Origin of the sequence: Pantoea osteomyelitidis (genome assembly GCF_044342975.1) — a bacterium.
GTDB classification, from domain to species: domain Bacteria; phylum Pseudomonadota; class Gammaproteobacteria; order Enterobacterales; family Enterobacteriaceae; genus Pantoea; species Pantoea osteomyelitidis.
Window position 1 is genome coordinate 1,765,634 of the sequence record NZ_JBGFSN010000004.1, and the last position, 57,029, is coordinate 1,822,662.

The 57,029-nt window shown below is 57.6% G+C and carries 54 protein-coding genes and 1 pseudogene (2 of these 55 running past the window's edge); 13 read left to right on the plus strand and 42 right to left on the minus strand.

Annotation, left to right across the window (positions count from 1 at the left end; translation table 11 throughout):
* The 12 genes and pseudogenes from nuoL to lrhA form a co-directional block, all read right to left on the minus strand.
* Nucleotides 1-1,085, minus strand: the 5' portion of a protein-coding gene (gene nuoL / locus ABU178_RS13235; RefSeq protein ID WP_397215527.1) for an NADH-quinone oxidoreductase subunit L. The gene continues 751 nt to the left of window position 1, outside the view; only the first 1,085 of its 1,836 coding nucleotides appear in the window; its start codon is at nt 1,083-1,085; its stop codon lies off the left edge, out of view.
* Complete coding sequence (nuoK, locus tag ABU178_RS13240; protein WP_397215529.1) at nt 1,082-1,384, minus strand: NADH-quinone oxidoreductase subunit NuoK; 303 nt, start codon at nt 1,382-1,384, stop codon at nt 1,082-1,084. Before nuoK ends, nuoL begins: the two co-directional genes overlap by 4 nt.
* Nucleotides 1,381-1,935: an NADH-quinone oxidoreductase subunit J gene (gene nuoJ / locus ABU178_RS13245; RefSeq protein WP_397215531.1), complete on the minus strand. Its 555-nt coding sequence runs from the start codon at nt 1,933-1,935 to the stop codon at nt 1,381-1,383. Before nuoJ ends, nuoK begins: the two co-directional genes overlap by 4 nt.
* Before the next feature lie 10 nt (nt 1,936-1,945).
* Complete coding sequence (nuoI, locus tag ABU178_RS13250) at nt 1,946-2,488, minus strand: NADH-quinone oxidoreductase subunit NuoI (RefSeq protein ID WP_397215532.1); 543 nt, start codon at nt 2,486-2,488, stop codon at nt 1,946-1,948.
* Nucleotides 2,489-2,501: 13 nt separating this feature from the next.
* Nucleotides 2,502-3,479 (minus strand): NADH-quinone oxidoreductase subunit NuoH, encoded by a 978-nt coding sequence (gene nuoH, locus ABU178_RS13255; RefSeq protein ID WP_397215535.1) that lies wholly within the window; start codon nt 3,477-3,479, stop codon nt 2,502-2,504.
* Nucleotides 3,476-6,199, minus strand: coding sequence for an NADH-quinone oxidoreductase subunit NuoG (nuoG, locus tag ABU178_RS13260; protein ID WP_397215537.1), 2,724 nt, complete (start codon nt 6,197-6,199; stop codon nt 3,476-3,478). Before nuoG ends, nuoH begins: the two co-directional genes overlap by 4 nt.
* A gap of 116 nt (nt 6,200-6,315) precedes the next feature.
* Nucleotides 6,316-7,656 (minus strand): NADH-quinone oxidoreductase subunit NuoF, encoded by a 1,341-nt coding sequence (nuoF, locus tag ABU178_RS13265; protein ID WP_397215805.1) that lies wholly within the window; start codon nt 7,654-7,656, stop codon nt 6,316-6,318.
* Between the two features lie 2 nt (nt 7,657-7,658).
* Nucleotides 7,659-8,174, minus strand: a complete 516-nt coding sequence (gene nuoE, locus ABU178_RS13270) for an NADH-quinone oxidoreductase subunit NuoE (protein ID WP_397215539.1) — start codon at nt 8,172-8,174, stop codon at nt 7,659-7,661.
* 2 nt (nt 8,175-8,176) lie between these two features.
* Nucleotides 8,177-9,990: pseudogene (nuoC, locus tag ABU178_RS13275) on the minus strand (NADH-quinone oxidoreductase subunit C/D).
* Between the two features lie 102 nt (nt 9,991-10,092).
* Nucleotides 10,093-10,770, minus strand: coding sequence for a NuoB/complex I 20 kDa subunit family protein (locus ABU178_RS13280; RefSeq protein WP_397215541.1), 678 nt, complete (start codon nt 10,768-10,770; stop codon nt 10,093-10,095).
* A gap of 15 nt (nt 10,771-10,785) precedes the next feature.
* A complete protein-coding gene (locus tag ABU178_RS13285) occupies nt 10,786-11,223 on the minus strand; it encodes an NADH-quinone oxidoreductase subunit A (RefSeq protein WP_397215543.1) in 438 nt (145 codons plus the stop codon).
* A gap of 661 nt (nt 11,224-11,884) precedes the next feature.
* Nucleotides 11,885-12,808, minus strand: coding sequence for a transcriptional regulator LrhA (lrhA, locus tag ABU178_RS13290; protein ID WP_007889314.1), 924 nt, complete (start codon nt 12,806-12,808; stop codon nt 11,885-11,887).
* 976 nt (nt 12,809-13,784) lie between these two features.
* On the opposite strand from lrhA, the gene ABU178_RS13295 reads away from it, so the two are divergent.
* Complete coding sequence (locus ABU178_RS13295; RefSeq protein WP_397215546.1) at nt 13,785-15,002, plus strand: pyridoxal phosphate-dependent aminotransferase; 1,218 nt, start codon at nt 13,785-13,787, stop codon at nt 15,000-15,002.
* A 71-nt stretch (nt 15,003-15,073) separates the two neighbouring features.
* Nucleotides 15,074-15,673, plus strand: coding sequence for a 5'-deoxynucleotidase (gene yfbR / locus ABU178_RS13300; protein ID WP_397215548.1), 600 nt, complete (start codon nt 15,074-15,076; stop codon nt 15,671-15,673).
* Nucleotides 15,674-15,696: 23 nt separating this feature from the next.
* Here yfbR and ABU178_RS13305 read toward each other — a convergent pair whose 3' ends face one another.
* From ABU178_RS13305 to yfbV, 3 genes are all read right to left on the minus strand, one after another.
* The gene (locus ABU178_RS13305) at nt 15,697-16,368 is read right to left on the minus strand and encodes a sugar phosphatase (RefSeq protein WP_397215550.1); all 672 of its coding nucleotides are present in this window, start codon (nt 16,366-16,368) and stop codon (nt 15,697-15,699) included.
* A 13-nt stretch (nt 16,369-16,381) separates the two neighbouring features.
* Nucleotides 16,382-16,876: a YfbU family protein gene (locus ABU178_RS13310; protein WP_397215552.1), complete on the minus strand. Its 495-nt coding sequence runs from the start codon at nt 16,874-16,876 to the stop codon at nt 16,382-16,384.
* 150 nt (nt 16,877-17,026) lie between these two features.
* The gene (yfbV, locus tag ABU178_RS13315) at nt 17,027-17,479 is read right to left on the minus strand and encodes a terminus macrodomain insulation protein YfbV (protein ID WP_397215554.1); all 453 of its coding nucleotides are present in this window, start codon (nt 17,477-17,479) and stop codon (nt 17,027-17,029) included.
* A gap of 335 nt (nt 17,480-17,814) precedes the next feature.
* Here yfbV and ackA point away from each other — a divergent pair, with 335 nt between their 5' ends.
* From ackA to ABU178_RS13330, 3 genes are all read left to right on the plus strand, one after another.
* Nucleotides 17,815-19,017 (plus strand): acetate kinase, encoded by a 1,203-nt coding sequence (gene ackA / locus ABU178_RS13320; RefSeq protein ID WP_397215555.1) that lies wholly within the window; start codon nt 17,815-17,817, stop codon nt 19,015-19,017.
* An 84-nt stretch (nt 19,018-19,101) separates the two neighbouring features.
* Nucleotides 19,102-21,237 carry a phosphate acetyltransferase gene (gene pta, locus ABU178_RS13325; RefSeq protein WP_397215806.1) on the plus strand — a complete coding sequence of 712 codons (2,136 nt, stop codon included), beginning with the start codon at nt 19,102-19,104 and terminating at the stop codon, nt 21,235-21,237.
* A gap of 138 nt (nt 21,238-21,375) precedes the next feature.
* A complete protein-coding gene (locus ABU178_RS13330) occupies nt 21,376-22,638 on the plus strand; it encodes a 4-aminobutyrate--2-oxoglutarate transaminase (protein WP_397215557.1) in 1,263 nt (420 codons plus the stop codon).
* A gap of 41 nt (nt 22,639-22,679) precedes the next feature.
* Here ABU178_RS13330 and yfcD read toward each other — a convergent pair whose 3' ends face one another.
* Nucleotides 22,680-23,228, minus strand: a complete 549-nt coding sequence (gene yfcD, locus ABU178_RS13335) for an NUDIX hydrolase YfcD (RefSeq protein WP_397215559.1) — start codon at nt 23,226-23,228, stop codon at nt 22,680-22,682.
* A 116-nt stretch (nt 23,229-23,344) separates the two neighbouring features.
* Nucleotides 23,345-23,986: a glutathione transferase gene (gene yfcF, locus ABU178_RS13340; RefSeq protein WP_397215561.1), complete on the minus strand. Its 642-nt coding sequence runs from the start codon at nt 23,984-23,986 to the stop codon at nt 23,345-23,347.
* Between the two features lie 185 nt (nt 23,987-24,171).
* Between yfcF and ABU178_RS13345 the strand changes: the two genes are divergently transcribed.
* Nucleotides 24,172-25,065 carry a TIGR01777 family oxidoreductase gene (locus ABU178_RS13345; RefSeq protein WP_397215563.1) on the plus strand — a complete coding sequence of 298 codons (894 nt, stop codon included), beginning with the start codon at nt 24,172-24,174 and terminating at the stop codon, nt 25,063-25,065.
* A 35-nt stretch (nt 25,066-25,100) separates the two neighbouring features.
* Here ABU178_RS13345 and hisP read toward each other — a convergent pair whose 3' ends face one another.
* The 14 genes from hisP to pdxB form a co-directional block, all read right to left on the minus strand.
* A complete protein-coding gene (gene hisP, locus ABU178_RS13350) occupies nt 25,101-25,874 on the minus strand; it encodes a histidine ABC transporter ATP-binding protein HisP (protein ID WP_397215565.1) in 774 nt (257 codons plus the stop codon).
* A gap of 8 nt (nt 25,875-25,882) precedes the next feature.
* Nucleotides 25,883-26,599 (minus strand): ABC transporter permease, encoded by a 717-nt coding sequence (locus tag ABU178_RS13355; protein WP_397215567.1) that lies wholly within the window; start codon nt 26,597-26,599, stop codon nt 25,883-25,885.
* Nucleotides 26,596-27,282, minus strand: coding sequence for a histidine ABC transporter permease HisQ (locus tag ABU178_RS13360; RefSeq protein ID WP_397215569.1), 687 nt, complete (start codon nt 27,280-27,282; stop codon nt 26,596-26,598). Before ABU178_RS13360 ends, ABU178_RS13355 begins: the two co-directional genes overlap by 4 nt.
* A gap of 198 nt (nt 27,283-27,480) precedes the next feature.
* Nucleotides 27,481-28,263 carry a lysine/arginine/ornithine ABC transporter substrate-binding protein ArgT gene (argT, locus tag ABU178_RS13365; RefSeq protein WP_397215571.1) on the minus strand — a complete coding sequence of 261 codons (783 nt, stop codon included), beginning with the start codon at nt 28,261-28,263 and terminating at the stop codon, nt 27,481-27,483.
* Nucleotides 28,264-28,537: 274 nt separating this feature from the next.
* The gene (locus ABU178_RS13370; RefSeq protein WP_397215573.1) at nt 28,538-29,107 is read right to left on the minus strand and encodes a UbiX family flavin prenyltransferase; all 570 of its coding nucleotides are present in this window, start codon (nt 29,105-29,107) and stop codon (nt 28,538-28,540) included.
* 132 nt (nt 29,108-29,239) lie between these two features.
* Nucleotides 29,240-30,757 carry an amidophosphoribosyltransferase gene (gene purF / locus ABU178_RS13375; protein WP_397215575.1) on the minus strand — a complete coding sequence of 506 codons (1,518 nt, stop codon included), beginning with the start codon at nt 30,755-30,757 and terminating at the stop codon, nt 29,240-29,242.
* 37 nt (nt 30,758-30,794) lie between these two features.
* Complete coding sequence (gene cvpA / locus ABU178_RS13380) at nt 30,795-31,280, minus strand: colicin V production protein (protein WP_397215577.1); 486 nt, start codon at nt 31,278-31,280, stop codon at nt 30,795-30,797.
* Nucleotides 31,281-31,597: 317 nt separating this feature from the next.
* Nucleotides 31,598-32,332: a cell division protein DedD gene (gene dedD / locus ABU178_RS13385; RefSeq protein ID WP_397215579.1), complete on the minus strand. Its 735-nt coding sequence runs from the start codon at nt 32,330-32,332 to the stop codon at nt 31,598-31,600.
* Complete coding sequence (gene folC, locus ABU178_RS13390) at nt 32,322-33,584, minus strand: bifunctional tetrahydrofolate synthase/dihydrofolate synthase (RefSeq protein ID WP_397215581.1); 1,263 nt, start codon at nt 33,582-33,584, stop codon at nt 32,322-32,324. The genes dedD and folC overlap by 11 nt, the downstream gene beginning before the upstream one ends.
* 68 nt (nt 33,585-33,652) lie before the next feature.
* Nucleotides 33,653-34,564 carry an acetyl-CoA carboxylase, carboxyltransferase subunit beta gene (gene accD / locus ABU178_RS13395; RefSeq protein WP_397215583.1) on the minus strand — a complete coding sequence of 304 codons (912 nt, stop codon included), beginning with the start codon at nt 34,562-34,564 and terminating at the stop codon, nt 33,653-33,655.
* Between the two features lie 149 nt (nt 34,565-34,713).
* Nucleotides 34,714-35,376 (minus strand): DedA family protein, encoded by a 663-nt coding sequence (locus tag ABU178_RS13400; protein WP_397215585.1) that lies wholly within the window; start codon nt 35,374-35,376, stop codon nt 34,714-34,716.
* 29 nt (nt 35,377-35,405) lie between these two features.
* Nucleotides 35,406-36,209: a tRNA pseudouridine(38-40) synthase TruA gene (gene truA, locus ABU178_RS13405; protein ID WP_397215587.1), complete on the minus strand. Its 804-nt coding sequence runs from the start codon at nt 36,207-36,209 to the stop codon at nt 35,406-35,408.
* Entirely contained in the window at nt 36,209-37,219 is a 1,011-nt protein-coding gene (locus tag ABU178_RS13410; protein ID WP_397215589.1) for an aspartate-semialdehyde dehydrogenase, read from the minus strand. Before ABU178_RS13410 ends, truA begins: the two co-directional genes overlap by 1 nt.
* 98 nt (nt 37,220-37,317) lie before the next feature.
* The gene (gene pdxB, locus ABU178_RS13415) at nt 37,318-38,457 is read right to left on the minus strand and encodes a 4-phosphoerythronate dehydrogenase PdxB (protein ID WP_397215591.1); all 1,140 of its coding nucleotides are present in this window, start codon (nt 38,455-38,457) and stop codon (nt 37,318-37,320) included.
* Nucleotides 38,458-38,642: 185 nt separating this feature from the next.
* On the opposite strand from pdxB, the gene ABU178_RS13420 reads away from it, so the two are divergent.
* Nucleotides 38,643-39,539 carry a DMT family transporter gene (locus ABU178_RS13420; RefSeq protein ID WP_397215593.1) on the plus strand — a complete coding sequence of 299 codons (897 nt, stop codon included), beginning with the start codon at nt 38,643-38,645 and terminating at the stop codon, nt 39,537-39,539.
* Here ABU178_RS13420 and ABU178_RS13425 read toward each other — a convergent pair.
* Nucleotides 39,523-40,911, minus strand: coding sequence for a sensor histidine kinase (locus ABU178_RS13425; protein ID WP_397215595.1), 1,389 nt, complete (start codon nt 40,909-40,911; stop codon nt 39,523-39,525). The genes ABU178_RS13420 and ABU178_RS13425 overlap by 17 nt on opposite strands.
* On the minus strand, nt 40,902-41,579 hold the full coding sequence (tctD, locus tag ABU178_RS13430) for a transcriptional regulator TctD (RefSeq protein WP_397215597.1): 678 nt from the start codon (nt 41,577-41,579) through the stop codon (nt 40,902-40,904). The genes ABU178_RS13425 and tctD overlap by 10 nt, the downstream gene beginning before the upstream one ends.
* A gap of 120 nt (nt 41,580-41,699) precedes the next feature.
* Here tctD and ABU178_RS13435 point away from each other — a divergent pair, with 120 nt between their 5' ends.
* The 4 genes from ABU178_RS13435 (at nt 41,700) to flk (ending at nt 45,807) form a co-directional block, all read left to right on the plus strand.
* A complete protein-coding gene (locus ABU178_RS13435; protein ID WP_397215599.1) occupies nt 41,700-42,680 on the plus strand; it encodes a Bug family tripartite tricarboxylate transporter substrate binding protein in 981 nt (326 codons plus the stop codon).
* Between the two features lie 12 nt (nt 42,681-42,692).
* Nucleotides 42,693-43,124, plus strand: coding sequence for a tripartite tricarboxylate transporter TctB family protein (locus ABU178_RS13440; protein WP_397215601.1), 432 nt, complete (start codon nt 42,693-42,695; stop codon nt 43,122-43,124).
* A gap of 11 nt (nt 43,125-43,135) precedes the next feature.
* Nucleotides 43,136-44,647: a tripartite tricarboxylate transporter permease gene (locus ABU178_RS13445; RefSeq protein WP_397215603.1), complete on the plus strand. Its 1,512-nt coding sequence runs from the start codon at nt 43,136-43,138 to the stop codon at nt 44,645-44,647.
* 119 nt (nt 44,648-44,766) lie between these two features.
* On the plus strand, nt 44,767-45,807 hold the full coding sequence (gene flk, locus ABU178_RS13450) for a flagella biosynthesis regulator Flk (RefSeq protein ID WP_397215605.1): 1,041 nt from the start codon (nt 44,767-44,769) through the stop codon (nt 45,805-45,807).
* Nucleotide 45,808: 1 nt separating this feature from the next.
* Here the strand turns inward: flk and ABU178_RS13455 are convergent, their stop codons facing one another.
* Nucleotides 45,809-46,252 (minus strand): rhodanese-like domain-containing protein, encoded by a 444-nt coding sequence (locus ABU178_RS13455; RefSeq protein ID WP_397215608.1) that lies wholly within the window; start codon nt 46,250-46,252, stop codon nt 45,809-45,811.
* A gap of 87 nt (nt 46,253-46,339) precedes the next feature.
* Here ABU178_RS13455 and pdxR point away from each other — a divergent pair, with 87 nt between their 5' ends.
* Nucleotides 46,340-47,782, plus strand: a complete 1,443-nt coding sequence (pdxR, locus tag ABU178_RS13460; RefSeq protein WP_397215610.1) for a MocR-like pyridoxine biosynthesis transcription factor PdxR — start codon at nt 46,340-46,342, stop codon at nt 47,780-47,782.
* Here pdxR and ABU178_RS13465 read toward each other — a convergent pair.
* Together ABU178_RS13465 and fabB are read right to left on the minus strand one after the other, a co-directional pair.
* On the minus strand, nt 47,748-48,923 hold the full coding sequence (locus ABU178_RS13465; protein ID WP_397215612.1) for an arabinose transporter: 1,176 nt from the start codon (nt 48,921-48,923) through the stop codon (nt 47,748-47,750). The two genes, pdxR and ABU178_RS13465, sit on opposite strands and share 35 nt — an antisense overlap.
* A 234-nt stretch (nt 48,924-49,157) precedes the next feature.
* Nucleotides 49,158-50,384: a beta-ketoacyl-ACP synthase I gene (gene fabB / locus ABU178_RS13470; protein WP_397215614.1), complete on the minus strand. Its 1,227-nt coding sequence runs from the start codon at nt 50,382-50,384 to the stop codon at nt 49,158-49,160.
* 154 nt (nt 50,385-50,538) lie between these two features.
* Between fabB and mnmC the strand changes: the two genes are divergently transcribed.
* The gene (gene mnmC / locus ABU178_RS13475) at nt 50,539-52,545 is read left to right on the plus strand and encodes a bifunctional tRNA (5-methylaminomethyl-2-thiouridine)(34)-methyltransferase MnmD/FAD-dependent 5-carboxymethylaminomethyl-2-thiouridine(34) oxidoreductase MnmC (RefSeq protein WP_397215616.1); all 2,007 of its coding nucleotides are present in this window, start codon (nt 50,539-50,541) and stop codon (nt 52,543-52,545) included.
* 28 nt (nt 52,546-52,573) lie between these two features.
* Here mnmC and ABU178_RS13480 read toward each other — a convergent pair whose 3' ends face one another.
* The 6 genes from ABU178_RS13480 to prmB all read right to left on the minus strand — a co-directional run.
* A complete protein-coding gene (locus tag ABU178_RS13480; protein WP_397215618.1) occupies nt 52,574-52,855 on the minus strand; it encodes a YfcL family protein in 282 nt (93 codons plus the stop codon).
* A 31-nt stretch (nt 52,856-52,886) separates the two neighbouring features.
* The gene (locus ABU178_RS13485; RefSeq protein WP_397215619.1) at nt 52,887-53,435 is read right to left on the minus strand and encodes an elongation factor P hydroxylase; all 549 of its coding nucleotides are present in this window, start codon (nt 53,433-53,435) and stop codon (nt 52,887-52,889) included.
* 64 nt (nt 53,436-53,499) lie between these two features.
* Nucleotides 53,500-54,297: a sulfite exporter TauE/SafE family protein gene (locus tag ABU178_RS13490; protein WP_397215621.1), complete on the minus strand. Its 798-nt coding sequence runs from the start codon at nt 54,295-54,297 to the stop codon at nt 53,500-53,502.
* An 8-nt stretch (nt 54,298-54,305) separates the two neighbouring features.
* Entirely contained in the window at nt 54,306-55,130 is an 825-nt protein-coding gene (gene mepA, locus ABU178_RS13495; protein ID WP_397215623.1) for a penicillin-insensitive murein endopeptidase, read from the minus strand.
* 4 nt (nt 55,131-55,134) lie between these two features.
* Nucleotides 55,135-56,220: a chorismate synthase gene (aroC, locus tag ABU178_RS13500; protein WP_397215625.1), complete on the minus strand. Its 1,086-nt coding sequence runs from the start codon at nt 56,218-56,220 to the stop codon at nt 55,135-55,137.
* Between the two features lie 38 nt (nt 56,221-56,258).
* A protein-coding gene (prmB, locus tag ABU178_RS13505) for a 50S ribosomal protein L3 N(5)-glutamine methyltransferase (RefSeq protein ID WP_397215627.1) crosses the window boundary here: on the minus strand, nt 56,259-57,029 show its 3' portion. It continues 162 nt past the right edge of the window; the window shows 771 of its 933 coding nt (coding positions 163-933); the start codon falls outside the window, past its right edge; it ends in the stop codon at nt 56,259-56,261.

Genomic DNA, 57,029 nt, shown 5'->3' on the forward strand with positions numbered 1-57,029 from the left:
ATGTTCTGCTCATGGTGACAGGCCAGAATCACGGAGCCGGAAGAAAGGAACAGCAGCGCTTTAAAGAAGGCGTGCGTCATCAGGTGGAAAATCGCCGCGTCCCACGCCTGCACGCCCAGCGCCAGGAACATATAGCCGATCTGACTCATGGTGGAGTAGGCCAGCACGCGTTTGATATCGGTTTGCACCAGAGCGGCAAAACCGGCCAGCACCAGGGTAATCGCCCCGACAATCCCGACCAGATGCAGCACGTCCGGCGTCAGCAGGAACAGACCGTGAGTACGCGCGATGAGATAAACGCCCGCGGTCACCATGGTCGCCGCATGGATCAGCGCTGAAACCGGCGTCGGGCCAGCCATCGCGTCCGCCAGCCAGGTTTGTAACGGCAGCTGAGCCGATTTACCCACCGCGCCGCCAAGCAGCATCAGCGTCGCCCACTGCAGCATGTGGTTATCAGCGGCAAAGTGCGTCGGCGCCAGCGCCATCATTTCGTGGAAGTTCAGCGTGCCCAGCTCGTTATAAAGAATGAACAGCGCGAACGCCAGGAAGACGTCGCCGACACGGGTGATGATGAAAGCTTTCATCGCCGCTTTGCCGTTATCCGGATTGGAATAGTAGAAACCAATCAGCAGATAAGAGCAGAGGCCTACCCCTTCCCAGCCCAGATACATCAACATCAGGTTATCGGCCAGCACCAGAACAACCATGCTGGCGATAAACAGGTTGGTATAGGCGAAGAAGCGCGAATAGCCCTCTTCCCCACGCATATACCAGCTGGCGAACATGTGAATCAGGAAGCCCACGCCGGTAACTACAGACAGCATGGTCAGCGACAGGCCATCCAGCGTCAGATTCACTTTGATATCAAAGTTGCCGACATGCATCCAGGTCCAGAGCGCCTGGTTAAACACTTGCTGGCCGTTGTTGAAGAAGTCGAGGCCGACCCAGACGGTAACCAGCGCCGCCAGGCCCACCGAGCCCATCCCCACCGCTGCCGAGAGGTTCTCCGACCAGCGTCCACGGGAAAACGCCAACAGCAGATAGCCGATCAGCGGAAATAATATGGTTAAGTAGAGAAGATTCATCCGCGCATCTCGCTCACTATGTCAATGTTCAGCGTCTGACGACGACGATGGAGCTGGAGCAGCAGCGCCAGACCGATACTGGCTTCTGCGGCCGCAAGGCTGATTGCCAGGATATACATTACCTGACCGTCGGCCTGTCCCCAGTAGCTGCCTGCCACCACCAGCGCCAGCGCCGCGGCGTTGATCATGATTTCCAGACCGATCAGCATAAACAGCAGGTTGCGGCGCAACACCAGCGATGTCAGCCCGAGGACAAACAGCACTGCGGCCAGAATTAACCCATGTTGTAAAGGGATCATGCCTGCTCCTCCTTATTGGCTTGCGCGGCATCAGAGACGCGATTGTTCAGCACCTCGCCACGACGCTCTTCACGTCCGATGTGGAACGCGACCACCAGCCCCGCCAGCAGCAGCATAGATGCCAGCTCCACGGCCAGAACATAGGGACCAAACAGGCTGATGCCGACCGCTTTCGCGTCGATCACCGTGCCGTCGATACCCCGATCGTTAGCGGTCATGATCGCGTAAATCATCACCAGCAGCAGCAGCAGCGAAACGATGCCCGGACCGATCCAGAGGGAAGGATGCAGCCACTGACGCTCCTGAGCCTCCGCAGATTTACCCAGGTTGAGCATCATCACCACGAAAACAAACAGCACCATAATGGCGCCTGCGTACACGATGATCTCCAGCGCCCCGGCAAAATAGGCGCCGAGCGAGAAGAACACGCCGGCGATCGAGAGCAGCGAGACGATCAGGTACAGCAGCGCATGTACCGGGTTAGTGTGGGTAATGACGCGCAAGGTCGTCAGCACCGTCACCAGACCGCAAAGATAAAACGCAAATTCCATGCCTGGCTCCTTAAGGTAACAAGCCTTTGACGTCGATAGGTTTGGCTTCGTTTTCCGCGTCGCCTTTGTCTTTCCCTTCGATCGCCAATCCTGCCATGCGGTAGAAGTTATATTCCGGGTATTTGCCCGGACCGGAAATCAGCAGGTCATCCTTCTCATATACCAGATCCTGACGCTTAAACTCACCCATCTCAAAATCCGGGGTCAGCTGAATGGCGGTCGTCGGGCAGGCTTCTTCGCACATACCGCAAAAAATGCAGCGCGAGAAGTTAATGCGGAAGAATTCCGGATACCAGCGGCCATCTTTAGTCTCCGCCTTTTGCAGCGAAATACAGCTCACCGGACAGGCTACCGCGCAGAGGTTACAGGCTACGCAGCGCTCTTCGCCGTCCGGATCGCGCGTCAGCACGATACGGCCACGCCAGCGCGGCGGCAGGTAAACCGGCTCTTCCGGGTACATTTGCGTTTCGCGTTTGGCGAAGGCGTGGCTGCCGATCATCAAGATGCTGCGAACCGTGGTCCCGAAACCAACGATAATCTCTTTCAATGTCATTTCGTTAAACCCCTTACTGCGCGTTGTACAGAATCACTGCGGCAGTTGCCAGCAGGTTCAACAGCGTCAACGGCAGACAAACTTTCCAGCCGAACGACATCACCTGGTCATAGCGTGGACGCGGAAGCGCAGCACGAATCAGGATAAACATCATCATAAAGAACGCCGTTTTAAGCGCGAACCAGATGAACGGCGGCAGCCACGGACCGTGCCAGCCACCGAAAAACAGGGTGACGATCAGCGCTGAAACGGTGGTAATCGCAACATACTCACCCACAAAGAACAGGCCGAATTTCATACCGGCATATTCGATGTGGTAACCGTCCGCCAGTTCCTGCTCCGCTTCCGGCTGGTCAAATGGATGACGGTGACACACCGCGACCCCGGCGATACAGAACGTCAGGAAGCCAAAGAACTGCGGGATGATGTTCCACAGGTGAGCCTGGCTATTGACGATGTCGTTCATATTGAACGAACCCGCCTGCGCCACCACGCCCATCAGCGACAGCCCGAGAAACACTTCATAGCTCAGGGTTTGCGCCGAGGCGCGCATCGCTCCCAATAGCGAGTACTTGTTGTTGCTCGACCAGCCAGCGAACAGCACCGCATAGACCGCCAGACCCGCCATCATCAAGAAAAACAGCAGCCCGATGTTGAGATCGGTCACCATCCAGGTGGGGGAGACCGGCACGATGGCGAACGCCAGCAGCAGGGAAACAAAGGCGATAACCGGCGCCAGGGTAAAGATAGCGCGATCGGCAAAGTGGGGAACCCAGTCTTCCTTGAAGAACATTTTGATCATGTCCGCAGCCAGCTGCAGCGAGCCGCCCCAGCCGACCCGGTTCGGCCCGTAACGGTTCTGGAACAGGCCGAGCAGACGACGCTCGGCAAAACTCATAAAGGCGCCGCAGGCCACCACCACCAGCAGGATGACGATCGCCTTCAGGATACCCAGCAGAATTTCAATAACGTCCGGTGTCAACCAGCTCATTGCGCCGCCTCCTGCAGTTTGTCAATTTGAGCGCCGGAGAGGAAAGGCGGAACGCCCGGCATACCGAGCGGCAGACCCACCTGCCCTGCCTGCAATGCGCTGGAAAAGCGTACCGGCAGACGCAGCGTTTCACCGGAGCAGGTAAACTCCACGGACGCGCCGTTGTTTACGCCCAGTCTGGCGGCATCGTTCGGGTTGATCACCAACATCGGCTGCGGCATACGCTGCTGGAAAACTGGCGAGCGCTGCGACATCTCTTCACTGCCAAACAGCTGGTAGTAAGGAGCGACGCGCCAGCCTTCGTTACTGGTAAAGGCATCGGGCACGCGAGTAAACCACTCAAGCTGGCCGTTACCGCGCTCAAACAGACGCACGCCCGGATCGCCGTTACGCAGCTTACCGCCCACTTCATCCTGGAACTTGTTCCACGCCTGCGGGGAGTTCCAGCCTGGCGCCCAGGCAAACGGAATTTGCGACCGCGGCGCGCCTGGCTGGTTGTTGCCTTCCATCGAGAAGGCGAACATGCTGTCCTGATCTTTGGGCTGACGCGGTTCGTGCACGCTGATATTCGCGCGCGCCGCGGTACGTCCGCTGGAACGGTGCGGCGAGCGCGCCAGTTTCTGACCGCGAATGCGGAAGCTGGCGTCAGGCGCAGCCTCCTTGATGCCTTTCAGCTGCGGCAGCGCAGTAATCACCGCATCGATGACATGATCAAGCTGCGTCCAGTCCACCTCACGGCTTTCTACCATGCTGTGCACCGAATGCAGCCAACGCCAGCTTTCCAGCATTACAATGCTGTGGTCGTAATAGGAAGGATCGTAAACCTGGAAGAAGCGCTGGGCGCGTCCTTCATGGTTGATCGAAGTGCCATCGCTTTCGGCAAAGCTGGCGGTAGAGAGGATCAGCCCCGCTTTCTCCAGCGTCGCGGTACGTTGATGATCGACAACAATCACGTTGGCGGTGTTTGCCAGCGCCGCATCGATCTGCGTTCTTGGCGCATGGCGATAAAGATCGTTCTCTAACACCACCAGCGCATCGGCCTCGCCGCGGCGCAACTGCTCCAGGGCGTCATCAAGGGTATTGCCGCCCATCAGGCCCAAACCCACGCTGTTGGCATGGGACGCGAGCAGCGTGATGCCTACGTCGGTGCCGCGTGCTTTCAGCGCTCTGGCGACGTTGGCAGCCGCTTCGATCATCGCGCTGCTGCCTGAATGGGTGCCGGAAATAATCAGCGGCTTTTTCGCCCCTGCCAGCGCCTGCACCACCACGTCCAGCTTGCTTTCCAGGCTGCGCTCAAGGCCCGTAACCGCTGGCGCGCTTTCATCCAGCGCATGGGCAATGGCAAAGCCGAGACGCGCCTGATCTTCAACCGGCGCCCGATAGCTCCAGGCAGCGATATCATCGAGCCGGGTTTCATCGACGTTGGTGACGAATAGCGGATGTTTAGCGTGCTGGCCAATGTTGAGGATCGCGGCGATCTGCCAGTCGGCCACTTTTTGCGCCGCTGCCATTTCACGCGCTTTGCCTTTGACCGCCTGACGCACCGAGAGCGCGACGCGCGCGCCGACCTGCGTCAGATCTTCGCCCAGCACCAACACCGCATCGTAGCTTTCAATCTCACGCAGCGACGGGGTATAAATGCCGCCTTCACGCAGCACTTTCAGCATCAGCTCAAGCCGCGCCTGCTCACCCGCCGGCATGCCGGTGGAGAAATTTCCCGCGCCTACCAGTTCACGCAGGGCGAAGTTGCTTTCAATACTGGCGCGCGGCGAACCGATACCGATCACCTTTTTCGCCTGGCGCAACACGTCCGCCGCCACATTAACCGCCTGCTCGGCGTTAATCGTGATCCAATCGTTGCCGCGTCGCTGCATCGGATGACGTGGGCGATCGGCGCGGTTGACGTAGCCGTAGCCAAAGCGGCCGCGGTCACAGAGGAAATAGTGGTTAACCGTACCGTTGTAGCGGTTCTCAATGCGGCGCAGTTCGCCATAACGTTCACCCGGACTGGTGTTGCAGCCGACGCTGCACTGCTGGCAGATGCTCGGCGCGAACTGCATGTCCCATTTACGGTTGTAACGTTCGGAGTGGGTTTTATCGGTAAATACGCCGGTCGGGCAAATCTCGACCAGGTTGCCGGAAAATTCGCTCTCCAGCGTGCCCTCTTCCTGACGACCAAAATAGATGTTGTCATGGGCGCCATAAACGCCGAGATCTTTGCCGTCGGCATAATCTTTGTAGTAACGCACGCAGCGATAGCAGGCGATGCAGCGGTTCATCTCGTGAGAGATAAAGGGACCGAGATCCTGATTGCGATGGGTGCGCTTGGTAAAGCGGTAGCGGCGGAAGCTGTGGCCGGTCATCACCGTCATATCCTGCAGATGACAGTTGCCGCCCTCTTCACAGACTGGACAGTCGTGTGGATGGTTGGTCATCAGCCACTCCACCACGCTCTCACGAAACTCTTTCGCTTCGCCGTCATCAATGGAGATAAAGGTGCCGTCAGAGGCCGGCGTCATGCAGGACATGACGAGACGGCCGCGGGTATCTTCGGCATTCTGGAATTGCTTTACCGCGCACTGGCGGCAGGCTCCCACGCTTCCCAGCGCCGGATGCCAGCAAAAATAGGGAATATCAAGCCCGAGAGAGAGACACGCCTGCAACAGGTTGTCCGCTCCATCCACCTGATATTCTTTACCGTCTACATGGATTGTAGCCATAGTGAACATGCTTCCGTAAGGCTCGTATCGCTACGAGCGTTAATCATAATTCCTGGTATTGCCACGCCGTGGCGCCCGTAAAGCGGGGGAACGGCTCTGTTCCCTCTGCGCGACGATTACCAGCGCGCCTTCAGCAGGTTCGGCTGGATACCGCCGATCGCGTGCGTATTGCCAAACACCTGCGGCGCAATGCCAGCCTCAAACTCTTCACGGAAATATTTGATCGCGCTTTGCAGCGGCTCGACCGCGCCGGGTGCGTGAGCACAAAAGGTTTTGCCCGGACCGAGCTGGCGACAGAGCTGCTGCAGCGTTTCGATATCGCCCGGCTGACCTTTGCCCTCTTCCAGCGCGCGCAAGATTTTTACGCTCCACGGCAGGCCGTCGCGACACGGCGTACACCAGCCGCAGGATTCACGGGCAAAAAACTCTTCCAGGTTGCGCACCAGCGATACCATGTTGATCTCGTGATCGACCGCCATCGCCAGCGCCGTGCCAAGACGGCTGCCCGCTTTACCGATGCTGGCAAACTCCATCGGCAGGTCGAGATGCTGCTCGGTCAGGAAATCGGTGCCCGCGCCGCCCGGCTGCCAGGCTTTGAAGCGCAGACCGTCGCGCATGCCGCCAGCATAATCCTCAAGGATTTCACGCGCGGTAATACCAAAAGGCAGCTCCCAGACGCCGGGGTTTTTCACGCGGCCGGAGAAGCCCATCATTTTGGTGCCGGCATCGTCGCTTTTCGACAGCCCTTTGTACCACTCCACGCCGTTCGCCAGAATGGACGGCACGTTCGACAGCGTTTCCACGTTATTAACACAAGTGGGTTTACCCCATGCGCCAGCCGAAGCGGGGAACGGCGGCTTGGAACGTGGGTTGGCGCGACGGCCTTCCAGCGAGTTGATCAGCGCCGTTTCTTCGCCGCAGATGTAGCGGCCTGCGCCGGTATGCACAATCAGCTCGAAGTCGAAGCCGGTGCCAAGAATGTTTTTGCCAATAAAGCCCGCTTCGGTGGCTTCCGCAATGGCGCGACGCAGATTCACCGCCGCCTCGATATATTCGCCGCGCAGGAAGATATAGCCGCGATACGCCTTCAGCGCGAAGGCGCTGATCAGCATCCCTTCCACCAGCTGGTGCGGCATCTGTTCCATCAGCAAACGGTCTTTATAGGTGCCCGGCTCCATCTCATCGGCGTTACACAGCAGGTAACGGATGTTCATGGATTCATCTTTCGGCATCAGGCTCCACTTCAGACCGGTGGAGAAGCCTGCGCCGCCGCGTCCTTTCAGACCGGAATCTTTCACCAGCGCCACGATCTCATCGGGAGCCAGTGACTTCAGCGCTTTTTCCGCGCCCGCGTAACCCTGTTTGCTGCGGTACTCGTCAATCCAGACCGGCTGCTGGTCATCGCGCATACGCCAGGTCAGCGGATGGGTTTCGGCAGTACGAATGATCTGTTTGATTGTCATTGATACTGCTCCAGTAAAGTGGCGATGCCGTCCGGTGTCAGATGCACATGGGTATCGTCATCCACCATCATGGTTGGGCCTTTGTCACAGTTGCCAAGGCAGCAGGTCGGCAGCAGCGTGAAGCGTCCGTCGGTGGTGGTCTGACCCGGCCGGATGTTCAGATTCTTTTCCAGCGCCGCCTGAATGCCCTGATAACCGGTGATATGACAGACCACGCTGTCGCAGTAGCGAATCACATGGCGGCCTACCGGCTGACGGAAAATCTGGCTATAGAAAGTGGCTACGCCTTCCACATCGCTGGCGGGAATATCCAGCACCTCAGCAATGGCGTGAATCGCGCCATCCGGCACCCAGCCGCGCTGCTTCTGCACGATCTTCAACGCCTCGATAGAGGCGGCGCGTGCATCTTCGTAATGATGTTTTTCGTGCTCGATAGCGTGGCGCTCTTCCTCGCTCAGCACGAAGACCTCGTTAGGGTCAATCGTTTGAATGGCAATTTTTTGATCGTGCATAATTAGCGGTCCACGTCTGACATAACAAAATCGATACTACCGAGGTAAACGATCAGGTCGGATACCAGGCTGCCACGTATCACCGAGGGAATCTGCTGAAGATGCGGAAAACTCGGCGTACGGATGCGGGTGCGGTAGCTCATGGTGCTGCCGTCGCTGGTCAGGTAGTAGCTGTTGATTCCTTTGGTCGCCTCGATCATCTGGAAAGATTCGTTAGCCGGCATTACCGGGCCCCACGAGACCTGCAGGAAGTGGGTAATCAGGGTTTCGATGTGCTGCAGCGTACGCTCTTTCGGCGGCGGCGTGGTCAGCGGATGATCCGCTTTGAACGGGCCTTCCGGCATATTGTTCAGGCACTGCTCCAGAATGCGCAGCGACTGCCACATCTCTTCCATTTTCAGCATCACGCGGCTGTAAGCATCACTGATGCCGTCGCCCACCGGGATTTCAAACTCGAAATTTTCATAGCCGGAGTAAGGACGCCATTTACGCACGTCGAAGTCGATGCCAGTGGCGCGCAAACCGGCGCCAGTGGTGCCCCAGGCGAGCGCCTCTTCCAGGTTATAGGCGGCGATCCCTTTGGAGCGTCCCACCAGTACGCTGTTGCGCAGCGCCGCTTTGTCATACTCTTTCAGGCGCTTCGGCATCCAGTCGAGGAATTCACGCAGCAGACGCTCCCAGCCTCGCGGCAGGTCGTGCGCCACGCCGCCGATGCGGAACCAGGCCGGGTGCATGCGGAAGCCGGTGATCGCTTCCACCAGATCGTAAATCTTCTGGCGATCGGTAAAGGCAAAGAATACCGGCGTCATGGCGCCGACGTCCTGAATAAAGGTGGAGATATAGAGCAGATGGCTGTTAATGCGGAACAGCTCGGAAAGCATTACGCGAATCACATTTACGCGATCCGGCACGACGATCCCCGCCAGCTTCTCCACCGCCAGAACGTAAGGCATTTCATTAACGCAGCCGCCAAGGTATTCCACGCGATCGGTGTAGGGAATGTAGCTGTGCCATGACTGGCGTTCGCCCATCTTCTCTGCGCCGCGATGGTGGTAACCAATATCAGGCACGCAGTCGACGATCTCTTCGCCATCCAGCTGCAAAATAATACGGAAAGCGCCGTGCGCCGAGGGGTGGTTCGGCCCCAGGTTGAGGAACATAAAGTCCTCGTTCTCGGTGCCGCGCTTCATGCCCCACTCTTCCGGCTTAAAGGTCAGCGCTTCCATCTCCAGATCTTCCTTTTGCTTCGTCAGCGTAAAGGGATCGAATTCAGTGGCGCGCGCCGGGTAATCTTTGCGCAGCGGATGTCCTTCCCAGGTGGGCGGCATCATGATGCGCGTCAAGTGAGGATGGCCGTCAAAGGTGATGCCGAACATCTCCCAGGTTTCACGCTCATACCAGTTGGCGTTCGGCCAGATTTTGGTGAAGGTGGGCAGATGCAGATCGTTTTCAGAGAGCGCCACCTTCAGCATGATGTCGCGGTTACGCTCAATCGACAGCAGATGATAGAAAACGGAAAAATCCGCAGCGGGCAGACCGGCGCGGTTGGTGCGCAAACGCTCGTCCATGCCATGCAGGTCGTAAAGCATCACATAGGGTTTGGGCAACTTGCGCAGAAAGGCGCCCACTTCCAGCAGTTGTTCACGCTTAACCCATACCACCGGAATCCCGGTGCGGGTAGCCTGAACGGTAAAGGCATCCGGCTCAAAACGGTTACGCAGTTCGCCAATCACCGGATCGTCCAGGTGGTCCCGGGTTTGCCATGCTGGCTGAGCGAGATCGTGCGTGGTTAAATCTGTCATACGTTATTCACCATTCCGGCCTGAAATCAGGCGCTCACGAGAAGGCGTCAGGATGGAGCCGCGCATTAAATTGTGATGTTGTGCTGCGGGCACAAACCCATCCATAAACGGTTAGCTTAAATTTCGTCCGGCGTGCGCAGGTTAGTGACCGCGATGCGCTCTCCGCGCTTCCTGTCACGCTCTGACTGCATGTTGGCGCGATAAACGCCCTGATCGCCGACAACCCAGGAAAGCGGACGACGCTCTTTGCCGATGGATTCCTGCAACAGCAGCAGCGCCTGCATATAAGCTTCGGGACGCGGCGGGCAGCCCGGAATGTAAACGTCTACCGGCAGGAACTTATCCACGCCCTGCACCACGGAATAGATGTCATACATGCCGCCGGAATTGGCGCAGGCGCCCATTGAGATCACCCACTTCGGCTCCAGCATCTGGTCATACAAACGCTGAATAACCGGCGCCATTTTGGTAAAGGGCGTTCCGGCGATCACCATGAAGTCAGCCTGGCGGGGGGAAGCACGCATCACCTCGGCACCAAAACGGGCCACATCGTGCACCGCAGTAAAGGAGGTGGTCATCTCCACATAGCAACAAGAAAGGCCGAAGTTATACGGCCAGAGAGAGTTTTTGCGTCCCCAGTTCACCATGTCGTGCAGAGCGTTTTCGAGCTTGCCCATATAGACGCTGCGATGAACATGCTGCTCAAGAGGATCGCTGACGAGTTCCTGCTTCTGCAGGGGATAACGGTCGTTCTCACCACCGTTCGGGTCTATGCGGGTGAGCGTATAGTCCATCTTAATGCCTCGCTATTACTGCTTATGAGGGTTGGTGTGACTAACCGTGTCGGTTTTAACCACTACACGACGACGTGCAGGAGCCCAGTCCAGCGCGCCGATGCGTACCAGATAAACCAGACCAGCCAGCAGCACCAAAATGAAAATCAAGGCTTCCACAAAGCCGACCCAGCCGCTTTCGCGGATTGAGGTCGACCATGCGTATAAAAAGAGGGCTTCGACGTCGAAGATAACGAAGAACATCGCAACCAGATAGAATTTCGCCGACAGGCGCATATGCGTGCTGCCGACCGGAGCGATACCTGATTCAAAAGGAGTATTTTTATGCCTTGCGCGCGCCCTGCCGCCTAAAAACCATCCACCGGCCAACATAAAAGCGCAAAGACCAAACGCGATAACAATAAAAACAACGAATGCCCAGTGGTGAGCGATTACTTCAGTGGCTGTTGACATACTCTTTGCTTACTCATCAAAAGTGGCGATGGCATCCTGCATTATTGCTGGCAGCAAACGCACCACAACGATTCAAGGGAAGGATAAAAAACCTTATAAACAGTGCTGTCATTAGCATTTAAGCAGCAATTTTATGGGGTTTTTTACTCCTTTCTATAACCTTTTGTCAACTTTGACAAAAGTATCCAAACATTATTTTACACGCGCAGCATTTTATTAACACATGGTGCGCAGATTATCAGCTAAATCGCTTCAGTCTGAATCGGAAAAATAAAGTGTAGCGGGTATTCATCTGCATGGATCGCGCATTTAACAAACATATTTTGACAGGTATTACCCTAATTTCCTTCCCCTTGGCAGGGGTATTTTCTTGATCCAGAACACACTTTTGCCCTTTTTGCCAAAAAAAACAGCAGTAGCAGGCAGGAGCAAGAGGTGCAAACCGCCAAAGACGGAAAATAAAATGTTGCGCGGGCGTAAAATGAAACGCGTTTCATTTTTCTTATACGCAGGATAGTGAAAGAGGATGAAAAAAGGAAAATATCGTCGGTAAAGTGCAATAAAAAAGCCTTTAACCCGTTTTATCAGGCTAAAGGCTTATTTTTGATAGTTTACAGGCCTGCATCCCATTCCGTCTGAGAATGAGATACACTTCAGCGGACTACTCTTCGTCGTCCAGCAGCAGAGTGCCGTCGGGATTGGCGCTCAGATTGTAAGGATCGTTGGTTGACTGCATGGCATTGAAAATCGCCAGCGCCAGCTCGTTATCGCTGTCCGGGTTACGACACAGCAGGTATTGCGTGTCAGGCAGTACCGGCAATCCTTCCGCTGCGCCCATAACGCGCAGTTCAGGACTCATCATCTCCACCGGCCGCGCCGTCACGCCAAGCCCCGCTTTTACCGCCGCGCGTACAGCCGCCAGCGTTGAAGCAACATAAGAGATGCGCCAGGGAATGCCAGCTTCGTTCAGATGGTCGATGGCCATATCGCGGTACGGGCTGGGTTCATCCAGCAGCACCAACGGAATGGCTTCGCCACGCTGAAAAATGTAGTCCGCTGCGCAATACCACAGCGTCGGCGATGTACGCAGCACCTGATGGGTAAAATTACCCGGACTGGAGGTCGTCACCACCAAATCCACCTCTCCCTGGTTCAACATTTCCATCATGAAGGGATTACGCTTAACGCGCACATCGATCGCCAGTTTGGGATAAACCGAGGTCACGCGGTTCAGCAGGAAAGGCAGGATGGTGTCAGACGTATCATCGGAAGCGCCGATCGTCAGTACGCCCTGAATATTGCTGTACATCAGTGAGGTACAGGCTTCATCATTAAAGCGCAAAATTTTTCTGGCATAGCCGAGAAGCTGAATCCCGTGCTCGGTCAACAATTTATTACGTCCATGTCTGGCAAACAGCTCTTTACCTACTAATTGCTCCAGACGCTGCATCTGTTGACTTACTGCCGACTGGGTTCTGCAGACCGCTGCAGCCGCAGCTGCAAAGGTATTCAAATCCGCAACGGCAACAAAGGTTCTCAGCAGATCGAGGTCGAGATTCAATATCGGACGATTTGCATTAGTCATGTTTTTTCTTCACTTATAAGTTTTTTTACAAACTACTACCCTGGTGTTATTACGCGGCTTATCAAAGTAATAAGCGGTAATGATGCCCGTTGCTCGCCTTGAGTAAAGCGAGCACGGAAAACTCTTTGTCAGACAGAGGCCGCAGGCACATTATCTGCGTCAGGCAACGTATGCGGCAACATAAACGGAAACAACTTCCGGACAAAAGGCGAAGGACGCGCTGGCGCGGAAAGCTGTGTTGTCGTCTCAGGTTCCGTCTGAAATAGCAAGCCGGAACAAAGTGGGTGAAAGACCCAGACTACCATGATGCGTAGCGTTAAACTGCATCAAATAATAAATTATACTTAATCATTTTTAGGTTCAAAATGGAAATGGTTTTCTTGCAACCATCGTAATTTTTGACCAAACAGATCTATCAACGCATCCTGCCACATTGTCGTCTATTTTTTAAGCCCTCCAGGTTCCTAAACTCGACAAGAATCCCTGAAGCTACTGTTAAAATGCCATTTATCACGGTTTAACTGGCCCTTTCCTGGGTTAATTACAAGACCATTCTCAACCGCTGTTACGCTAATGAGAATAAAGTGCAATTAGACCATCCTGCAGACCATTGCACAGCGCAGATTATTTTTCATACATCTATCAAATAACATTTAACTATTTCAGGTATCATCAGGTTTATGACATCAGGAGTTACAAATTAAAAATTTCTCATTCCCGATCCCCTTCTCTGGATAACTGGCTTTACAGTTCATAACAACCGTATACAGCATGAAATGTCGCTAAAATTTTATTTAATGGATTATTTATCCAATATAACCAGCTCGCTTTCGCAGTTATCCCAACTGGAGTGACAAAGAGTGACGAATACGCCAAAACTGATCCCCGCCCTTCATTTGTCAGTTTGAGGAGAGTACATTGTGCAGGTTTGATTTCTGCGGCAGGTAAAGGAATCCTGCCCGTTAAGGCGGTGGCGATGAATTTCCAAATTGATAAATCCGGTAAGCTTGACAACGTTTGTTATGACATTCGTGGTCCGGTATTGAAAGAGGCGAAGCGCCTCGAAGAAGAAGGCAATAAAGTTTTAAAGCTGAATATCGGCAATCCTGCGCCTTTTGGTTTTGAGGCGCCGGATGAGATTCTGGTCGATGTAATCCGCAACCTGCCCAGCGCGCAAGGCTACTGTGACTCCAAAGGGCTGTATAGCGCGCGTAAAGCAATTATGCAGCACTACCAGGCGCGTGATATGCGTGACGTCACGGTCGAAGACATCTATATCGGCAACGGCGTTTCCGAGCTGATCGTGCAGGCGATGCAGGCGTTGCTCAACAGCGGCGATGAGATGCTGGTGCCGGCGCCCGACTATCCGCTCTGGACAGCCGCCGTATCGCTTTCCAGCGGCAAAGCGGTGCATTATCTTTGCGATGAAGAAGCGGACTGGTTTCCCGATCTCGACGATATTCGCAGCAAGATCACCCCGCGCACCCGCGGTATTGTGATCATCAACCCGAACAATCCCACCGGGGCGGTCTATAGCAAAGAACTGCTGCTGGAAATCGTGGAAATTGCCCGTCAGCATAACCTGATCATCTTTGCCGATGAGATCTACGACAAGATCCTGTATGACGAGGCGCAGCATCATTCGATCGCCGCGCTGGCGCCGGATCTGCTGACGGTCACCTTTAACGGCCTGTCGAAAACCTATCGCGTAGCGGGTTTTCGTCAGGGCTGGATGGTGCTGAACGGGCCGAAGAAACATGCTAAAGGCTACATCGAAGGGCTGGAAATGCTCGCCTCGATGCGCCTGTGCGCCAACGTCCCTGCACAGCATGCGATTCAGACCGCGCTGGGCGGCTATCAAAGCATCAGCGAGTTTATCGCGCCGGGCGGGCGGCTTTATCAGCAGCGTCAGCGCGCGTGGGAGCTGATTAACGACATTCCGGGCGTGAGCTGCGTGAAGCCGCAAGGCGCGCTCTATATGTTCCCGCGTATCGATGCGAAAAAATTTAACATCCTTGATGACCAGAAAATGGTGCTGGATTTCCTGCTGCAGGAGAAAGTGCTGCTGGTTCAGGGCAGCGCCTTTAACTGGCCATGGCCGGATCATGTGCGTATCGTCACGCTGCCGCGCGTCGATGACCTTGAGATGGCGGTGAATAAGTTCGGTCGCTTCCTGCAAGGCTACCGTCAGTAATCGCGCACGCGTATACTGATCGCATTTCGGGGAAGGCTCTGCTTTCCCCGTCGTGCGAACAGGATACCTTCATGACCCAAAGCCACTTTTTCGCCCATTTGTCCCGTCTGAAACTGATCAACCGCTGGCCGCTGATGCGTAACGTGCGTACCGAGAATGTATCGGAGCACAGTTTACAGGTCGCGATGGTGGCCCACGCGCTGGCGATCATCAAAAACAAAAAGTTCAACGGCAGCCTGAATGCCGATCGTATCGCCATGCTAGCGCTTTATCACGATGCCAGTGAAGTGCTGACCGGCGATCTGCCTACTCCGGTAAAGTATTACAACGCGCAGATCGCTCACGAATATAAAAAGATCGAAAAGATCGCTCAACAGAAGCTGATCGCGATGCTGCCGCCAGAGTTGCAGGATGAATATCGCCCGTTGCTGGATGAACACCAGCATGGCGATCAGGAACAGGCTCTGGTCAAGCAGGCGGACGCGCTGTGCGCCTACCTGAAATGCCTGGAAGAGCTTTCTGCCGGAAACAATGAATTTGTCCTGGCGAAGGCACGGCTGGAAAAGACCCTGACGCAGCGCCGTTCCCCGGAGATGGATTATTTTATTGAGGTATTTATTCCCAGCTTCAGCCTGTCGCTGGATGAGATATCTCAGGATACGCCGTTATAAGCGGCGGTCTGCGACAGCCGCCGTCAGACCAGCCTTTGTGTGCGCTGGCGAAAGGTAAAGCTGCCGTCCTGCTGCTTATCGACAAGTAAATCTTCCAGCGTCGCCAGCTGCAACCTGACCTCGTTCAGGCGCGGCGCATCTGCCGGGGCGTTGACGGCGATAACCGGGCAGCCCGCATTCAGCCCGGAGAGGATCCCCGCCGCCGCGTCCTCTACCACTACGCAGCTTGCCGCTGCGAGATCCAGCTTCTTTGCGCCAAGCAGATAAGCATCCGGCTCAGGCTTACCGCGCGTGACCTGCTCGGCGGTGATAAACACCTCTGGCTGCGGCAGCCCGGCCGCTTTATGGCGCGCATGGGCGACCGGTATCGAGCCGGAGGTGACGATCGCCCAGGGAATCTGCAGATCATTCAGCCTGACAAGCAGCGCCTTTGCGCCCGGCAAGGCACGTATCCCGTCGGTATCTTCCGCCTCAGCCTGTTCCAGCCGGGTAAACTCGGCCTGAATCGCCGCTTCGGATTGCCCGGCCATAAAGTGTCGCAGTGAAGTGATCGCCTGTTTACCGTGGATAAAGCTCAAAATTTCTTCGGCGGCGATACCGTGGCGTTTTCCCCAGTTACTCCATGCTCGCTCAACCACGGGTAAGGAATCGACCAGAGTGCCGTCCAGATCAAACAAAAAACCTCTACACTTCACGCGTTACCCCTTCTCAGGCATTGATAATCTGCGCGATTTCATTCGCGCTCAAATGGTATTGACGCGGACAAGTTTGCCACAGTGCGAGCATCCGTTGATACTTTTCCCACATCGGCGTTTGCGCGTTAAAACCGTGGGTGCCAGAATCGAACTGGGTATAACGCCCTTCGGTATGCACCATAAAGCGCACATATCCCAGATAAGGCGCTTCGGTCGCCGCATCAAAACCGTGAAAGGTCAGGCGACGCGCATCCAGCCCGGCGGAATCGTTGAGATTGGACCAGGAGACATGCAGCGCATGGTACATCTCCATGATGCGGATGAGAGTGCGACAGGTCTCTTCAGAAAGCTCGCCGAACTCGTGGTCCAGCTCGCGCAGCTGCAGGCCATAGCCGCGTTCAATAATCATCTGGCAACGGCGGTAGCGCTCGGCATTCTCCGGCTCCAGCATCGCCATAATTTTGTACTGATTAGACAGCAGTAAACGTTGTGCAGAAGTCATTTCCATTTTTCGCTCCCGGATCGACAAGACCGCTCAGGTTTTGAACAGAGGGAAATAATCGCACAATGGGCAGAATGCGTGTGTGCCCGCACCACTTTTCTTTGATTTCACCCGGGGTAACAGGCGAATTTTCTGCCCGATTTACCCCGGATAAGCTCAGAGATCGTCGAGAAAGGTTCTGTCCAGCTGCTTAAACGCCCGCTTCAACAGGTCGGCGAGAGATTGATAGGTGGGTTTGCCTTCCAACGGCGCCACGGCCTGCCCCGCTTCCTCCAGCTTTGCCCGCACTTCATGAAACCAGTTCAGCAAAGTGGGCGGCAGCGGCGTGACTGAACGTTTACCCAGCCACCATAGCCCCTGCATCGGCAGGCTACAGGCGAACAGCGCGGTCGCCACGGCAGGTCCAAGCTGACCGCCAAGGGCGATCTGCCAGGTCAGGGTAAACACCGCCAGCGGCGGCATAAAGCGGATGGAAAACCGCGTCGCGGTGCTGACACGATTTTCCGGGAAGATAGGCGCGAGACGCTTATCGTTCGGCCAGGTCTTCATATAGTGCTGTCCACGCTGGAACAGTTTGAACCAGCCTACGTTGTCGGAATTATTCGCCATGGCGGGCCTCAACTAAAACAGTAAAAATTAAAATAAAATGACAACCACACAACTTTACGTGACTTCCTTCAAAAATTTTTGTCTTTAAAGGTGACAGTCGGTATTCTGACGCTATTTAAACAGCCAGTTGATTACTACTGCCCTCGACTTAAAGACGGCCGGGCCATGTTTCGCTAAGCAAATTTCAAAGATTTGCGTAAAATTACCGAAATTTTTTGTGCTCAGACAGCTTTTTGCCTGGCGCATGATGTTTATCATTAATCTACCAGCTTTCATGGGCTACGCTGAAAGTCTGATTGCATTATTTTTAGCCACTTTAAAAAATAGGTACTTCCATGTCGAGTAAGTTAGTACTGGTTCTGAACTGCGGCAGTTCTTCTCTTAAATTCGCTATCCTTAACCCCTCTAGCGGTGATGAATATCTGTCCGGTTTAGCAGAGTGTTTTCATCTGCCGGAAGCGCGCATCAAATGGAAACTGGACGGCAATAAACAGGAAGCGCCTTTAGGTGCCGGTGCCGCACACAGTGAAGCGCTCCATTTCATTGTTAAAACAATTCTGGCACAAAAACCAGAGCTCTCGGCACAAATCGCTGCAATTGGTCATCGCATTGTGCATGGCGGCGAACAGCTTACTCAGTCCGTGGTGATTACCGAAGCGGTGATCCAGGGCATTAAAGACGCCTCTTCTTTTGCTCCTTTGCATAACCCGGCGCACCTGATCGGCATTGATGAAGCGATGAAAAACTTCCCTCATCTTTCTGATAAGAATGTGGCCGTTTTCGACACCGCCTTCCACCAGACAATGCCGGAAGAGTCTTATCTCTATGCGCTGCCGTACAAGCTCTATAAAGAGCATGGCGTACGTCGTTACGGCGCGCACGGCACCAGCCATTACTATGTCTCACGCGAAGCGGCGAAAATGCTGGGCAAACCCATTGAAGAACTGAACGTGATTACCTGCCATTTGGGTAACGGCGGTTCGGTCAGCGCAATCCGCAACGGCATCTGTGTAGACACCTCTATGGGCCTGACGCCGCTGGAAGGCCTGGTCATGGGGACGCGCAGCGGCGACCTCGATCCGGCCATTATCTTTTTCCTGCACGACACCCTGGGTATGAGCGTCGACGCCATCAACAAAATGTTGACCAAAGAGTCCGGTCTGCTGGGCCTGACCGAAGTCACCAGCGACTGTCGCTACGCGGAAGATAACTACGCCAGCAAAGAAGATGCGCGCCGTGCGATGAATGTGTTTTGTCATCGTTTGGCGAAATATATCGGTTCCTACAGCGCCCTGATGGAAGGCCGCCTGGATGCGGTGGTCTTTACCGGCGGCATCGGTGAGAACGCGGCGCTGGCGCGTGAGCTGACGCTGAAGAAACTGGCGCTGCTCGGCCTGGAGGTCGATCATGACCGCAACCTGGCGGCGCGCTTCGGCAAAGCGGGCTACATCAATAAAGAGGGAACCCGCCCGCTGCTGGTGATCCCCACCAACGAAGAGTTGGTGATTGCTCAGGACGCTGCGCGTCTGACTGCATAATGCTTTTCTCCGTCAGCTTCGGCTGGCGGAGTTGTTTTTGACACCCTGCAACACCTGAGAGGTTCTACCGTGTCACGTACTATTATGCTCATTCCGACCGGCACCAGCGTCGGCCTGACCAGCGTCAGCCTCGGCGTAATTCGTGCAATGGAGCGCAAAGGCGTGCGCCTGAGCGTGTTCAAACCGATCGCGCAACCGCGCTCCGGCGGCGAAAAACCGGATCAAACCACCACCATCATTCGCAAAAACTCCTCCATCCCCGCCGCTGAACCGCTGCAAATGACGCGCGTTGAGTCGCTGCTGAGTTCGAACCAGCAGGATGTACTGATGGAAGAGATCATCGCCCGCTACCACGAAAATACCAAAGATGCTGAAGTGGTACTGGTGGAAGGTCTGGTGCCAACGCGCAAACATCAGTTTGCCAGCGCCCTGAACTATGAAATTGCCAAAACGCTGAACGCCGAGATTGTGTTTGTGATGTCGCTGGGCAATGACTCCCCGGCGCAGCTGAAAGAGCGTATTGAGCTGAGCCAAAGCAGCTTCGGCGGCAGAAAAAACAAAAACATTACCGGCGTGATCATCAACAAGCTGAACGCCCCAGTCGATGAGCAGGGTCGTACGCGTCCCGATCTCTCCGAAATTTTTGATGATTCTACCAAAGCCAGCGTGGCGAATATCGATCCTAAACAGCTGTTCGCCAACAGCCCGCTGCCGGTGCTGGGCTGCGTGCCCTGGAGCTTCGATCTGATCGCCACGCGCGCCATCGATATGTGCCGCCATCTGAGCGCCCGCGTGATTAACGAAGGCGAAATCCAGACGCGCCGCGTGAAGTCGGTAACTTTCTGCGCGCGCAGCATTCCGCATATGCTGGAGCATTTCCGTCCCGGCTCGCTGTTGGTAACCTCCGCTGACCGTCCGGACGTGCTGGTGGCCGCCTGCCTGGCTGCGATGAACGGCATTGAGATCGGTGCCATTCTGCTGACCGGCGGCTATGAAATCGACGATCGCATCGCCAAACTTTGCGAGCGCGCTTTCCAGACCGGCCTGCCGGTGTTTATGGTGAAAACCAACACCTGGCAAACCTCTCTCAGCCTGCAAAGCTTCAATCTGGAAGTGCCGGTTGATGATACCCAGCGTATTGAGAAAGTTCAGGAATACGTTGCCAACTATATTAATGCCGACTGGATTGAATCCCTGACGGCGGCCTCTGAGCGCAGCCGTCGCCTCTCACCGCCAGCCTTCCGTTATCAGCTGACCGAACTGGCGCGTAATGCAGGCAAACGCATCGTACTGCCGGAAGGCGACGAGCCGCGTACCGTCAAAGCGGCGGCCATCTGCGCCGAACGCGGCATCGCGACCTGTATCCTGCTGGGTAATCCGGATGAGATTAAGCGCGTCGCGGCGGCGCAGGGCGTCGAGCTGGGCAGAGGCATCGAAATCGTCGATCCGGAAGTGGTGCGTGAAAATTACGTTCCCCGCCTGGTCGAGCTGCGCAAAAGCAAGGGCATGACCGAAGTGGTGGCCCAGGAGCAGCTGGAAGATAACGTGGTGCTGGGCACCATGATGCTGGAGCGCGGCGAAGTGGATGGCCTGGTATCCGGCGCGGTGCATACCACCGCGAATACCATTCGTCCGCCGCTGCAGCTGATCAAAACCGCGCCAAACAGCTCGCTGGTGTCGTCAGTGTTCTTTATGCTGCTGCCGGAACAGGTGCTGGTGTATGGCGACTGCGCTATTAACCCGGATCCTACCTCTGAGCAGCTGGCGGAGATCGCCATCCAGTCCGCCGATTCAGCGCAAGCGTTCGGCATCGACCCGCGCGTGGCGATGATCTCCTACTCTACCGGCAATTCCGGCGCCGGCAGCGACGTGGAAAAAGTGCGTGAAGCGACGCGCATTGCGCAGGAAAAACGTCCCGATCTGGTGATTGACGGTCCTCTGCAATATGACGCCGCGATTATGGAAGACGTGGCGAAATCAAAAGCGCCCAACTCGCAGGTGGCAGGCCGCGCCACGGTGTTTATCTTCCCCGATCTCAACACCGGCAACACCACCTATAAAGCGGTGCAGCGTTCCGCCGACCTGATTTCTATCGGACCGATGTTGCAGGGTATGCGCAAGCCGGTAAACGATCTGTCACGCGGCGCGCTGGTCGACGATATCGTCTATACCATCGCGCTGACGGCCATCCAGTCTCAGCAGGCGGAAGATAACGCCTGATCCCTTCAGGCCGGACCACGCGTCCGGCCTTTTCGCTTCCGCTGCCGTTTGCGCTTTTCCTCTTTCTTTGCCAATACTCATCCTGTGCCCTGCGCTTTTATACTCTGTTAACAAGCAATCATCAGGACGAGGTCGATCATGAGCAGTGAGACAGAACAACGCCGACTCGCCGCCACCCCGCGTGGCGTGAGCGTTATGTGTGATTTCCTGGTCGCCGGGGCGGAAAACGCTACCTTATGGGATGAACAGGGGCGCGAGTATACGGATTTTGCCGCGGGCATCGCGGTGCTGAATACCGGCCATCGTCATCCTGACGTTATTGCCGCGGTACGCGAGCAGCTGGATAAGTTTACCCATACCGCGTTTCAGGTCTTGCCTTATGAGAGCTATCTGACGCTGGCGGAAAAACTAAACCAGCGCGCGCCCATTCAGGGCGCAGTGAAAACCACCTTTTTTACCACTGGGGCAGAAGCGGTAGAAAACGCGGTGAAGATTGCGCGCGCCGCCACCGGTCGTCCGGGCGTGATCGCCTTCAGCGGCGCGTTTCACGGCCGCACCCAGATGACGCTGGCGCTGACCGGCAAGGTCGCGCCTTACAAGCAGGGATTCGGCCCTTTTCCCGGCTCCGTCTATCATGCGCGCTATCCCAATGCGCTGCATGGCGTGAGCGTGGCGGATGCGCTGGAAAGCATTGAAGAGCTGTTTCGCGTCGATATCAGCCCACAGCAGGTAGCGGCTATCATCTACGAGCCTGTCCAGGGAGAAGGCGGCTTTTACGTTGCGCCCGATGAGTTTGTCCGCGCGCTGCGTCAGCTGTGTGATAAGCATGGCATTCTGCTGATCGCGGATGAGATTCAGTGCGGTTTTGCCCGCAGCGGCAAACTCTTCGCCAGCGAATATGTGCCGGATGTGCGACCTGATTTGATGACGCTGGCAAAAGGGCTTGGCGGCGGACTGCCGCTGTCGGCGGTATGCGGTCGCGCAGAGGTCATGGATGCGCCCGCGCCCGGCGCGCTGGGCGGCACCTATGCCGGCAATCCGCTGGCGATTGCCGCCGCGCTGGCGGTATTGCAGGTGATCGACAACGAACAGCTTTGCCAACGATCCGACAGGCTGGGGACGCAGCTCACCGAGACGTTACGCGCCTGCGCCCATCCGCGGCTGGCCGAAATTCGCGGGCGCGGATCGATGATTGCGGCGGAGTTTTGCGATCCTGACACGGGCCAGCCGGACGCGCAGCTGGCACGTGAGATTCAACAGCAGGCTCGGCAGGAGGGTTTACTGCTGCTGACCTGCGGGGTATATGGCAACGTAATCCGTTTTCTCTATCCGCTCACCATTCCCGATGCGCAGTTCAGCCGTGCGCTCGCACTGCTGGAAACGATTCTCAGAAGGGTTTAAACAGAGAGGGTCAGGGCAAGGCTTGCCCTGACCAACAGGCGTTATTCGGTAGCGGGTTCGGCGCTCATGCGGTTGGCTTCGCTGTTACGGCTCAGCCACAGGGAAAGGGCCTTCAGCGAGTCATCGGTAAATTCATCGCAGCGCGCCGTAATCTCTTCCGGCGTCATCCAGAACACTTCATCGACCTCTTCTTCCTGCATCGCAAAAGGACCGTGATAGACGCAGCTGAATAAGCCGCCCCAGACGCGACAGTGTTCATCTTCGAAATAGAATTTGCCGTGCTCGGCAAAAGGCACATCGGCGATACCCAGCTCCTCTTCCGCTTCCCGGCGCGCCGACTCCAGCATCTCTTCACCGCTCTGTACAACGCCGCCCGCTGTGGCATCCAGCTTGCCGGGCATAAAGTCTTTGATTTCAGTACGGCGTTGCACCAGGATTTTCCCCATGCCGTCATGCACCACAATATAAGTGGCGCGGTGACGCAGGCATTGAGCGCGCATCTGCGCCCGGCTCGCCTGCGCAATGACCTCATTTTCTTCGCTGACGATATCGACCCATTCGATGTCACCACCCGCCGTTTGATCAACCATCCGAAACCCTTTTCTGTTCTGGCGCGTTATCGCGCACCGTTGTATGCCACGTCATCATTATTTTGTGACGTAAGGTAATAACTTCTGCTGTCAGGGGCAAGCGATGCCGTTTCGCCTCAGCGTTTTTTACCCGATTCCGCCAGCCAGAGCTGAACAGAGGCGCGCTGCCACTGAAATTGGGCATAGTTCAGCAGATTCGCCGGTAAAAAATCACCATGTAGCGCCAGGCGGTTAAGCATTAACGCCAGATCGGTATCGACAATAGACCATTCATTGAAAAGATTTTGCTGCCCTTCCGGTAACAGGCGCAGCGTGGCATGAATAAGTTTAGCGGCAGATTGCTCCGCTGCCGCTGAGAGAGGCGGAAAGGTTTCTCCGGCGAACAGCACTTCCGTTGGCCGCTCCTGGCGAATCGGCAGCAGATCGCTGCGTAGCCAGGCCTGTAGCTCGCGCGCCCGGGCGCGTTTCTCGCGATCGCGCGGATAGAGCCGCTCATACTCCGGCGCGGGAAACCGCTCTTCCAGATACTCTTCAATCGCGCTGGACTCATTGAGAAAGAAATCGTCAATCTGCAGCAAAGGAACCCGCCAGGTCAGCGAAAGCTCGCGATATTGCGCCTCATGCTGCTCTTCGCGCAACAGATCGATACGCTTCAGGGTAAAAGGAATGCCTTTTTCCGTCAGCGCAACATACACCGACATCACATAGGGACTAAAGAACGAAGAATCGGACCACAGGGTTATGCTCGGGTAGTTCATCTGCCACCTCACTGGCTCTCCGGGTTGCATCATCTTTACCGATTTTTTTTTCACAAGGCAATGCCCGTCTGACGGGAGTTTTAACTTGCTCCTGATTCGCCAGCCGCCCGTGGATACCACGCTACAACCTGACTTCTCTTCTATGCTGAAACTGAGTGGATAAAACAACCATAAGGAGACTCACGATGCATATTTTACTCACCGGCGGAACCGGCCTGATTGGCCGCCATCTTATCCCGCGCCTGCTGCTGCTGGGCCATCAGATCAGCGTAGTGACCCGTGACGTCGCCAGCGCGCGGGATAAGCTGGACGCGCGCGTATCGCTCTGGTCCGGTCTGGCGCAGCAGCACGATCTCAACGGGATTGACGCGGTGATCAACCTGGCGGGCGAGCCTATCGCCGACAAACGCTGGACGGCGCAGCACAAGCAGCAGCTGTGCGAAAGCCGCTGGCAGATCACGGAACGCATCGCCTCGCTGATCAATGCCAGCAGCGCCCCGCCTGCGGTACTGATTTCCGGCTCCGCCACCGGCTTTTATGGCGATACCGGCGATCTGGTGATGACCGAGGAGGATCCCGGTCATGAGGAGTTTACGCACACACTCTGCGCGCGCTGGGAGCAACTGGCGCTCAGCGCCCAGAGCGCGCGCACCCGCGTCTGCCTGCTGCGCACCGGCGTGGTGCTGGCGAAAGAGGGCGGCGCGCTGAGTAAAATGAAGCTGCCCTTTAAGATGGGCATCGGCGGTCCGATCGGCAGCGGCAAGCAGTACATGCCATGGATTCATATCGACGATATGGTGAACGCGATTCTCTGGCTGCTGGATAATGAAAATCTGCACGGGCCGTTTAACATGGTGTCGCCCTACGCGGTGCGTAATGAGCAGTTTGCCGCAATGCTCGGCCACGCCATGCATCGACCCGCCTTTATGCGCACCCCGGCCAGCGCCATCAAAATGATGATGGGCGAATCAGCGGTGCTGGTACTGGGCGGTCAGCATGTGTTGCCGAAACGACTGGAGGCGTCAGGCTTTGGCTTTCGCTGGTATCAGCTGGATGAGGCGTTGGCGGATGTGGTCTGAAGTGTGGCCGCGCGAGGCGGCCACAGCGAGGCAGGTTACTTCAACGAGCCAGACAAAAACTGCTGCAGGCGCGGGCTTTTCGGATTACCGAACACCTCTTGCGGCGCACCCTGCTCTTCAATTTTGCCCTGATGCAAAAAGATAACGTGGCTGGAAACATGGCGGGCAAACTCCATCTCATGGGTCACTACCACCATGGTTTTCCCCTCTTCCGCCAGCTTCTGCATGATGCGCAGCACCTCGCCCACCAGTTCAGGATCGAGCGCTGAGGTCGGTTCGTCAAACAGCAGCACTTCTGGCTCCATCGCCAGGGCGCGGGCGATGGAAACGCGCTGCTGCTGCCCGCCGGAAAGGTGTACCGGATATTTCACCCGCGCGCGCTCATCAATACCCACTTTTTCCAGATATTTAATGGCACGTTCGCGCGCTTCATGTTTGCTCAGGCCCAGCACCTGAATTGGCGCTTCCATCACGTTCTCCAGCACCGTCATATGGCTCCAGAGATTGAAGTGCTGAAACACCATGGTCAGTCTGGTACGCAGCGAGCGCAACTGCTCTTTATCGGCAACTTTCAGCTGGCCGTCCGTGTCGCGCACCAGGTGGATATTTTCGTTATTGACGTTAATCGAGCCTTCGCTCGGTTTTTCCAGGAAGTTGATGCAGCGTAAAAAGGTGCTTTTTCCTGAACCGGACGAGCCAATAATACTGATGACGTCGCCGGCGTCAGCATGCAGCGATACGCCTTTCAGAACCTCATGTTCACCATAACGCTTATGCAGTTCGGTAACGCTTAACTTATTTTCAGCCATATTCATACTCAATGGGACGATGAGGGTTTCAGGTGCGCCAGCCAGCGGCGCTCCGCCAGGCGGAACAGGCTAATCAACACGTAAGAGATAATCAGATAAAGCACGGCGGCGATACCGAAGGCGGTGAACGGCTGATAAGTCGCCGAGTTAATATCACGCGCCACCTTTAACAGATCCGGCACCGTGGCGGTAAAGGCCAGCGCCGTGGAGTGCAGCATCAAAATCACTTCGTTGCTGTAAACCGGCAAGGCGGTGCGCAGCGCGGAAGGCAGGATAATGCAGCGGTAGAGCTTAAAGGTGGAGAAACCATAGGCGCGTGCCGCCTCAATTTCCCCGTGCGGCACGGAACGAATCGCTCCGGCGAAAATTTCGGTGGTATAGGCGCAGGTGTTCAGGGTAAACGCCAGCAGCGTACAATTCAGGCCGCTGCGGAAAAAGGCGTTCAGCAGTTCCGACCCTTTCACCACTTCCAGCGTATACATGCCGGAGTAGAACACCAGCAGCTGGACGTAAAGCGGCGTGCCACGAAAGATGTAGGTAAACAGCCAGACCGGGGTGCTAACGAATTTATTGGGCGAGACGCGCGCAATGGCCAGCAAAACCGCAAGGCAACCGCCCAGCACCACAGAAATAATCAGCAGCCAAAGGGTAATGGCGAGACCGGTAAAGCGGTAGCCGTCGGTCCAGAGCAGCGCTTTCCAATATTCCTGAATAATATCAATCATAGCTCTGCCCTTTTCACTCCAACCGAGTAGCGGCGTTCAAGCCACCACAACACGCCGTTCGACAGCGTGGTAAACACCAGATAGATCACACCCGCCACAATGGCGAAGTAAAATGGCTGCCAGGTACTTTTCCCGGCCAGCTGCGTGGCTTTCACCACATCTTCCAGACCGAGCAGGGAGACCAGCGCCGTGGCTTTCAGGATCACCTGCCAGTTGTTGCCGATGCCTGGCAGCGCATAACGCATCATGGCCGGGAAAAGGATGCGGCGGAATACCTGCGAACCGGTAAAGCCGAAGGCGGTTGCCGCTTCGATCTGCCCCTTTGGCACCGCGAGGAACGCACCGCGAAAGGTTTCGGTGAAGTAGGCGCCATAGATAAAGCCGAGCGTAATGATACCGGCCACCATCGGATCGATATCGAACTGGTTAAGGCCCAGAGCGTCGGTAAGCTGGTTCAGGGCGATCTGCAAACCGTAAAAAATCAGCAGCATCAGGACCAGATCGGGCACACCGCGAATCAGCGTGGTGTAGCCTTCAAACAACATCGCCAGCGGGCGATTGCGCGACAGTTTTGCGCCCGCGCCAATCAAGCCGAGGATAACCGCCAGCAGCACGGAGCTGAGGGCCAGCTCCAGCGTGACCAGCGTGCCTCTCAAAATGACGTCAGAATAGCCATACAGCATGGAATTGATCCTGTCGTGGGGAATAAATGAAACGCTGCCCTGTCATCCCGGGCAGCCCTGACTAAATCATTCGAGTCGCAGGAAGGCGGCAAGCTCAGGCATCGCCGGGCGCTTACTCTGGTAAGCGACCGGGGGTGAATAAGCGCAGCCAACACCCTGCGGCTCGAAAGATGACGATCAGGGGACGACAGGTTTTACTCAGTCACCGTATACATTGAAATCAAAATACTTCTTCGCAATTTTGTCGTAGGTGCCATCTTTGCGCATCGCTTCGAACGCTTTGTCGATCGCCGCTTTCAGATCGCTGTCCTCTTTACGCAGGCCCATACCGGTGCCCACGCCAAAGATTTTGTCATCTTTGACAGCCGGACCGGCAAAGGCATAGTTTTTGCCAACCGGCTGTTTCAGGAAGCCTTCGCTCGCCTGCACTTCATCCTGGAAAGCGGCATCGATACGGCCAGCGTCAAGATCCTGATAAACCAGATCCTGGTTGGCGTAAGGCGTCACGTTAATGCCCTTCGGACGCCAGTATTGATTGGCGTAGGTTTCCTGCGTGGTGCCCTGCAACAGACCGATGTTTTTGCCTTTCAGCGACTCCAGGGTCGGCTCGATTTTTGAACCCTTCGGCGCAACCAGACGGGCATTAGCGGCGTAGAGCTTGTCAGAGAAAGCGATCTCCTGCTGGCGCTTTTCGGTAATCGAGAGCGAAGAGATGATGGCGTCGATTTTTTTCGCTTTCAGCGATGGGATCAGCGCATCGAAATCGCTTTGCACGTAGGTGCACTTGGTCTGAATGCGTTTGCAGATCTCGTTCGCTAAATCGATATCAAAACCGACTAATTCTCCTTGCGCGTCCTTGGATTCAAACGGCGGGTAAGTGGGATCGGTCCCGATGCGCAGCGTTTGCGGCACCGCAGCGAAAACACTCGCGGCGCTGGTCATTGCCAGCATCAGAGAAAGAGCCAGAACTCGCTTTTTCATAGGTTACCCTCAAGTAAAGTGCTTATTGTTATGTAGTACGTGATGTGATTGCGCTGAATAATTTGCATGTTTCATGCCAGTTCTGCAAGTTAACGGTGCAATTAATTAGCTTACTAAGCGATGCGTAAATATCGCTGCGCGTCGCTTGTTTGTGATGGAAATATAACAGGAGTGTCACTCTGAAAAAGCGGTGATGTTAACTTTTGGTGCATAAGATGCACGAAGAGTGATCCGGTGCGCCATAGCGCACCGAAATGGTGCAATGGGGTTGGGGTTATGCACCCTGCCAGCGCGTAAAAAGATCTTGTGGCAGGTCGATGTCAAACTGATCCAACACGCGATTGACGGTCTGATCCACCAGCTCGCCGATATTTTGCGGACGATGATAAAACGCCGGTACCGGCGGCATAATCACCGCGCCCAGCTCTGCCGCCGTGGTCATCATACGCAGATGCCCCAGATGCAGCGGTGTTTCGCGCACGCACAGCACCAGCTTACGCTGCTCTTTCAGCACCACATCGGCGGCGCGGGTCAGCAGACTGTCACTGTAACTGTGAACGATGCCGGAAAGGGTTTTCATCGAACAGGGCAGGATCGCCATGCCGGCGGTTTTGAACGAGCCGGATGAGATGCTGGCGGCGATATCACGCACATCATGCACCACATCGGCCAGCGTCTGCACATCACGCAGGCTGTAGTCGCTCTCCAGCGCCAGCGTTTGCCGCGCAGCCTGACTCATCACCAGATGGGTTTCCACCTCCGCTACGTTCTGCAAAACTTGTAGCATGCGTACGCCATAAATCACGCCGCTGGCGCCGGAGATGCCAATGATGAGTCGTTTCATAGATAAACCTTGCAGGAAATAAAGCAGCAATCATAACGCGGGATGGCGGGAAATGTTGCCGGGGAGAGGAATTTTGCAAAAAAAGAGGGCGGGTTTAGCGCCCGCCCTCTGTTTTGTCTGACACGTCAGCTGTTAGCCTTCGTTGTGCAGCTCAAGATTTTCCACTTCGTTCTGACGCGCAATCGCTTTGGCATCGTCATTACGCAGCGACTCAAGATACTCAAGGTAGCGCTGGTCCACGTCTTTGGTGACGTAAACGCCGTTAAACACCGAACATTCAAACTGGGCAATATCCGGATTCTCTTCGCGTACCGCCTCGATCAGATCGTCCAGGTCCTGGAAAATCAGTGCGTCAGCTTTGATCAGCTGGCAAATTTCGTCCACTTCGCGACCGTGCGCAATCAGCTCCGTCGCGCTTGGCATGTCGATGCCGTAAACGTTCGGGAAACGAATTTCCGGCGCAGCCGAGGCGAGATAAACACGTTTTGCCCCGGCCTCGCGCGCCATCTCAATGATCTGCTCAGAGGTGGTGCCACGCACAATAGAGTCATCCACCAGCAGCACGTTCTTGTCGCGGAACTCGGCGCGGTTGGCGTTCAGCTTACGGCGAACCGCGCTGCGGCGCAGCTGCTGGCCCGGCATGATAAAGGTGCGGCCCACATATCGGTTCTTCACAAAGCCCTGACGATACGGCTTGTCGAGAATACGCGCAATCTCCAGCGCCACATCGGTAGAGGTTTCCGGAATCGGGATAACCACGTCGATATCGAGATCTTCCCACTCACGCGCAATCTTCTCGCCCAGCTTGGTACCCATACGAACACGGGCGCTGTAGACGGAGATCTTGTCGAGGAAAGAGTCCGGGCGGGCAAAATAGACATACTCGAACAAGCACGGGTTGCTTTTCGGGTTCTCGGCGCACTGGCGCGTGAACAGCTGGCCTTTTTCGGTAATGTAAACGCCTTCGCCCGGCGCCACGTCACGGATAAACTCGAAGCCCAGGGTATCGAGCGCCACGCTCTCGGAAGCCACCATGTACTCAACGCGGCCATCTTTCAGCGTACGTTTACCCATTACCAGCGGGCGGATGCCGTTCGGATCGCGGAAGGCAACCATGCCGTGACCGATGATCATCGAGACCACAGCGTAAGCGCCGCGCACCTGCTGATGCACCGCCGCCACGGCGGCAAAAATGTTATCGGCTTCCAGCGGGTAGTGCTGAAAGCGGTCCAGCTCCTGCGCAAAAATGTTGAGCAGGATTTCGGAGTCTGAGGTGGTGTTAACATGACGGCGGCCGCTTTCAAACAGCTGCTTGCGCAGCTGATGCGCGTTGGTCAGGTTACCGTTGTGCGCCAGCGTAATCCCGTACGGGGAGTTGACGTAAAACGGCTGCGCTTCGGAGGCGCTTGAGCTGCCTGCGGTGGGATAGCGCACGTGACCGATGCCCATATTGCCCTGCAAACGCTGCATGTGGCGTGCTTCGAAGACGTCGCTGACCAGGCCGTTCGCCTTGCGCAGACGAAAGCAGTTAATCGCATCGATGGTACAAATGCCTGCGGCATCCTGCCCACGGTGCTGAAGCACCGTTAACGCGTCATAGATCGACTGGTTGACCGGCATAAAACCGGTGATACCAACAATACCGCACATGTTGTCATTTCCTCATTAAGCCGCACTCCCGATGGTGTCACCGGGGTAAAAAACTCGACGTGCTTTTCAGGTAATCAAAAAACCACCTGATGATATAACTGAACTGGGGGACGAGCTGAGACTGTTGCCAGTCCGGGCTTTTTGAAAAGCCGGTGAACGTATCAAGGAAGAAGAGAATGGCAGCAACGATTAGCACACCACGCAACGCCCCGAAACAGACCCCTAACACCCTGTCAGTTCCCGACAGGCCGGTCTTTTCAACCAGCGAGCCGATCACATAGTTCACGATAGCTCCCACAATCAGGGTAGCAATGAACAGTACCGCGATGGCAATTCCGTTGCGAACCAGTTCGTCGTCAAAACCTGTAAACCAGACTGCAAGGTAAGCGTAGTAGTGACTGGCGACAAAAAACGCGCATCCCCAGGTAACGAGAGATAAGGCTTCCCGGACAAACCCACGAACCAGGCTGACCAGAGCCGAAAAACCAACTACCGCAATAATGACGTAATCAATCCAGATCATGAACTCTTCCAGCGCCAGTGCAATTGCACCCCTGCATCCAGTTCGGGGCGCATTCTAACAGAAAAAGAAAACGTTTGCGTAGCGTTTTCCCGATCTGCATCCATAAAAAGGGCGCTGAAAAAAAGCTTCCTCGCCCGGATAATCCAGCTAATTATAATCACCTGAAAATGCTGTGTTTTTTTATGGCGCATCGATGGAAAAACGCTGGAAAAATCCCCGCTGGCGCTGCCTGTTATTGCTATTGGTCGCGCCAATCAATCAGGGGAATTTCGTAACAGCGATTTACCGCGCTGCGCTAAAAATCCCGGCGGTTACGCTTAGCGCACGGCGTAAGGTTTTACCACGCCGCTCAGCCCGGTAACACCCTTCAGCTCGCCTACGGCAGCCTGCATTTTGCTTTTCGAAGCGTCCGGCCCGACGTAAATGCGGGTAATCTGCCCCTGCACCGGCGTTGACGGCACGGTAAAGGCGCGATAGCCGGAGAGACGCAGCTGCGCGACGATTTCGTTGACCTTAGCGGCATTTTTCAATGCGCCAAGCTGTACCACAAACGCCTGTCCGGTCGGCGCTTTCTCCTCTGCGGGCTTCGGCTGCTCAACCGGCTTCGGCTGTTCCACCGGCTTGGGTTGTTCAACCGGACGGGGCTGCGGTTTGGGCTGCTCCACCGGCTTCGGTTTCGGCGGCTCCGCCGGTTTTGGCTGCGGCTTCGGCTGTACCGGCGCGCTTTGATGCACCGGCGGCGGCGTGACCACCGACGGCTGGCTGTTGCTTGCCGGCTTCGAGGCGCCATTATTCGCGCCGGAAGCGGGCTTGTCGCTCTCGCCTTCAACCGCCGCACCCGCCCCTTCCGGCGGCTGAGCGGGCAGCGACTGCGTTACCGGCGGCACCATCTCGCTGTCCTGCTGATCGTCCGGTTTCGGCACCAGCGGGATCGCAGCAAACTCTTCTTTATAATGTTTCTTTTGGCCATCCAGCAGACCTGGCAGCACTATCACGCCGACCGCCACCAGAATCACGGTGCCGACTAAACGGTTTTGAAACTTACTCGCCACTGCCTTTCTCCGCTGCAAGGGATTCCATTACCTGGCCGACGGTGTGGAAAGATCCGCAGACCAGAATAACATCCTGCGGACTTGCCTCCCGGCGTGCCGCCTGCCAGGCCGCCTCAACGCTGTCATACGTCTGGCTTTGTGGCAGATGTTCGGCCAGTTGCTGCGCCGTGGCACCACGCGGGCCTTCCAGCGGCGCGCAGTACCAGCTATCAACCTGCGGCGTCAACGCGGCCAGGGTACCGGCAATATCTTTATCATGCAGCATACCCACCACAGCGCGCACCTTCCCCTGTCGGGGCTGTTCCGCCAGCCGCGCCGCAAGGAAAGCGGCGGCATGCGGGTTATGCGCCACATCCAGAATCACACGCGGCGCCTCGCTGACAATCTCAAAACGACCCGGCAGGATCGCCTGGGGTAAATGCTGGCGTATCGTCGCTTCATCAACCCGCAGTCCGGACGCGCGCAGCGCCGCCAGCGCGGTAGCCGCGTTGGGCAAAGGCACCTGCGGCAGCGGCAGATTCAGCAACTCACCCTGCTCGTCACGGAAATCCCAGACCTCGTTGCGGCGTGCAAACGACCACTGGCGATCGCGCTGCAACAGGCATGCGCCCATTTCCGCCGCCACGCTGGCGATACTGGCGGGCATATCAGGCTCGCCGACCACGGCAGGCTTCGCCGCGCGGAAGATGCCCGCTTTTTCCCGACCAATGCTTTCACGATCGGGACCCAGCCAGTCGGTATGATCCAGCGCAATGCTGGTCACCACCGCCACGTCGGCATCGACAATATTGGTAGCGTCCAGACGTCCGCCCAGACCGACCTCCAGAATCACAACGTCGAGCTGCTGCTGCTTAAACAGTTGCAGTGCGGACAAGGTACCAAACTCAAACCAGGTAAGCGACGTCTCTCCCCGCCCCGCCTCGATCACGGCGAAGCTGGCGGTATGCGCCGCTTCACTCAGCTCCTGGCCCTGCACCCTGACCCGCTCGGTGTAGCGAACCAGATGTGGCGAGCTGTAAACGCCCACGCGAAAGCCTGCGGCAATCAGCAGGGTTTCCAGGGTACGACAGGTGGTTCCCTTACCGTTAGTGCCGCCAACGGTAAAGACGAAAGGCGCCGGGCTGAGCAGATCGAGATCTTCAGCCACCAGGCGGATACGATCCAGTCCCAGCTTAATGACCTGGGCGTTCATAAGATAGTCAAGCCACGTGGCCAAAGGCGACGTGGCTTGAGGAAGGTGAAGATTATCCATGTGTCCCGTTACGAATTTACGGTGCATTGGTGAAAGGCGCACGTAAGTCGGCGCCTTTCCATCTCCTGTCAGGCCTCGTTGCTCTCCGGTTCAGCCGGGGTTCCGGGCTGGTCACCGTCATGCAGCGGTGCCGGCAGGTTCATCATTCTTGCCAGCAGACTCGCCAGTTTATAGCGCATTTCCGGGCGGCGAATGATCATATCAATCGCGCCTTTCTCAATCAGGAACTCACTGCGCTGGAAACCCGGCGGCAGCTTCTCACGCACCGTCTGCTCGATGACGCGCGGGCCGGCAAAGCCGATCAGCGCCTTCGGCTCCGCCACGTTCAGGTCGCCCAGCATCGCAAAGCTTGCCGAGACGCCGCCCATGGTCGGATCGGTGAGGACGGAGATATAAGGCAGACCGCGCTCCTGCATTTTCGCCAGCGCTGCGCTGGTTTTCGCCATCTGCATCAGCGACATCAGCGCTTCCTGCATACGGGCGCCGCCGCTGGCGGAGAAGCAAATCAGCGGGCAGTTATCTTCCAGTGCCTGCTCAACGGCGCGCACGAAACGTGCGCCAACCACCGAGCCCATGGATCCGCCCATAAAGGCGAACTCAAAGGCGGCAGCCACCACCGGCATACCGTGCAGCTGGCCTTTCATCACCACCAGCGCATCTTTCTCTTCGGTATCTTTCTGGGCGGCAGCCAGACGATCTTTATACTTTTTCGAGTCGCGGAACTTGAGAATATCTTTCGGCTCCAGCTCGCTTCCCAGCTCCACCATACTGCCCTGATCCAGCATGCTGTGCAGGCGTTCACGGGCATGCATACGCATGTGATGGTCACACTTCGGACAAACTTCTAAGTTACGCTCCAGCTCGGCGCGGTAGAGTACCTGACCGCAGCTGTCGCACTTGGTCCAGACGCCTTCAGGAATACTTGCTCTGCGCGTCGGTGTGATATTGCTTTTATTGAGAATGCGTTCAATCCAGCTCATTGATGACCTTTCTGTTTAAATCTGACCTGGTCCAGTCTTCTTGTTGCTGCTGAAATCATCTTCAGCAGACCATAAATGTCGCTCATTAAACCACAACCCGTACCCGCTGTGGATAAAAATCTGGTCGAACCCCTGAGCGTAACCCGTTATTAAGGCTGTTTTTGCTGGCGGCCCTGACGGCGATGGCGCCAGATTTCAATGATCCCCGGCAGGATCGAGACCACGATAATCGCCACGATCAGCAGCTTCAGGTTCTCCTGCACCACCGGCAGGTCGCCAAACAGGTAACCCGCATAGGAGAACAGCAGCACCCACGCCAGCGCGCCGCTGATGTTGAACAGCGCAAAGTGGCGATAAGACATGTGCCCCATCCCGGCCACAAAGGGCGCAAAGGTGCGCACAATAGGAACGAAGCGCGCAAGGATAATGGTTTTTCCGCCGTGACGCTCGTAAAAAGCGTGGGTTTTATCGAGATAGCTGCGCCGGAAAATGCGCGAGTTGGGGTTGCTGAAAAGTTTCTCGCCGAACAGACGACCGATGGTGTAGTTCAGGGCATCGCCCAGCACCGCAGCCACTACCAGCAGCGCCGCGAGCAGATGCACATTCAGATCGTTGCCCGGCAGCGCGGCCAGCGCGCCGGCGACAAACAGCAGCGAATCCCCCGGCAGAAACGGCGTTACCACCAGACCGGTTTCGCAAAACAGGATCAGGAACAGAATGGCGTAAATCCAGATGCCGTACTGCGCCACCAGCTCGGCTAAATGCACATCAATATGCAGAATAAAATCGACGATAAAATGGATGAACTCCATAACGCTCCCTTACATCCTCTGATTAACGGTTAATCCGCGAGGAACAGTGGTCCCATCGGCGGCTGAGGTAAATCAAAATGGGATGGATAATCCACCGCCACTAAATAAAGCCCTTCCGCTTTCGCCGTTGCCGCCGCCAGCGTACGATCTTTCGCCGCCAGCAGTTCCGCCATCCAGCCCTCGTGCTGGTTGCCGCAGCCGATCTCCATCAGACTGCCCACGATGTTGCGTACCATGTGATGCACAAAGGCGTTGGCCTTGATATCCACAATCACATAAGGCCCCTGCCGCGTGACGTTGAGATGAATCACGTTGCGCCAGGGGGTGCGCGACTGGCACTGCACGGCGCGAAACGAGGTAAAGTCATTTTCGCCCAGCAGGCACTGACCGGCACGGTGCATCTTTTCCGCATCGAGCGGATGGTAAAAGTGCGTCACGCCGCGGCCGAGAATCGCCGGTCGCAGGCGCTGATTGTAGATCACATAACGGTAACGACGCGCGGTGGCGCTGAAGCGCGCGTGAAACTCGTCCGGCACCGCTTTAACCCAGCGAACGGCAATGTCGTCCGGCAAGTTGGCGTTGATGCCCAGCGTCCAGGCGCCATCGGCGCGCTGAGCAAAGGTTTCAAAATGCACCACCTGGCCGGTGCCGTGCACGCCCGCATCGGTACGGCCAGCGCAAAACACGCTGACCGGATGATTCGCTACCTTCGACAGCGCGCGCTCCAGCTTCTCCTGCACGCTGCGCACTTCCTGCTGCCGCTGCCAGCCATAATAGCGGCTGCCGTCATACTCTACGCCCAACGCCAGCTTCAGAGTGTTGCTGTCGGACATCAGTACAGATACTCCTGCACCAGCTTCTCGGCGGTTTTAACCGCCATCAGCGCGCCGGAAAAACGGATGTTATCCGCCACCGACCAGAACTGCAGCAGTTCCGGAATGCCGTAATCGTTGCGCACGCAGCCGATGCTCAGTTGGCCATTGCCGGTAGCGTCGTTCACCTGGGTAGGATAATCGTTCTCCTCGCTCAGGTTGATATCCTCCCCCCGTGACAGCTCATCGCGCGCCTCGTCCGCCGACAGCGGACGCAGGTTCTCCAGATGAACAATCTGCGCGTTGCCGTAGAAAACCGGCGCCTGCACGCTGCTCACCGCAATCGGCAAACCCTCGTCCTGCAACACCTTGCGTACCTGATCCACCAGGCGATGCTCGCTCTGCACGCTGCCGCTGCTGTCCACCTGCTGCGGCAGCAGGTTGAACGCCAGTTGACGGCCAAAGTGATACTCATCCGCCGGCACGCCGTTCAGCAAACGCGCGCTTTCGCCCGCCAGCCCATCCACCGCGCTTTTGCCGTGGCTGGAGACAGAGATCAGGTTAGTGACCTGCAAACGTCCCAGGCCTGCCGCATCCACCAGCGGTTTGATGGCGGTCAGCAGCTGGCTTACCAGGCTGTCGGCCACGCTGATGATGTTGCGATTACGATAATCCGCCAGCACCTGCGGATTGACATCCGGCACCACCAGTGGCACATCGGGATCCAGCGCAAAACGATCGCTGCTGTCAATCACCAGGCAGCCCGCGCTGGCCGCCTCTTCGGCGTAACGCTCCGCTGCCTCTGCGCCCGCGACAAAAAAGGCCAGCTGCGCCTGCGACCAGTCGAACGCTGCCGCATCCTGCACATAAAGCGTTTTTCCCTCGAAGCGCAGGTTTTCGCCGGCGCTGTTTTCGCTCGCCAGCAGATATAACTCACCAACCGGGAACTGGCGTTCCGCCAGCAGTTCCAGTACAGCGTTCCCTACTGCGCCTGTCGCGCCCAGTAGCGCAATATTCCAGCCGTCAGACATGTTGGTTTACTCCAGACAATGACATAAAAACAGAAGGCGGTGATATTCACCGCCCGGGGATTCAGATTTTTACCCAACATGCGGGGTAAGTTTCATTATTACTCAACGGCCGGTTGATAAACCGCCCGGAAGCCGAGCTGCGTCAGCATGTCGGCAGCAGCGGCATCGTCGCACAGCACCCGCAATGATGACCACTCGCGCCGCTCCTGGTACGTTTTGCGCAGGCGGTCAAACTCACCCGGCGTCGCGGCAACCTTGCGCAGATCCGCATCGTCGCGGCGCACATCATACACCAGATGGACCAGACGTTTCAGCGTTGGCTGATCGAGCGCGCCGTGCAGGCTAATCTCGCCGAATTCCGGCGCGGGCAGCAGCGTCTCCAATGCCACCTGCTGCGGCTGGCCGATAAAGGCGCTCCAGGCTTCAAATACCTGGGTGGTGCCGCGCGCCTTGCCTTCCAGGGTATAACCGGCGATATGGGCGGTGGCGATATCGACCTTCTCAAGCAGATCGAGAGAAAGCTCCGGCTCCGGCTCCCAGACATCCAGCACCACGCTCAGATCGGGACGCATCTTCATCACCTCCAGCAGCGCCGCGTTATCCACTACCGGACCCCGGCAGGCGTTGATCAGAATGGTGTCGGGCTTCAGCGCCATCAGCAGCGCGCTGTCGGCCAGATGCCAGCTTTTGTACGGCCCTTCCTTAAACAGCGGCGTATGGAAGGTCAGGATATCCGCCTGCGCCACCAGGGCATCAAGCGAGAGAAAATCGCCCTCGTCGCCGCGATCGGCGCGCGGCGGATCGCACAGCAGGGTTTTCACGCCCCAGGCTTCAAGACGCTCCTGCAGGCGACGTCCCACGTTGCCGACGCCAACGATACCCACGGTACGATCGGTGAGCCGGAAGCTGTCGCGCTCCGCCAGTAGCAACAACGCGGAGAACACATACTCCACCACCGCAATGGCGTTGCAGCCCGGCGCGGCGGAAAAGGCGATTCCGGCTTCGGCAAGCCAGGCTTCGTCAATGTGATCGGTACCGGCGGTCGCGGTGCCAACAAACTTCACCCCGGTGCTCTGGAGCAGCGCTTCATTGACCTTAGTGACCGAGCGCACCATTAGCCCTTCAGCGTCAGCGAGTTCCGCTTCCGGCAGCGGCCGGCCCGGCACCGCTTTCACTTCACCGGTACGGCTGAATAACTCAAGGGCATAAGGCATGTTTTCATCGACGAGAATTTTCACAGCGCGGTTCCTGTCTCTTGCTGATTAAAGAGGGTTATTCTGGCACAAAGGGGAAATGAAAACACAGTTCGCCTTTTTCCAATTGTGCGCGAGGTTATTCAGGTGAAATCATCGCTATTTTTCGCTGTGTGCCGCAAAAAGAGAGGCGTACACTGCGCGCATTCGGCTGTTTTAAGGGTTTATAAATGACTTTTCTGTTTCCTCTGTTTGCCGTTCTGATCTGGTCGGTTAACGCCATTGTCAGCAAAGTGTCGGCTAATGCTATTGATCCTGCCGCCATCTCCTTTTATCGCTGGCTGCTGGCGCTGCTCGCTCTGACGCCGTTCGTGCTGCCGGGCGTCTGGCGCAACCGCCAGCAGATCAAAGCGCAATGGTGGCGCCTGCTGATCCTCGGATTGTTGGGGATGGTGCTTTATCAGAGCCTGGCCTATTACGCCGCGCACAGCGTCACCGCGCTGTTTATGGGCATTCTTAACGCCTTGATCCCGCTGCTCACGGTGCTGCTCAGTCTGGTGATTCTACGTCTGGCGCCCACGCTGGGAATTTTAGTTGGCGGCGTGGTTTCCTTTGCCGGTCTGGTCTGGCTGGTAAGTCAGGGCAACCTGCAACAGCTGCTGAGCCACGGGCTTGGCCGAGGCGAGCTGATGATGCTTGCCGCCTCCACCTCCTATGCATTATATGGCGTGCTGACCAAACGCTGGTCGCTGCCGTTACCGAACTGGCAGAGCCTGTACGTGCAGATTCTATTTGGCGTGCTGCTGCTGACGCCCGGCTTTTTGCTGGCGCCATCGGTGCAGTTAAATAGGGAAAACATCCCGCTGGTGCTGTTTGCCGGTATTCCGGCATCGATTATTGCGCCCTTTCTCTGGATTCAGGGCGTGCAGCGCCTCGGCGCCAGCACCGCCAGCATTTTTATGAACCTGGTGCCGGTCTTTACCGCCATCATTGCCGTGCTGTTTCTGCATGAGCAGCTGCACAGCTATCACTGGATCGGCGGTGGCCTGACGCTGGCGGGGGTGATCGTCGCGCAGCGCCTGAAAATACCGCTTAGCACAGGCAAAAAGGTTACCCCGGCGGCCTGAAGCGCACCCTTACCCGCAGCCCGCCCAGCGTCGCGCTGCGTCCCAACGTCATCTGCGCGCCGTGCCAGGCGCAGATATCATTAACCAGCGCCAGCCCTATGCCCGCGCCGGGGTGCTGGCTGCTGTTTTCCAGTCGCTGAAACGGCTGTAGCGCCTGCTGCTGTTCCGCTTCGGCAATCCCCGGCCCGCTGTCTTCGATCTCCACTTCGTTATTTCGCACGCGGGCCGTTACCGTGCCCTGTGCGGGTGAGTATTTGATAGCATTATCCAGCAGGTTTGCGCACAGTTCCGCCAGCAGCAGCGGATCGCCCAGCACCAGGCATTGCTCATCTCCTTCGTAACCGAGATCGATCTCTTTATTACGCGCCGCCGGGTAGCAGATAAAGCAGGCGTCGCGCACCACCGCCGCCAGGTCAACCCGCTCTACCGGTTTGTCCTCGCCGTGGCGCGCCTTGATGCGCGCCAGCTGCAACAGCCGGTCGGTGAGTAAAATCGTATCATCAAGCGTATGGCGCATTCCCTGCAAGCTCTCCTGCCACTGCTCTGGCTGATTGCTGCTCAGTGCCAGACCGACCTGGGTTTTCAGGATAGTGAGCGGCGTGCGCAGCTGATGGGCCGCATCGGCGCTGAAGCGTTCCTGACGCGCCAGCAGGCCGCGCAGGCGTTCAAGATAGCGATTAAACGCCACGATCAGCGGCTGCAGTTCGGACCAGGGAAGCAACGACGGCAGCGGCGTCAGCTCGCCGGAGTCGCGTCGCAGCATAATGCGCGACAGCCGCCGCAGCGGGCGTAGCACCCGACGCAGCATCAGGCCAGCCAGCAGCAGCGTCATCAACACCAGCAGGCTTTGACTCAGCAGCGCGGTGCGCAATATCCCATCAGCAAAGGCCTGACGCGAGTTAACCGTCTCCGCCACCAGCACCAGCGCCATGCCTTCAAATCCCGCCTCGCTGACCGGCTGCCAGAGCGCCGCGACGCGAATACGCTGCTGTTTGTAACGGGCGTTATAAAAGTAAACCAGCGCAGGATACGCATCCGACATCGCGCTGGTGGGCGGAATGGGCGGCAAATCGCTGTAGCCGGAAAGAGTCTTGCCTTCCGGTGAAATCACCTGATAAAAGAGCCGGTCATTCATGTTGCGTTCAAAGCTGTCGAGTACCACCCACGGCACATCCACCTCCAGATGGCCGTGCCGCACTTCCAGCCGCTCCGCCACGGTGCGCGCCGAGGCGAGCAGCGCGCGATCGTAGGCCTGATTCGCGGCATGAAGCGCACTCTGATAATGGGTATAGACGGAAAGCCCCCACAGCAACAGCAGCGGCAGACCCAGCCAGACCAGCAGTTCACCGCGCAGCGAATGGATCAGGCGCACGGACGACACTCCAGGCTGTAGCCCAGCCCGCGCAACGTCACAATCGAGACATTGCTGCCGGTGAGTTTTTTCCGTACGCGATGAATGTAGAGTTCAATGCTTTCCGGGCTGGCTTCATCCGCCAGGGTAAAAGTTTGCTCATAAAGCTGCTGGCGCGAGACCGGACGGCCTCGCCGCTGCATCAGGGTGGTCAACACGCTGGCTTCGCGCGGCGTCAGCGCCAGTGGTTTTTCCGCCAGCAGAAAATAGCCTTCGTTGTCGAGCAGCAGATCGCCAAATACCTGCACCTGCGCCATCTGCCCTTCCCCCTGGCTGCGGCGCAGCAGCGCACGGATGCGCGCTTCCAGCTCCTCCAGCTCAAAAGGCTTGGTGAGATAGTCGTCCGCTCCCTGATTCAGACCACGCACGCGGTCGCTGAGTGCGCTGCGCGCGGTCAGCAACAGCACCGGCACCGCTTGCCCGCGTTTGCGCAGGCGGGCCAGCACCTCCAGGCCATCCAGCCGCGGCAACGAGACATCCAGTACTACCAGCGCATACTGCTCGCTCTGCAACACATGATCCGCCGCCATGCCGTCTGCTACCCAGTCCACAGCAAATCCCTTTTGCGTCAGCGCTTTTTGTAACCAGCGCGCCAGTTCAGCCGTATCTTCAACCAGTAAGAGACGCATATCACATCCTGTCATTTTTTCCGGGCAGTGAAAGGTAAATGAAAGGTTACTGTTTTAACAATTCAACAACCCCGAAATTTCGGGAGCAATCACACTCTGGAAGAAAGAATGGAGCGACAGATGAAAAAAATGATCCGCACCGCGTTAGCCAGCACCCTGCTTTGCCTGGCGACGCAGGCCACTTTTGCGGCAGACGCCCCCTCTCGTACCGAATGTATCGCCCCGGCCAAACCAGGTGGCGGTTTCGACCTGACCTGTAAGCTGCTGCAGGTTTCCCTGCAGGAGACGCAGCAGATCACCACACCGATGCGTGTGACCTATATGCCTGGCGGCGTGGGCGCGGTGGCCTATAACGCCATTATTGCCCAGCGCCCGGCGGAAGCGGGCACCGTGGTTGCTTTCTCCGGCGGCTCGCTGCTGAATCTGTCGCAGGGCAAATTTGGCCGCTATTCGGTGGACGATGTGAAGTGGCTGGCAGCGGTGGGCACCGATTACGGCATGATTGCGGTGCGCGCCGACGCGCCCTGGAAGGACCTGAAGGAGCTAATGGCGGCGATGAAAGCGGATCCCACCAAAGTGGTGGTAGGCGCAGGCGCCTCTATCGGCAGCCAGGACTGGATGAAAACTGCGCTGCTGGCGCGTGAAGCAGGTATCGATCCGCGCAAAATGCGTTACGTCGCTTTTGAAGGCGGCGGCGAGCCGGTTACCGCGCTGCTGGGCAATCACATTCAGGTGGTTTCCGGCGATATGAGCGAAATGGTGCCGCACCTGCAGGCAGGCAAGCTGCGCGTGCTGGCGGTGATGTCCGACAAGCGTCTGCCGGGTCAGCTGGCGCAGGTGCCGACGGCAAAAGAACAGGGATACGACGTGGAGTGGCCAGTGATCCGCGGCTTTTACCTCGGCCCGAAAGTGAGCGACGCCGATTATCAATGGTGGGAAGCGGCTTTCAAAAAAATGGTCGAGACCGACGAGTTTAAAAAGCAGCGCGATCTGCGCGGCCTGTTTGAGTTCAACATGTTCGGCAACGAGCTGGATGCCTATGTGAAAAAACAGGTAACCGACTATCGCGAGCAGGCAAAATCGTTTGGCCTGGCAAAATAAGCGGAGGTCGTGATGAGCGATCGTATTTTTGCAACTCTTTGGCTGCTGCTCTGTCTGGGCGGCCTGATCGTTGCCTGGGATCTTCATAGCGATTACAGCTATGAACCGGTAGGGCCACGCCCCTTTCCGATGCTGATCCTCGGGCTGATGGCGTTCTGCGCCCTGCTGATGCTGTTCCGCAAGCCGGATCCGGTGACGTGGCCCACCAACGGCATGTTGAAACGTCTGCTGGCGCTGAGCCTGATGCTGGCGATTTATGGCTGGCTGTTCGAATCCGTCGGCTTCCCGCTGATGACAACGCTGCTGACCTTCGGCATGGGCCTGCTGTTCGGCGCGCGCTGGTGGGCTGCGGCAGTGTCTGGTCTGGTTATGGGCATCGCGTTGTTCTGGGCTTTTGATCGCTTGCTCGACGTCACGCTGCCGCTCGGCGGCTGGCTGAGTTAAAGGAGTACCTTATGGAAACCTGGTCTTTTCTGATGCAGGGCTTTGCCGTCGCCATGACGCCAGGCAACCTGATGATTGCGCTGATCGGCTGCTTTATCGGCACCATTGTCGGGCTGCTGCCCGGCCTTGGTCCGATTAACGGCGTAGCGATATTGATGCCGCTGGCGTTCGCGCTGCATCTGCCCGCCGAGTCGGCTCTGATCCTGCTGGCAACGGTCTATATCGGCTGTGAGTATGGCGGCCGTATCTCCTCTATTTTGCTCAACGTTCCGGGCGACGCCGGCGCCATCATGACGGCGCTGGATGGCTATCCGATGGCGCAGCAGGGTAAGGCAGGCGTGGCGCTCTCTATCTCGGCGGTCAGCTCTTTTGTCGGCTCCACAATTGCGATTCTGGGTATTATCCTGTTCGCGCCGATGCTGGCGAACTGGTCATTGGCCTTCGGTCCGGCGGAATATTTCGCCCTGATGGTGTTTGCCATCGCCTGTCTCGGCAGCATGATGAGCCATAATCCGCTGAAATCGTTTCTGGCTGCGCTGATTGGCCTGGGGATGGCAACGGTGGGCGTGGATGCCAATACCGGCGTTTATCGCTTCACCTTTGGCAGCGTGCACCTTTCTGACGGCATTCAGTTTGTGGTAGTGGTGATTGGTCTGTTCTCGGTGAGCGAGATTCTGCTGATGCTGGAATCCACCCACAGCGGCCAGAAGGCGGTACGCGCCAGCGGCCGCATGATGTTCAACATGAAAGAGGCGGCGATGGCCACTGGCGCTACCCTGCGCTCTTCGTTCCTCGGCTTTTTTGTCGGCGTCCTGCCTGGCGCAGGTGCTACCATCGCCAGCGCCATCGCCTGGATGACCGAGAAGAAGATCAGCGGCGACAGCGGCCAGTTCGGCAAGGGGGATATTCGTGGCGTGGCGGCGCCGGAAGCCGCCAATAACGCTTCCGCCTGCGGCTCCTTTATTCCGATGCTGACGCTGGGGATACCGGGTTCTGGCACTACAGCGGTAATGGTAGGTGCACTGACGCTGTATAACATCACCCCTGGTCCGGCGATGTTTACCGAGCAGCCCGATATCGTCTGGGGCTTGATCGCGGCGCTGCTTATTGGCAACGTGATGCTGCTGATCATGAACATCCCGATGATTAATATCTTTGCCCGCATGCTGAGCATTCCGTTCTGGTTCCTGGTGCCGGCTATCGCCACCATCTCCGCGGTAGGGGTTTATGCGGTGCACAGCACCACCTTTGATCTGCTGCTGATGGTCGGACTGGGCATTTTTGGCTACATCCTGCGCAAGATGGATTTCCCGATGTCGCCGCTGATCCTCGGCTTTGTGCTGGGTGAAATGCTGGAGCAAAACCTGCGCCGCGCCCTCTCTATCAGTAACGGCAGCCTGCCGATTCTGTGGGAAAGCCTGATCTGTAAAGTGCTGCTGGTGCTGGCCGTGGTGATCCTGGTGGTGCCGCCGCTGTGGAAACGCTGGCGACGCAAGCGTCTGGCGTTGGCTCAGGCAAAATAACTGCCGCGCTTTATTGCGATTCAATGCCGCCCCCGTGGGATTTCCCGGGGGCTTTTGTTATCATGGCGCATTCCCCTTCCGGCGCACCCGGAGCTGACCCGTTTTCCAAGGATTCCGCCATGCAACCTCTTAGCGGCCCCGGTGTGCCGGTGGGCGATCGCTCATCTGTTACCGCACAATCTGGCGCTACGCGCCCCGGTTCCGCCCCCGGCGAGCAGCCGCTTTCACCGACGCAGCGCACCACGCTGGAACGGTTAATCGTGCGCATCATGTCGCTCAGCACCCTGAAAGGCGCTGAGCTGTGGGCTGGCGTGCGTCATGAAGTTGGGGTTAAAAACGATGCTGAACTTCAGTCGCGTCACTTTCCCCTGGCGGAGCAGTATCTCACTACCCGTCTGACTCAGGTGCAGAATGGTCATGCCACGCGTCAACTGCTCCAGCAGCTGACTGAGAAGCTGCCGCAGGGCAATAATCGTCAGGCGGTGAGTGATTTTATCCGTCAGCAGTTCGGCCAGACGGTGCTGAGCGCATTGTCGCAGGATCAGCTGCGCCAGGTGCTTACCATGCTGCAGAACGGGCAGATGGCGATTCCGCAGCCGCAGCAGACGCGTATTACCGATCGCACCCTGTTACCGGCGGAACATCAGACGCTGAACCAGCAGATCGCCCGCCTGGCGGCGGCGACCGGTGAACCTTCGGTGAAAATCTGGGCATCGGCGCTGAAACTGGTGAATCTGAAAAGCGGCGATCCGGTTCCGTCACGCCACTTTCCGTTGCTGACGCAATATTTGCAGGTGCGTCAGACGCTGAGCCAGCATAGCGCTCCGACGTTGCAGTTGGTGGAGGCCTCGCTGAAGCAGCCGCTGGATCATGCGGAACAGCGCTTGCTGGAAGATTACAGTCAGCAGCGCTTTCAGGCGATGCCGCAGACGGTGCTGACTGCCGCCCAGACGCAGGATCTGCTTAATCTGCTGTTTGCCCGCCGCGCCGAGAAGAACCAGGAATTGCCGCTGGCAGCCAGCGACATTCAGCCGCAGCCAATCTGGCATCCCTTCGGCGCTTCGCTGCCGCCGGTGCTACAGCCGCTGGCGCAGCGCCCTTTCTTCAGCGCGTTTGTCGCGCTGCTGGTTATCGCGTTTTTGCTGTGGATTTTTCTCTGAATTAGCAGCCGCACTCTGCGGCTGGCGTCGTGCCGGGCCACTCTCCCGGCGCATCGCCCCAGGCCAGCGGATGGCCGTCGCGCTTCCAGAAATCCAGTCCGCCAATCAACTCCTTCACCTGAAAGCCCAGCTCCGCCAGCTTTAGCGCCGCTTTGGTGGAACCGTTACAGCCAATGCCGTCGCAATAGGTGACATAGACTTTGCTGCGATCCAGATGCGCGGTGCTTGCCGCATTTATGGTGCGGTGGGGAAAGCCGATCGCGCCGCAGATATGGCCGCTGCGGTAAGCCTCTTTAGCGCGCGCATCGATCGCCACGATTGCCGTGCTGCCCTGCGCTAAATCTTCCGCCAGATCCCAGGCATCGGTATAGAAGGCGAGCTTGTGGCGCAAATAGTCGAGGCTTTGTTGCGCGCTGGCGGCGGGAAAGGCGAGTACGAATGACATAGCGAATCTCCTGTTGTGTAGTGGGTCCAGTGTACGGCAAAGTGGACTGCTGGATGATACCCATTTCTGCCCGGTGATAAGACCCATATGACTTCCCCGCTGCTGCAACTTTTTCAACATCAGACGCAAGGCACGTTGCGCGATCGTCTCTGCGCAACCTTGCGGCAGGCCATCGCTGCCGGCCATTTACGCTATGAGCAAAAGCTGCCTTCCACGCGCCAGCTGGCCGGGGATCTGAGCCTCTCCCGCGTGACGGTGGAGGCAGCTTATGGTCAGCTGGAAAGCGAAGGTTATCTGCTGCGCGAAACCGGACGCGGCACTTTTGTAGCGATTACGCTTCCCGCCGCGCCGCAGGTTAAACGCTCTGTCCGCCCTCCTGCCTTTTCTGCCCGCGGCCAGCAGGTGCTGATAACCGGCGGCTGTCAGGATCCACCTTTTCCGCACGCTTTTGCCGCTGGTTCGCCGGAGTTACGCGCTTTTCCGCATCTGCTCTGGCGGCGCTTAACCGCCAGTGCGCAGCGGTCACTGGGCGCTGCGGTGATGCGCTATGGCGATCCGCTGGGCTATATGCCGCTGCGTGAAGCGGTAGCTGACTATGTTGCGCTGTCGCGCGGTGTGCGCTGTCGGCCCGGCCAGGTGGTGATTCTGACCAGTTCCCAACAGGCGCTGCAGTTACTGGCAATGATGTTTCTCGATCCTGGCGATGAGGTCTGGCTGGAAGAGCCGTGCTATCCCGGCGCGCGCAACGCTTTTCTTACTGCCGGCGCACGCTGTCGCGGCATAGCGCTGGATGGCGAAGGCGCTGTGCCCACCGCCGGGGGCGCGAAGCTGATTTATCTCACGCCTTCGCATCACTATCCCACCGGCGTAACCATGAGTTTGGCGCGCCGCCTGCACTGGCTTAACCAGGCGCGCCAGCATAATAGCTGGCTGATTGAAGATGACTATGACAGCGAATTTCATTATGAAGATCGACCTGTGCCTGCTATGCAGGGACTCGATCGCTATGAGCGCGTCATCTATCTCGGCACCTTTTCTAAATCGCTGTTTCCCTCTTTGCGCCTTGCCTGGATGATATTGCCGTCGGAGCTGGTAGCGCCGTTCGGCCAGGCGCGTAGCCTGATGGATGGACACAGCGCGCTGCTGCCGCAGGCGGTGACAGCGGCTTTTTTACAGCAGGGCCATTTTGCCAGCCATCTGCGCCTGATGCGTCAGCTCTATCACAGCCGACGTGACCTGCTGCTGCAACAGCTGGAAACAAAGCTCACTGACTGGCTTCGGCCGCAGCCTGCGCCGGGCGGTCTGCAGCTTACTGTCACGCTGAATCATGGCGATGAAGCACGGCTCACGGCGCAGGCTGCACAGCTCGGCCTGACCTTGCCACGCCTGTCGCCGCTTTATACTGGTGCCACGGCGACGCCGGGCTGGATTCTGGGTTTCTCCGCCCTGGAGCGCGCAGAGATTGTCGCGGGCTGCGACAAACTGGCGCAGCTGTTCAGCCGCTACGGGAAAAACGCAGGGTCACCATAACGCCGAGCAGCGCGCAGAACACCCCGGCGGCATAAACCGCGCCATAACCCGCAGCAGTGGCGAGCAGCCCCGTCAGCGGGCCGCTGGCGCCATAGGCGATGTCCTGAAAGGCGGAAAAGCCGCCCAGCGCCGTACCGCGTATCTGCGGCGCAACGCGCTTGATTACCTCCACGCCCAGCGCCGGGAAAATCAGCGAGCAGCCGGCACCGGTCAGCGCCGCGCCCAACAGCGCTATCCATCCCTGGGTTGCCAGCGTCAGCAGCAGCAGGCCAGCGGCCTCAACCAGCAACGAAACCAGCGCAACCCGGATGCCGCCGTGACGATCGGGCAAACCGCCGAATAAGAGACGTACCAGCACAAACGCCAGGCCAAAGGCGGTGAGCGCCAGACCTGCGTTATTCCAGTGCTGCGCGGCGAAATAGAGCGAGGTGAAGGTGCCGATTACCGCAAATCCCACGCCCTGTAACGCCAGCGCCAGGCCCGGCTGAAAAATGCTGCGCACCACGCTGCGCAGCGATGGACGCTCGCCGCCCAGCACCGGCACTGCCTTTATCCAGCAGTTGCACAACAGCGCCAGCAGCGGCAATACAATCGCGACGCCCCCTACGCCGGCAAAGCCCCAGCGGTGATAAATCAGCAGCCCAAGGGGCGCGCCAGCGGCCAGCGAGCCGTAAATCGCCATCCCGTTCCAGGACATCACCAGGCCGGAACGTTTCTGCCCCACCAGCCCCATGCCCCAGGTGAGATTGCCGGTCAACAGCAGGCTTTCACCAAAGCCCAGCAGCAGACGCCCCAGCGCCAGCAGGCCAAAGGTCGCCAGCGGCGGCAACGGCAATAGCGCGGCGGCCAGGTAAGCTATCCCTACCAGCACGATAGCGAACATTCCCTGTTGCGTGGTGAGCTTTGCGCCATGCTGATCGGCTCTGCGCCCGGCAAAGCCGCGCGTCAGCAGCGTGGCGAAAAACTGTATGCCGACCGCCACGCCGACCATCACATTATTCATTCCCAGCGACTGATGGACATAGAGCGGTATAACCGGCAGCGCCAGCCCGGCGGTGAGATAAGTCAGAAACACAGCAAAAGCGGCACAGGCCAGCGAAAAGGTTGGGGAAGCGGATGGCTTAACGGATGCAGACGGCATGAATAACGTAACTCCCTGTTCAGAGACCTGCCGGAATGGCAAAATCCTTGCACACATGAAGATATTCTCTGATTAAAGAGAAAAGGCGTGCATTGGTTAACGTAAACGCATACGAAACGAGAGACTGCGGGTCAGGAGTGTGGCAAGGGATTGAGAGGATGTCAAAAACTCAGAGCCAGCATCGCTGGCTCTGGATGAGGTTCCTGCATCGGCGCCTCAGATTTGCCTGACGGATCAGGCGGAATATTTACGCATGGTCAGGGTGGCGTTGGTACCGCCGAAACCGAAGCTGTTGGACATCACGGTGGTCAGCTTTTGCTCGGTAGGTTTGGTCACAATGTTCAGGCCTTCCGCCGCCGCATCCAGCTGATCGATGTTGATGCTTGGTGCGATAAAGCCGTGCTCCAGCATCAGCAGGGTGTAGATCGCTTCCTGCACGCCTGCCGCACCCAGTGAATGGCCGGTCATCGCTTTGGTTGCCGACATCGCCGGTGATTTATTGCCAAACACTTCGCGAATCGCACCCAGCTCTTTCACATCGCCAACCGGCGTGGAGGTGCCGTGCGTGTTCAGATAGTCGATCGGGGTATCCACGCCCTGCATCGCCATACGCATACAGCGGATTGCGCCTTCGCCTGACGGGGCAACCATATCCGCACCGTCTGAGGTCGCGCCGTAGCCGACAACCTCGGCATAAATGTGCGCGCCACGCGCCAACGCATGTTCCAGCTCTTCCACCACCACCATGCCGCCGCCGCCGGCGATAACGAAGCCGTCGCGCTCGGCGTCATAGGTACGTGACGCTTTTTCCGGCGTCTCATTGTATTTGGTCGAGAGTGCGCCCATCGCATCGAATTCACAGGACATTTCCCAGCACAGCTCTTCGCCGCCGCCAGCAAACACCACATCCTGTTTACCCAGCTGGATCTGCTCGACCGCGTTACCGATACAGTGTGCGGAAGTGGCGCAGGCAGAGCTGATGGAGTAGTTCACGCCGTGAATTTTAAACGGCGTCGCCAGACAGGCTGAAACGCCGGAAGCCATCGCTTTGGTGACCATATAAGGTCCCACGCCGCGCAGGCCTTTGGCTCGCATGCCGTCAACGCTGGCCGCCTGGTAGAACGGCGAACCGCCGCCCGAACCGGCCACCAGGCCAACGCGCGGATTATTCTGGTACTGTTCAGTGGTCAGGCCGGAATCTTTCACCGCTTCCAGCATAGAGATATAAGCATAAGCTGATGCATCGCTCATGAAACGCAGGACTTTGCGATCGATGAGGCTGGCGATCTCGTCCTTAGAGAGCTTGACGTTGCCCCAGACGTGACTACGCATGCCGGAATCTTTCAGCTCCTGTGCAAAAGTAATACCGGAACGCCCTTCACGCAGGGATGCCAGAACCTCTTGCTGGTTATTACCAATGCTGGAAACGATACCCAGGCCAGTAATCACTGCACGTTTCATTCACTCTTCCTCTTCCACTTCTTTTGATTGAGGAGCACTCTAGCTTACACTTGTACGCCGAACAAGTCCGATCAGCCATTTCCTTTTGTAAATTTGCGTCATGTCACGGCGATGGTTAAAATCGCGCTACCGCCTGATGAGTGAGCCTTTCCCTGTGAAGTTGACCCCGGTTGAACATGCAAAGCTGAGCTGGAATGAACAGGGTACACCTGTTTCCCGAGCTTTTGATGACGTCTATTTCTCCAACGATAATGGCCTGGAAGAGACGCGCTATGTGTTCCTTGGCGGCAACGATCTTCCGGCGCGTTTCGCCCGCCACGATCGCGACTTATTTATCGCAGCGGAAACCGGCTTCGGCACCGGCCTGAATTTTCTCGCCCTGTGGCAGGCATTCGATCGCTTTCGCACGCAGCAGCCGCAGGCAGTGCTTAAGCGTCTGCACTTTATCAGCTGCGAAAAATTTCCTCTGACGCAGGCCGATCTCAGCGCCGCGCATGCCCACTGGCCGGAGCTGGCGGAATACGCCAGTCAGCTTCAGCAGCAGTGGCCCGCCGCCCTGCCCGGCTGTCAGCGCCTGCTGTTCGATCAGGGCCGTATTACGCTGGACCTCTGGTTTGGCGATATTAACCAGCTTATCGGGAGTTTTGATGACAGCCTGCAACGTCAGGTTGATGCCTGGTTTCTCGACGGCTTTGCACCGGCCAAAAATCCCGATATGTGGACGCCGGAGCTGTTCAGCGCCATGGCGCAAATGGCGCGACCTGGCGGCAGCCTTGCTACCTTTACCGCGGCGGGCTTTGTGCGGCGCGGCTTGCAGCAGGCGGGTTTTCACGTCAGCAAACGCAAAGGTTTCGGCCACAAGCGGGAGATGCTCTGCGGCAGCCTGAACGATGCGCCGTCACTGCCTGCCACGACGCCCTGGTACGCCCGGCCAGCGGCGGGCAGTAACGAGATTGCATTAATCGGTGGCGGTGTCGCCAGCGCAACCCTGGCGCTGGCGCTGCTGCGGCGTGGCTGGCGCGTAACGCTCTATTGCGCCGATGCGGCTCCGGCCCTTGGCGCTTCCGGCAACCGTCAGGGGGCGCTCTATCCGTTGCTCAATCAGCACGATCCGGCGCTGGCGCAGTTTTTCCCCGCCGCCTTCAGCTTTGCCCGCCGTCTGTACGATAATTTGCCGCTGCACTTTGAGCACCAGTGGAGCGGCGTGTTGCAGCTCGGCTGGGATGCCAAAAGCGCTGAGAAGATCGATCAGATGCTGAGCATGGGATTGCCTGAGGCGATTGCTCACGGCGTGGATTGCGTTCAGGCCGAAGCGCTGGCAGGGGTTGCCCTCGGCAGCGGCGGCATTTTTTATCCCGAAGGCGGCTGGCTGTCGCCGGCGGAGCTTACCGCGTCAATGCTGACGCTGGCGGAAGAAAAAGGATTACGCATCCACTGGCTGCATGCGTTAACCGATCTGCAGCAAACCGATGCGGGCTGGGAACTGCATTTTTCTGCACGGCAGCCGGTGCGTCATCAGCAGGTGGTGCTGGCGACAGGCCATCGTTCAGGCGACTTTAGCCAGAGCGCCAGACTGCCGATCTATGCGGTGGCGGGTCAGGTAAGCCATGTGCCCTCCTGCGGCGGCCTGGCGGCGCTGAAAACGGTGCTCTGCTACGATGGCTATCTTACGCCGGTCAGCCCGCAGTTCAGCTCACACTGTATCGGTGCCAGCTACCATCGCGGCGATACGGATACCCATTATCGTGCTGAGGATCAGCAGGAGAATCGCGATCGCCTGCTGCGCTGCCTGCCGGACGTGGAATGGCCGCACGATGTCGATGTCAGCGCGGGCGAGGCGCGCATGGGCGTTCGCTGCGCCACGCGCGATCATCTGGCTATGGCGGGCAGCGTGCCGGATTATGACGCCACGCTGGCGCAGTATGCGGATCTTTCCCGACAGCGAACCCAGGCGGAGACGATTGCCGCCGCGCCGGTCTGGCCGGGACTTTATCTGCTGGGCGCGCTCGGTTCGCGCGGACTGTGCAGCGCGCCGCTGGCGGCAGAAGTATTAGCGGCGCAGTTGGCGGGCGAGCCTCAGCCGCTGGATGCCGCCACGCTGGCTGCGCTGAATCCGAATCGTTACTGGGTGAGAAAACTGCTGAAGGGGAAAGCGGTATAAGCAGCAAGGGCGGCGAACCGCCCTGCCATCAGGCGGACTGACGCGCCTGTAAAAACAGATTGTCCCACATGCCGATTACCAGCGCCTGATCGCGCGGCGAAAGCTCACCGGCAGCGATGGCATTTTGCAGGCTGTTGGTTACCTGGATCTGTAGCGCTTCCGGCGTATGCTCGCCGGAATGCTCAATCTCCGCGACGGCTAACGTGAGGTGACCACGCAGATAACCGCTGGCAAACAGCTCATCATCGCTGGCGTGGTCAACCATATCGTCAATCAGGGCCAGAATACGCGCTTCAAATTCTGCGATCATCTCAATTCCTCTTTCGTCATCATCACGCCGTTCAACACAGATCTTCCGGCCAGGGAAAATGTGTCGCCGTCAACGGCGGCGTGCCATAAAATTTACCCAGTTCCTCAATAAAACGCGCTGGCCGTGCGGGGATCCCGTTCGCCAGATAGGACATAACCTGAGCGTGAACCTTGCGCTGAAAGCCGATGCGATCCGGTTCACAATCCCCGTCGAGATTGTCACAACTTACGTTGAAGGGAAAGCCCGCCCCAACACAAAACATCCATTCCAGCGCCTGAGGCTTGACTTCTACCGCTTCGAACTGGCTCTGCGTCAGGGCATCACGGCCATCCGGACAGTACCAGTAGCCGAAATCCACCTGCTTGCGCCGCTCCGCGCCCGCAATGCACCAGTGCGAAATTTCGTGCAACGCGCTGGCGTAAAAGCCGTGAGCAAACACCACCCGGTTCCAGGGCGATTCCTCATCAGCCGGAAGATAAATGGGTTCATCATCGCCTTTAATCAGGCGGGTCTGAAAATCATCGCTGAAGCAGCGATCGAACAGCGTAATCAGCTGTTGGTAATGATGCGTAGTGGTCATGGTATCTTCATGCAAAAAAACTGGTGCCATTGTGACATCAGGCACCCGGAGTGACGAGTTAGGGTTACAGGCTGGCGAACCAGGCCAGAATTTCGCTGCCGTGGCTGTCCCACAGCAGTTTGGCGCTCATTACCGCCGAGACGATCACCACCATGGGTCGAATTAACTTCTGACCCCGGCTCAGCACCAGTCTTGCCCCCAGTCGCGCGCCGCAAAAGGCGCCGACCATCATGATTAAGCCGGTTGCCCAGACCACTTTGCCGCCGAACATAAAGAACAGCAGGCTGCTGAAGTTGGAGGTGAAGTTCAGTATCTTGGCGTGCGCCGTGGATTTCGCCAGGTTGTAGCCGCACAGGGTGACGAACGCGAGCGCATAGAAAGAGCCGGCGCCGGGGCCAAAAAAGCCGTCGTAAAAGCCGACGCAGCCGCCGCCCAGCAGGGCGAACGGCAAACCGTGCAGGCGTCGCGCGCGATCCTCCTCGCCGAGGCGCGGCATCAGCAAAAACCACAGGCCGATGGCGATCAGCAGCAGCGGCAGCACCTGACGCAGCATATCCGCCTGCAAATGTTGAATCAGCAGCGTGCCGAGAATCGCGCCGATAAAGGTCATGGCGATGTTCAGCCTCTGCTCGCTCAGCTTTACCGCGCCACGGCGAATAAAATAAAGGCTGGCGGAAAAAGAGCCGCCGACCGACTGTAGCTTATTAGTGGCCAGCGCCTGCGCGGGCGACAGACCGGCGGCCAGCAGCGACGGCACGGTAAGCAACCCGCCGCCGCCAGCGATAGAGTCGATAAAGGCGGCCAGCATCGCCACAAAAAACAACAGTCCGACAACCAGCGGACTGACAACGAACCAATCCATGTGATCCCTTAGAGTAAATGTTTATCCAGCAGCGCCTGACAGGATGGCGGCAGCGGAGGCGGCTCGCGTTTAACCGGCGCACCGGCGCCCGGTTTTTTCGGCGCAAACCAGCTTTCCAACTCGGCGCCGCAGCCGTCGCCCGGCGGTGGCGGCGCTTGATCCTGACATTCCAGGCTCTCCGGCGGGCAGCGCAGACGCACATGCATATGGGCGCGATGGGCAAACCACGGACGCACCTTGCGCAGCCAGTCGCGATCGGCCCCGGCATCCACGCAAAGCTGCTTTTTAATCGCCGGATTAACAAAGATGCGCGAGACCTGATCATCTTTCGCCGCCAGCTTGATCAGGCTGACGATCTGCGGCTGCCAGTGGCGTGCCAGCACGCTTTTGCCGTCAGCGGCCACCAGGTCGAGCGGCTGCGGCTTCAGCAGTTGCTGCGTCGACCAGCGGCTTTTCGGCAGTTGCAGCCAGATATCGACATCGAGACCGGTTTGATGGCTGGCGTGACCGCTGTTAAAGCGCCCGCCCGCCGCCATACCCATATCGCCGATCAGTACCTGGCCCAGCTGTAAATTATTGGCCTGGGTGCTGAGACGCTGGATAAACAGGATCAGGTCGGGATGGCCGAAATAGCGGCGCTGATCCGTTCGCATCACCTGGTAGTCCGGCGAACTGAGCGGCAGCGGCTCTGCGCCCACGATACAGCCATTGGCAAAGCCGCCAATCGACTGAGGCGTGCCGCTAATCGGATGACGAATGCTCTGCCAGGGCGTGGCTGCCAGGGCAGCGGCGCTGAACAACAGCGCCGCGACGGTGAGTAAAGCGCGCTTCATAACATCACCAGCGTGGCACGGTGGAAACCACATCGGCGCACTGGGCGCGATGACGCAGCAGATGATCCATCAGCACGATCGCCATCATCGCCTCGGCGATCGGCACCGCGCGGATCCCTACGCAGGGATCATGACGGCCTTTGGTGATCATCTCCACTTCTTCGCCCTGACGCGTAATGGTTTTACCCGGCACCGTGATGCTGGAGGTCGGTTTCATCGCCAGATTGGCGCTGATAACCTGACCGCTGCTGATGCCGCCGAGAATGCCGCCGGCATGGTTGCTCTGGAAACCGCTGGCGCGGATCTCATCACGATGCTCGCTGCCGCGCTGATTCACCACCGCAAAGCCGTCACCGATTTCCACGCCTTTCACCGCATTGATGCTCATCAGCGCATGGGCCAGATCGGCGTCAAGGCGATCGAACACCGGCTCGCCGAGGCCCGGCGGCACATTTTCCGCCATCACCGTGACTTTGGCGCCAATGGAGTCGCCCTCTTTCTTCAGGTTACGCATCAGCTCATCCAGCGCCTCCAGCCGGGATGCATCCGGGCAGAAAAACGGGTTCTGCTCAACGATGCTCCAGTCCTTGAGTTCGCAGGCAACGTCGCCGATCTGGGCCAGATAACCGCGAACCTGGATGTTATGCTTTATCTGCAAATATTTTTTGGCAATCGCCCCCGCCGCGACGCGCATCGCGGTTTCACGCGCGGAAGAGCGCCCGCCGCCGCGATAATCGCGCAGGCCATATTTTTGCTCATAGGTGTAATCAGCATGGCCGGGGCGGAACAGATCTTTGATGGCGCCGTAATCCTGCGAGCGCTGATCGGTGTTTTCAATCAACAGGCCGATGGTGGTCCCGGTGGTAACGCCTTCGAAAACGCCGGAAAGGATTTTTACCTGGTCCGGTTCGCGGCGCTGCGTGGTATAGCGCGAGGTGCCGGGGCGACGACGATCAAGGTCGTGCTGAATATCAGCTTCGGTCAGTGGAATGCCCGGCGGCACGCCATCAACAATGCATCCCAGCGCAATACCGTGGGACTCGCCAAAGGTGGTTACTCGAAAAAGTTGCCCGATACTGTTTCCGGCCATGGTGGTTCCTTGTTGCGGGGCGATCAGTCGCCCGTCAATCAATCTTTGTAGAAAGAGAAATGATGCTGCGCATCAACGATCTGCTGGCGCGTCAGCATAAAGACGCCGTCACCGCCGTTGTCAAACTCCAGCCAGGTAAAGGGCACGTCGGGATACTGCTCCATCATGTGCACCATGCTGTTGCCCACTTCGCAAATCAGCACGCCCTGCTCGCTCATGTAGTTCGGCGCGCAGGCGAGGATACGGCGCACCAGCTTCAGGCCATCGCTGCCCGCCGCCAGCCCCAGCGCAGGCTCGTGGCGATATTCGCCCGGCAGATCGTCCATATCTTCCGCGTCCACGTAGGGCGGATTGGTGACGATCAGGTCATATTTCACCGCAGGTAGTTCGCGGAACAGGTCGGCGCGAATAGGCGTCACCTGATGAATTAAGCCATGCTCTTCGATGTTCTGCTCGGCAACGGCCAGCGCATCAGTGGAGATATCTACCGCATCCACTTCCGCTTCCGGGAAGGCGTAAGCACAGGCAATGGCGATGCAGCCGCTGCCGGTGCACATGTCAAGAATGTGACGCGGCGCGCTGTCGATCAGACCGGCAAAGCAGTTGTCGATCAGCTCGCCAATCGGCGAGCGCGGCACCAGCACGCGTTCATCGACATAAAACTCATGGCCGCAGAACCAGGCTTTGTTGGTGAGATAGGCGACCGGGATACGCTCGTTGACGCGGCGAATCACGCGCTCAACGATGCGGTGGCGTTCGCTGGAGGTAAGACGCGCGTTGCGCATATCTTCCGGGATATCGAGCGGCAG

Bases quoted from the DNA above. Each gene is read 5' to 3' on its own strand.
- nuoI (WP_397215532.1), bottom strand. From the start codon at position 2,488: ATGACATTGAAAGAGATTATCGTTGGTTTCGGGACCACGGTTCGCAGC.
- ABU178_RS13465 (WP_397215612.1), bottom strand. From the start codon at position 48,923: ATGCCGTCTGCATCCGTTAAGCCATCCGCTTCCCCAACCTTTTCGCTG.
- ABU178_RS13445 (WP_397215603.1), top strand. From the start codon at position 43,136: ATGGAAACCTGGTCTTTTCTGATGCAGGGCTTTGCCGTCGCCATGACG.
- ABU178_RS13345 (WP_397215563.1), top strand. From the start codon at position 24,172: ATGCATATTTTACTCACCGGCGGAACCGGCCTGATTGGCCGCCATCTT.
- ABU178_RS13295 (WP_397215546.1), top strand. From the start codon at position 13,785: ATGAATTTCCAAATTGATAAATCCGGTAAGCTTGACAACGTTTGTTAT.
- flk (WP_397215605.1), top strand. From the start codon at position 44,767: ATGCAACCTCTTAGCGGCCCCGGTGTGCCGGTGGGCGATCGCTCATCT.
- ABU178_RS13410 (WP_397215589.1), bottom strand. From the start codon at position 37,219: ATGTCTGACGGCTGGAATATTGCGCTACTGGGCGCGACAGGCGCAGTA.
- purF (WP_397215575.1), bottom strand. From the start codon at position 30,757: ATGTGCGGTATTGTTGGTATCACCGGTTTTATGCCGGTCAACCAGTCG.
- lrhA (WP_007889314.1), bottom strand. From the start codon at position 12,808: ATGACTAATGCAAATCGTCCGATATTGAATCTCGACCTCGATCTGCTG.
- ABU178_RS13480 (WP_397215618.1), bottom strand. From the start codon at position 52,855: ATGATCGCAGAATTTGAAGCGCGTATTCTGGCCCTGATTGACGATATG.
- ABU178_RS13420 (WP_397215593.1), top strand. From the start codon at position 38,643: ATGACTTTTCTGTTTCCTCTGTTTGCCGTTCTGATCTGGTCGGTTAAC.
- folC (WP_397215581.1), bottom strand. From the start codon at position 33,584: ATGGATAATCTTCACCTTCCTCAAGCCACGTCGCCTTTGGCCACGTGG.
- ABU178_RS13360 (WP_397215569.1), bottom strand. From the start codon at position 27,282: ATGCTGTATGGCTATTCTGACGTCATTTTGAGAGGCACGCTGGTCACG.
- pta (WP_397215806.1), top strand. From the start codon at position 19,102: ATGCTCATTCCGACCGGCACCAGCGTCGGCCTGACCAGCGTCAGCCTC.
- yfcD (WP_397215559.1), bottom strand. From the start codon at position 23,228: ATGGTTGATCAAACGGCGGGTGGTGACATCGAATGGGTCGATATCGTC.
- argT (WP_397215571.1), bottom strand. From the start codon at position 28,263: ATGAAAAAGCGAGTTCTGGCTCTTTCTCTGATGCTGGCAATGACCAGC.
- ABU178_RS13330 (WP_397215557.1), top strand. From the start codon at position 21,376: ATGAGCAGTGAGACAGAACAACGCCGACTCGCCGCCACCCCGCGTGGC.
- ABU178_RS13435 (WP_397215599.1), top strand. From the start codon at position 41,700: ATGAAAAAAATGATCCGCACCGCGTTAGCCAGCACCCTGCTTTGCCTG.
- ABU178_RS13280 (WP_397215541.1), bottom strand. From the start codon at position 10,770: ATGGACTATACGCTCACCCGCATAGACCCGAACGGTGGTGAGAACGAC.
- pdxR (WP_397215610.1), top strand. From the start codon at position 46,340: ATGACTTCCCCGCTGCTGCAACTTTTTCAACATCAGACGCAAGGCACG.
- ABU178_RS13355 (WP_397215567.1), bottom strand. From the start codon at position 26,599: ATGATTGATATTATTCAGGAATATTGGAAAGCGCTGCTCTGGACCGAC.
- ABU178_RS13485 (WP_397215619.1), bottom strand. From the start codon at position 53,435: ATGACCACTACGCATCATTACCAACAGCTGATTACGCTGTTCGATCGC.
- ABU178_RS13490 (WP_397215621.1), bottom strand. From the start codon at position 54,297: ATGGATTGGTTCGTTGTCAGTCCGCTGGTTGTCGGACTGTTGTTTTTT.
- ackA (WP_397215555.1), top strand. From the start codon at position 17,815: ATGTCGAGTAAGTTAGTACTGGTTCTGAACTGCGGCAGTTCTTCTCTT.
- ABU178_RS13310 (WP_397215552.1), bottom strand. From the start codon at position 16,876: ATGGAAATGACTTCTGCACAACGTTTACTGCTGTCTAATCAGTACAAA.
- ABU178_RS13455 (WP_397215608.1), bottom strand. From the start codon at position 46,252: ATGTCATTCGTACTCGCCTTTCCCGCCGCCAGCGCGCAACAAAGCCTC.
- fabB (WP_397215614.1), bottom strand. From the start codon at position 50,384: ATGAAACGTGCAGTGATTACTGGCCTGGGTATCGTTTCCAGCATTGGT.
- accD (WP_397215583.1), bottom strand. From the start codon at position 34,564: ATGAGCTGGATTGAACGCATTCTCAATAAAAGCAATATCACACCGACG.
- ABU178_RS13400 (WP_397215585.1), bottom strand. From the start codon at position 35,376: ATGGAGTTCATCCATTTTATCGTCGATTTTATTCTGCATATTGATGTG.
- nuoG (WP_397215537.1), bottom strand. From the start codon at position 6,199: ATGGCTACAATCCATGTAGACGGTAAAGAATATCAGGTGGATGGAGCG.
- mepA (WP_397215623.1), bottom strand. From the start codon at position 55,130: ATGAAGCGCGCTTTACTCACCGTCGCGGCGCTGTTGTTCAGCGCCGCT.
- nuoK (WP_397215529.1), bottom strand. From the start codon at position 1,384: ATGATCCCTTTACAACATGGGTTAATTCTGGCCGCAGTGCTGTTTGTC.
- ABU178_RS13440 (WP_397215601.1), top strand. From the start codon at position 42,693: ATGAGCGATCGTATTTTTGCAACTCTTTGGCTGCTGCTCTGTCTGGGC.
- aroC (WP_397215625.1), bottom strand. From the start codon at position 56,220: ATGGCCGGAAACAGTATCGGGCAACTTTTTCGAGTAACCACCTTTGGC.
- yfcF (WP_397215561.1), bottom strand. From the start codon at position 23,986: ATGAACTACCCGAGCATAACCCTGTGGTCCGATTCTTCGTTCTTTAGT.
- nuoJ (WP_397215531.1), bottom strand. From the start codon at position 1,935: ATGGAATTTGCGTTTTATCTTTGCGGTCTGGTGACGGTGCTGACGACC.
- yfbV (WP_397215554.1), bottom strand. From the start codon at position 17,479: ATGGCGAATAATTCCGACAACGTAGGCTGGTTCAAACTGTTCCAGCGT.
- yfbR (WP_397215548.1), top strand. From the start codon at position 15,074: ATGACCCAAAGCCACTTTTTCGCCCATTTGTCCCGTCTGAAACTGATC.
- cvpA (WP_397215577.1), bottom strand. From the start codon at position 31,280: ATGATCTGGATTGATTACGTCATTATTGCGGTAGTTGGTTTTTCGGCT.
- nuoE (WP_397215539.1), bottom strand. From the start codon at position 8,174: ATGCACGATCAAAAAATTGCCATTCAAACGATTGACCCTAACGAGGTC.
- ABU178_RS13370 (WP_397215573.1), bottom strand. From the start codon at position 29,107: ATGAAACGACTCATCATTGGCATCTCCGGCGCCAGCGGCGTGATTTAT.
- hisP (WP_397215565.1), bottom strand. From the start codon at position 25,874: ATGGCTGAAAATAAGTTAAGCGTTACCGAACTGCATAAGCGTTATGGT.
- ABU178_RS13285 (WP_397215543.1), bottom strand. From the start codon at position 11,223: ATGTCAACAGCCACTGAAGTAATCGCTCACCACTGGGCATTCGTTGTT.
- nuoH (WP_397215535.1), bottom strand. From the start codon at position 3,479: ATGAGCTGGTTGACACCGGACGTTATTGAAATTCTGCTGGGTATCCTG.
- tctD (WP_397215597.1), bottom strand. From the start codon at position 41,579: ATGCGTCTCTTACTGGTTGAAGATACGGCTGAACTGGCGCGCTGGTTA.
- truA (WP_397215587.1), bottom strand. From the start codon at position 36,209: ATGTCCGACAGCAACACTCTGAAGCTGGCGTTGGGCGTAGAGTATGAC.